Raw genomic sequence first — 57,671 nt, 5'->3', positions numbered from 1 at the left:
GGCGGCCCCAGCCTGCTGGAAAAGGCGGTGGGCATTGTAAGGGAATATCTGAAGCTGTGGAGAGTGGATGGGATCTGCGTATCCACGGCCGGCATGGTGGATGTGGAAAAGGGGGAGATCTTTTACTCCGCCCCATTGATCCCTGATTATGCGGGCACAAAGATCAAAGCCAGGATGGAATCGGAGTTTGGCCTTCCCTGTGAAGTGGAAAATGACGTTAACTGCGCAGGGCTTTCAGAGGCCGTATCGGGGGCAGCGGCAGGAAGCCGGTCCGCTCTGTGTCTTACAGTGGGGACCGGGATCGGAGGCTGTATCATTATAGACGGAAACGTGTACCACGGCTTTAGCAACAGCGCCTGTGAGGTTGGATACATGCATATGGAGGGCAGCGATTTCCAGACTCTGGGAGCAGCCAGTATCCTTGCCTCAAAGGTGGCTCTTGCAAAGGGGGAACCGGTTCATATGTGGAATGGCCTTCGCATCTTTGAACTGGCCAAGGCAGGGGACGGCGTGTGTATCCAGGCCATTGACGACATGTGTGATGTGCTGGGAAAAGGAATCTCCAATATATGCTATGTGATCAATCCCCAGGTGGTGGTGCTGGGGGGAGGCGTCATGGCCCAGGAGGAGTATCTGCGGCCCAGGATCCAGGCGGCCATGGACCGGTACCTTGTATCCAGCATCCGGGAAAAGACTGCTCTGGCCTTTGCACAGCACGGAAATGATGCCGGAATGAGAGGGGCCTACTACCATTTCAAAGAGAGACAGGGATGATGGGATGGAATATCTGAAATCAGTGATACCGGTAATCGAGTCAAATTACGACAATTTCACCACGGTGGAGAGGAATATAGCGGATTTTTTTATCTACAACAGGGAGGAGACGGACTTTTCCGCCAAAGCAGTGGCGGGAAAGCTGTTTGTATCAGAGGCATCCCTGTCACGGTTTGCCAAGAAATGCGGATTTAAGGGATACAGGGAATTTATCTACCAGTATGGAGAACATTTTGTGGTCCGGCAGGAATCCATGACCGGCAACACAAGAACCGTACTCAACGCATATCAGGAACTGCTGAACAAGACCTATAACCTGGTGAACGAAAAACAGGTGGAGCGCATCTGCCGTTACATGAACAAAGCCGCACGGGTGTTTGTGTGCGGCATGGGAAGCTCCGGCCTGGCAGCCAGGGAGATGGAACTGCGTTTTATGAGGATCGGCGTGGACATCACATCCATGGATGACAGGGACATGATGCGCATGCGGGGAGTGTTCCAGGATGAGAACAGCCTGGTGCTGGGAGTCAGTATCAGCGGTGAGACGGAAGATGTGATCTTCCTGCTGCAGGAAGCCCATCAGAAAAAGGCCAGGACCGTCCTGCTCACTGCCAAGAATAAACCGGAGTACGATGGATTCTGTGACGAAGTGCTGCTGATCCCGTCCCTTCTTCACCTGAACCATGGAAATGTGATCTCGCCTCAGTTTCCCATACTCCTGATGACCGATATCTTTTATTCCTGCTATGTGTCACAGGATAAGTATGAGAGGGAGATCCTACATGACAGTACCCTTAAGGCTTTGGGGAAAACAGGCCGGCATGATCCTGTATGGTAGGGGCGGCCTGAGACCAATCTAAACCTAATCTAAATGCCGGTTGGTTCAGCCGGTTCCTAAAAAAGCCCGAAGCGCTTTTTCGCAGCAGGCGGGGCCGTTACTCCTTCCAGGAGATACCCATAGACCTGCATCATGGCATCTTCCTCCACATACTGTGGATTATCACGGTAGCCGCCGTGCATGGTGGTTATGACTTCCATCTGTTCCAGCATCATATCAAACTCAGGGGGACGGCCCAGAAAGCCGTCTCCATAGGTGGCCATGGCCTTTAAGTACTGGATGTCCCACCGGGGGACCACACACAGGCTCATGGTGGGGATCCGGCTGCCGGCAAAGGAGACCTCATCGCTTTTGGGAAGGTATTTTAGCACCTGCCCATTGTGCTTGTCCAACAGGGCTTTGTCGCAAAATGGGCGCAGCACCGGCTTGGTCTCATGGCCCTTGCCGCAGATGGCAATGGTATCGCCGAATCCGCACACATCCAGATTGATGATCCCCGTAACAGCGGACTTATCCATCTGGGCGGCGTAGAGCCTGCTGCCGGCATTGCCGTTTTCCTCCCCGTCAAAGAAAGCAAACCGGGCGGGAAGATTTCTGCTTTTTAATTCCTTTGCAAGGGCAATGAGGATACACAGGGATGCCGCGTTGTCATTGGCCCCAAAGCTTCCGGGTACCGCGTCATAGTGGGCGCAGAACAGCAGGCAGGGAGTTTCCTGCCAGGGGGTCAGGAGGTAATTTGCCACGCCTCTTGGATTCTTAAAGCTGGCTTCCTCCTCCTGAAGGGTGTAAGAAAGCCTCTCGGCCTCAAGCACCCCTGCCAGTGCCTGGCGGCGCTGGTCAGGATCCTTTTGGGCAAGGGTTTCCAGATGAGTGATCATATCCATAATCAAAACCTCAGTTTTCTGCCGCGGGGGCGCAGGCACTCATGGGAACCTTGATTACGATCTTGCGGATCGGCGCAGGGGAGGCTCCTGTCTGGACAGCCGGAATATGCACATCCCATGGGAAGTAAACAGCATAGGTCCCGGGAACCAGTTCAATGGTCCCTTCCGGGGCATTGGGATTATTGTGATAAAAAAGGATATCTCTTGGAGTGTCGAGAAGATCCTCATCCACCTGGTTTGTCCGGTCATCATTATAATATCCCGCCCGCTCCGGTCCGCCGGCAGCCAGGAACTGGACATCTATATTCTTTCGGTGGATCTCCGGCCTTAAAGTTTCGCGGGGAGCGGTGTTTAAGTCCAGGACCTGAAGTATCATGGGGACGCCGCCCAGTTCAATGTCGAATCTGCCGGGCTCGTGGGCTACCAGGTCATTCTCCTTCAGAAAACGGATGGCGCTCTGAAGGGCGGCCGGAAGCACAGCGATCTGCTGATCAAAAAATTCATTACTTACATTTCCGAATATCATGGTTTTCCTCCTTGTTATAAAGTGTAATTTTGGAGTCTCACAGGCGACTATTACTGCATGGATGTAAGCCCGCCGTCCACGGCCAGCACCTGTCCGCTTACGAACTCCGCCGAGTCACTGCAAAGGTACAGGGCCGCTGCCGCTATGTCCCGTTCCTGTCCGATACGGCCCAGGGGAATGCGGTCCGTCAGCTTTTTGTAGAAAGCCGGATCGTCCAGCTGAAAGGAATTGATGGGTGTGCGGACAAAGGTGGGTGCAATGGCGTTGCAGGTGATCCTATATTTGCCCCATTCACAGGCCAGCTGTTTGGTGTACATGTTCACAGCGCCCTTGCTGGCGCAGTATGCAATATAATTTTCCGTTGTACCGATCAGGCTCTTAACAGAGGACAGGTTGAGGATCCTGCCGTAATTCCTGGGGATCATAAAGTGTTTTCCAACCGCCTTTGTCACCAGGTGAAGTCCTTTTACGTTCAGTCCCATGACCTGGTCAAAGGCATCCTCCGTGTAGTCCTCAGCCGGCAGAAGGCGGTTCATACCCGCGCTGTTAACAAGGATGTCCAGGGTATCCAGCTGTTCCTCGATTTCATTTAACATATTGTCAATGTCTGACTGTTTCTGGATATCGCAGCGGATGGAGAGGAACTTCCTGCCTGCCTGGGCCGCATAGTCAGCCAGTCCGGCCGCCTTTTCCGGATGGCCGCCGCACACGGCCACATTGGCTCCCTGCTGTAAAAAAGCCAGGGCAATGGCGCTTCCAAGTCCTCCCGTTCCTCCTGTAACCAGTGCTGTCTTGCCCTCCAGGGAGAACAGATCCCTATAATTTTCCATATCACATACCTCCTCGTTATGAGCACTTAGCGCCTGTCCTGTAGGCGCTTACGTGCGATACATGTCACTGGCACTTAGCGAGGTCTTAAACGAGCTTAGTGCAGTGATTCGTTATGAGCACTTAGCGCCTGTCCTGTAGGCGCTTACGTGCGATACATGTCACTGGCACTTACGTGCGATTCTTTTTGCAGATCAGGACGCGGCATCACTGCTACCGCATATAAAATATTCCGGGTTATGCTGCTTTAAAGGCGGGAGCAGAAGCAGCATCCTGGACATGTGATGGCTGTAGATCAGGCAGGCCTGGTCATTGTTCCTGTTGGCCAGGGCATCGGTCAGATTGGTGAGCTCGCACAGGAAACCTTCCACTACCGCGGAACTGCTGGTGGCCAGGTACAAAAGCCGCTGCAGGTCCATATCCACCTTTTGCAGGGATTCCCATACCAGGTCCATGTCCCCGGCCAGTATATAGAGCTGATGATAGTAATCAGACAGCAGCCTGGGGGCCTGGTTTAGGTTGCCCTGGTAAAGATAGTCGTCCAGCTGGCGCAGGCTGTAATACAGGGATTCCAGATCATTCTTCTTCACATTCCTTATAAAGATGGTGTGAAGCATGGAGGTGCCAAGCTTTGTGTGAAGCCAGATGGCGTGCTCGATCCGTTCCGAGTCGATCCTGGATACAAAGGCCCCTCTCTGGGGAATGATATCTACCAGGTTCTCCCTGGACAGTTTTGTAAAGGTATCGTGTACAGGCGTACGGCTTACATTTAAAGAGGAAGCCAGGTCTATTTCATTCATCTTCTGCCCCGGAGGAAGGAACAGCTCCAGTATACAGTTTTTAATCACGCGGTATGCATACTGGCGTGCGTCCTCTGAGGGGCGGCGCGCAATCATACGGCTGTTAGGATCATTAAAAGGAAGTAGTGACATAGCAATCACCTTTCTTAATATTCTGTAAAAATCAAGTCGGTTCAGGTACGTATTCCACTGACGGTCAATGGCATAAATCAAATTATAGCATACAAGGATAGGTTTGATAAGAATGCATTTCCACTATATTAAAACATTGGAGCAGAACAGAGAAAATGTAAATAAATTCCAACTCAAACTTGTATGCAATTTTTCCCACTGCATTTTCTAATATAATTTTATCATTATTTGTGAAAAAAGCAACTACTAAATAAAAAATTAACGAAAATCATGTGTAAAATGATAAAAAAGGTGTTGCACTCATGAGATAAATGTGTTATCTTGTATATGTCTTGAGAATAATACAATTTGTTCAACCCGTTATTTCCGCAGCTGATATGCAATTTTGAACTAAACTGGTATGCAAAAGCGAAAATAACTTGTATGCAATCCTGGCACCCCCCCGTTACGGGCAGGGGGGCGAAGCGTGCTGAGAGGGGATGAGAGTGTGCCTGAGGTAAAAGACAAGATTGTGAAAGCCGATTCCAGAAATGAGATTTATAATTTTCTGCGCAATCAGATATTAAGCCTGGCCATCGAACCCGGGGAGATGCTCAGCGAGAATTCCCTTTCCTCCCAGATGAGCGTAAGCCGCGCCCTGGTAAGGGATGCGCTGGCCCGGCTGATCGAGGAAGGTTACATAGTGGTTTATCCCCAGAGAGGGACCGTGGTCACCATGATCGACCCTGAGCGGATCAAACAGTCCGTGCACACCCACATTGTTCTGGAGCAGGCGGTTATTGAGGAGATCTGCAGACAGGGGCTGACCCCGGAGCAGAGAGAGGCCCTGGAACAGACCCTTGCAAAACAGAAGGAGATCACAGGGGATAATGAGGTGCTGGAACTTCTGGCAGCGGATGAACATCTGCGCTACCTGCTGTCCACTTTTTGCGGCAAGGAGCATATATGGAATTATTTCAGGACCATGGACTGTGACCTGATGCGGGTCAACTATCTCCAGTACAGCACCTTTAATTTTAAGGTCTATATGTCCTCCCTGACCAGGTGGGAACACACCCAGGTGGAGGGACGCCTGCTGGTTGACAACATTATGCGGGGGGATGCGGAAGCTGCTTCCCTGATCTGTTCCAACCATTTCAACACAATTCTCTGGAACATGGATACACTCCAGGGAATCTATCCACAGTTCTTTTCCAGATAAGGTCAGAGTATGCCTGGTCTGGATGGAAATATATTTATTACATAATGAAGGGAGATGAAACCAGAATATCCTGATGTTTTGAGAGAGAAGGGGACCTGAAGCAACAGGAACCCAAAGCAGTTCCACGTGTAGGAAAATAAAAAAAGATATGAGGAGGAATACCATGGAATACGTTATTGGTATAATTTTGTTACTTTCTTTCTTCGGCTTGGCATACTACTGTATCAAAGGCCACAACCTGATGATCGGATTCTTGATGATTACCGTTGTCTGGACCGTTCTGCCGCTGGTAGGAACCATGTTCGCCAGCCAGGCATTCATTGAAGCAAACCCTGTTCTGCAGTTTGGCGCAGGCACAGACACAAAGCTGGTGTCTATCCTGAACAAGATTTTCCAGAGTGCTCCCGAAGGCTGGGGTACCACACTGGTTAATGTTTGCTGGGGTGCATGGTTTGGACGTGTACTGATGGATACCGGTATTGCATCTACCCTGATCCGTAAGACCGTTGAGTTGGGCGGAGATAAGCCAATGGTTACCATCGCACTGTTAAACATCGTTACAGCACTGATCTTCACCGCCATGACCGGCGCTGGCCCTGTTATCGCTATCGGCGTTATCGTACTTCCTATTTTAATGTCTCTTGGCGTACCAAAGGCAATTGCAATGTTCTCTTTCATGGGATCTGTTGCAGCAGGTATCTACCTGAACCCTGTTAACTTTGCACAGTACCGTGCATTCTACATCACTCCTGATGAGATGCCTGAATTCACACTGGGATGGTATGCGGCTCACTGGGGTTATGCAGCACTGATCATCATGCTGGTGGCAACCACTGTACTGGCTGCTGTTTACCTTAAGAAGTCAAAGACAGTTCATTCATGGGCAGCTCAGAGCCGTAATTCCTCTCCTGACCAGAAGAATGCGCCAATGTATACATTGATCCTCCCAATCGTACCGGTTGTACTGAAAATTTGGCTGGATTTCTCCGTTATCGGCGGATTCATCATTGCTGGTTTCCTGGCCCTGTTCCTTTGCGGCAGGATGAAGGGATCCTTCAAAGAGAACTGTCAGCTGGTTAACAAGCTTTACTATGATGGTGTGGTTGATACCGCTCCACTGGTAGGCTTCCTTCTTACACTGCCTATGTTCAACCAGGTTGCTACCTATGCATCTCCTTATTTCAAGGCGATCTTAGGAAATGTAATGCCTAAGAGCGAACTGGCTGTTTGTATAATATTTGCTGTACTGCTTTTCATGGGCCTGTTCCGCGGACCTATGACACTGGTTGGCTGTGGTGCTGCTACACTGGGTGTGTTATCTAATGTTGCATCCTTCTCAGTACCATTTTTATACGGCGTATTTGCCATCCCAACCATCACTGTTAATATCGGAAGCTGTATCACCCAGTCATGGGTTGCATGGGGTCTTGCTTATACCAAGGTAGAATCCAGAGACTTCCTGAAACTATCAATTCCCAACTCTTACCTTACAGGTGTGATCCAGTATATTGCCGTATTCATCCTGTTAGGCGGACTCGGAGCTGCTTGGTTCATCTAAGATTTGACGTAACAGTTCAGGTCAGGAAGATGAGCCGTCCTGAACAGTTACAATTTGACAATGAATTTCTCTTAAAAAATAAAAGCATATTCTGTTTAACCGGGCGTATATCATGTGCGCCCGGATATCTCCCGACAAATGTTTCGTTATAGCAGTAATAAAGGTCCACGATCAAAAGAATCTTGGAAAAGTATTGTAGAGTGAAAGGAATGGATAATATGGCAGAGCGTAATCATAGAGCTGTTCGTATGGGGATTGACGTTGGTGGCACTTATACCAAGTGCGTTGCAATGGATAATGAGACCCATGAAATTATTGGAAAAAATCAGGTTAAAACTACACATGACGACAAGAGCGGCGTTGCTGCCGGTGTTGTAAAGAGCTTTCAGAATTGTATGCGCGAGAACAACATCGCTCCAGAAGATGTTGTGTTCGTTGCCCACTCTACCACTCAGGCTACCAATGCTTTTATTGAAGGCGATGTGGCAAGCGTCGGCGTGGTCGGCGTTGCAGGCGGCGGCCTGGAAGGATTTCTGGCAAAGCGCCAGCTGGCCCTTAAAGACATTATTCTGGATGAAAAAGTTGGCAGGATGATCAAGGTATACAATACCTTTATCAAGAAGAAAATGCTGACCGAAGACGTGATCAACCAAAATATTGATGAATTACTGAACCAGGGCTCACAGGTAATTGTTGCCTCCATGGCCTTTGGTGTGGACAGCATGGATGAGGAAATGATGATCCATGGCTGTGCGGAAAAGAAAAATGTGCCGGTTACCATGGCTTCTGATATTACAAAGCTGTACGGACTTACGCGCCGTACACGTACTGCAGCAATCAATGCATCCATCCTGCCCAAAATGATGATGACAGCCAATGCAACCGAGTCATCCGTACGTGCGGCAGGCGTTACCGTTCCTCTGATGATCATGAGAGGCGATGGCGGCGTTATGGAAATCAGTGAGATGCGTAAGCGTCCCATCCTGACAGCACTGTCGGGACCGGCTGCTTCCGTTATGGGTTCCCTGATGTATCTGCGTGCTTCCAATGCCATCTATTTTGAGGTGGGCGGAACCACCACCAACATCGGTGTGATCAAGAACGGCCGTCCTGGTGTTGACTATGCCCAGATCGGAGGGCACGACACTTACATCAGTTCCCTGGATGTGCGTATCCTGGGCTGCGCAGGCGGTTCCATGGTGCGTATCAGTGACAAGGCAGTGGTGGACGTTGGTCCTCGTTCTGCCCATATTGCAGGCTGTGAGTATGCATGCTTTACTCCAGAGGAGGAGATCGAGGATCCGCAGATCGAAATGGTAAGCCCCAAGCCGGGGGATCCGAACGATTATGTGACCATCCGATTAAAGAATGGAAAGCGCATCTGCTTTACCAATACATGTGCGGCTAACGTGCTGGGGCTGATCGAGGAGCAGTACTTTGCCCACGGCAATGCCAATGCGGCCCGCAAGGCCATGCAGCCCGTAGCGGATAAACTGGGCATTACAGTGGAAGAACTGGCCACACAGATCCTGGATAAGGATTTTGAAAAAGTAAATGCATGTATCAATGCATTGGCAGAGAAATATCAGCTTGACCATGAGAGCATGAAGCTGGTGGGCTGCGGCGGCGGAGCTGCATCCCTGGTTCCCTACTGTGCAGGAAAGATGGGACTTCAGTACAGCATTCCTGAGAATGCGGAGGTTATCTCCTCTATCGGAGTTGCCCTTTCCATGGTGCGTGACGTGGTTGAGCGTGTAATCCCTAATCCTTCCCAGGACGATATCAGGGAGCTTAAAAAGGAAGCGGCTGATATGGCTGTAAGCTCCGGCGCATCACCGGATACGGTTGAAGTCCATATCGAGATCGACAACCAGACCGGTAAGGTAACTGCCATTGCAACCGGTTCTACGGAGGTTAAGACCACGGACCTGTTAAAGGAATGTGATGAGGCAGAGGCATGTGAGCTGGCCACCCAGGACTTTGGGCCAAAGGTAAGCCAGATCGCGCTGGCGGAAATGACTGATAAATTCTATGTGTACCAGGGTCTGCGTGATGACAGGCATCCGCTGCGTATCGTTGATAAAAAAGGATTTATCAAGGTTCAGTGTTCCAATGGTAATGTTGTGAAGTGCAAGGTCGCAGATTATAAGGAAGTGGTTGAGCAGATGTGGAAGGATGAGGCTGTGTTTAAGACCGATACGGTCATAAGACCTGACTTCTTCGTATGTGTGGGACCGCGTGTGGGCGATTACAGCGCAGTTGACCTGGATCAGATCTACCTGTTGATGGATCTGGATCTGGGTGACAGGGAACCTGATGAGGATATCCTCATTGTGGCATCAGTGACGGAGATTTAATTTATTATGAACAAGGAAGAGTTTCAGAAAGCTTTAAAGCCCATAACAGACGGGCTGTTCGGAAAACAGGGGACGAAACGCTATGAGCGTCCCCATTTTCCGCTGCGGCCTCTGGACCGGATGCTGGGGGACCTGGCCGCCATCGAACCGGTGGAGTGGTTCCGGTATGTGTTCTCAAGGGAGCCGCTGAATGGAAAATTTACAGATGAGCAGCGCCGCAGCTGGATGGAGCAGGCCCTGGCCTGCGGGCAGGAATATGCCAGGAAGGTGATGGAGGAGTACAAAAGCTCCGATCCTGAGGTGATAGCAAAGGCCATGGGCATGAAGGTGTCCTACCCCACCTATCCGGAGAAGACGGACCGGGTGCTCTTTGCCGAATACCGGGTTCCGGACACCATATGCATCTACATGGATGCGGTGAAAAAGGCAAAGAAATTCCTGGAAAAGCCGGAGATCAGGGAGATCCTGACGGAGGGGCTGAACATAAGCAGGCTTTTGCTGGCCCATGAGCTCTTCCATAATGTGGAAGAAAAATATAAGCACGAGATCTATACAAAGACAGAAAAGATCAGGTTGTGGTCCCTGGGCCCTGTACACAATGACTCCACCATCATTGCACTCAGCGAGATCGCGGCCATGGCATTTGCAAAAGAGATAACGGGCATCCCCTATGCCCCCTATGTCATGGACGTGTTTCTTGTATACGGCTATTCCCCCGAAGAAGCCAGCGGCCTTTACGAGGAAATGATGGAGTTTGCCGGGCTTGAGCCATGTGCACCTGAACAGGCGCCGGATCCGGACTGATCCGGAGCAAGGATAGAATCGGTCATAGAATCAATCATATAAATGTGTTTAAAGGAGAAGGACTATGAGTTTACGTATCCCCTATGATACTGTCAAAGACACTGTAAAGACTGCATTTTTAAACCTGGGACTGAGCGAGGAGCAGGCAGAGGTATGTTCCGCCATCCATACCCAGTCCAGCGCGGACGGAGTTGAGAGCCATGGGCTTAACCGTATTCCACGCTTTGCAGAGTATGTGCAGAAGGGTTGGATCAACCTGGAAGGCAAGCCGGAGTTAATGGGCGCAAAGGGCGCTGTGGAGAACTATGACGGCCATCTTGGAATCGGCATCACCAATGCCCTGTACTGTGCTGACCGCGCCATGGAACTGGCAAAGGTTCACGGAATAGGCTGTGTATCCCTTAAGAATACCACTCACTGGATGAGGGGCGGCACCTACGCATGGCGTATGGCGGAGGCCGGATTCATGGGGATCAGCTGGATCAATACTGAGAGCTGCATGCCTCTGTGGGGAAGCGATGAGCCGGGAGTTGGCAACAATCCGTTCTGCATCGCCATCCCAAGGGAAGACGGACCCATTGTGCTGGATATGGCCATGAGCCAGTATGCCTACGGTAAGCTGGGCGTTTACCGTCTGGCCGGCAAGGAGCTTCCTTTCCCGGGCGGATTTGATAAGGACGGCAACCTGACCAGCGATCCGGGAGCCATTGAGGAGAGCAAGCGTATCCTGCCTACCGGATACTGGAAGGGCAGCGGAATGGCTATTGCCCTGGACATGGCAGCGGCTCTTATGGCAAACGGAAACTGCGGAACAGACATGGATGAGGCGAACAACGGAAGCTGTACCGGCTGCTGCCAGATCTTTATTGCATTTGACCCATATCTGTTCGGAAACAAGGAGGATATCCAGGCAATGCTCAACAAACGTGTGGCCGCGGCGGATGCAAGCCATCCGGAGCGGGAGGGCGGCCGCGTGACCTGCCCGGGCGAGCGCACTGTTACCACCCGTGCAAAGAGCATGGCAGACGGTGTCTGCGTGGATGAGGCGATCTGGGCGCAGGTCCAGTCCCTTGCAGCGGGAAATATGGAAACAGAAGATATTGCAAGCAGATAATAACATATGGTTCGGACAAGGAGGTCATGACAATGTTTTTTTCAAATGTAAGTATTGCTGAGAAGTACAATTACCTGGAAGAAAAATTTACCTGCGCCTATAAGTGGCTGGCTGAGACTGATATCAAGTCCCTGGCAGCGGGAAGCTATCCGATCATGGGTGATACGGTGGTTGCCAATGTACAGGAATATACCACATTTCCTGCAAGCCAGGGTTCCTTTGAGACTCACGAGAAATATTTTGACATTCAGTACATGGTATCCGGTAGGGAGCAGTTCGGGGTGTGTAAGAGAGACGGACTGGTGGAAAAAGAGCGCAATGAGGCCAATGACCTGATCTTCTATGAGGAGCCTGAATTTTCAGGCAGCGTATTCCTGGAAGAAGGCGATCTGATCGTGGTTGCCCCAGAGGATGCTCATAAGCCGAGATGCCAGGCAGGCGGGCCATGTGAAGTAAAAAAGGTAGTTGTGAAAGTGGCGTTATAATTGGACAGTGCAGGCACTGGTTCAAGCGCTTGTAACAAGGAGGAAACGGAAATGAAAGCAATTAAACTGGCAGAACCAAGACAGGTGGATTGTGTTGAATTGGAAAAGCCGGTACCAGGTCCCGGACAGGCTCTGATCCGCATTAAGACAGCCGGTATCTGCGGCAGCGATATCGGTGCATTCAGGGGAACCAACAAGCTGGTATCCTATCCAAGGATTATCGGACATGAGCTGGCAGGCATCATTGAGGAGATCCCGGCAGACAATCCCAAGGGATTAAAGGTGGGGGACAAAGTGATCGTGGATCCGTATCTTTACTGCGGAACATGTTATCCCTGCAGCATTGGCCGCACCAACTGCTGCACCAGCCTGAAGGTTCTGGGCGTACATATTGACGGGGGAATGGCTGAATATTACTGCCATCCGGCGGACATGCTGGTGAAAATGCCTGAAGATATGGACTGGACCGATGCAGCCATGGCTGAGCCGCTGACCATTTCCCTTCACGGGATCCACAGAGGCGGTTTAAAGGCAGGGGAGTATTGTGCCATTATCGGCGCAGGCCCCATCGGACTTCTGGCAGGCATGATCGCCCAGGCATACGGCGCACACGCCATCCTTCTGGATCTGGTTCAGGAACGTCTGGATTTTGCAAGGGAACTGGGAATTGAGTATGTGATCAACTCCAGGGAAGAAAACCCGGTGGAGCGCGTCAGTGAGATCACGGGCGGAACAATGGCACAGCAGGTAATGGAGTGCAGCGGCGCCAATGTGGCGGTGCTTCAGACCCTTGACCTGGTCAGCCACGCGGGCAGGATCACCCTGACCGGATGGCCGCCAAAGGAAACTCCGATCCCCACCGATGTCATTACCCGCAAGGAGATCGATATCCGCGGTGCGCGCACCAGCGCAGGGGAATTTGAGGAAGCCATTGAGCTGATCTACACCAAAAAAGTGGATGTGGCAAAGATCCTTACAAAGACCATTGGGCTGGAGGAAGCTCCTGAGACCATCAGGGACATTGAGAAGAACCCGGGAAACTATATGAAGGTTGTTGTAAAGATGGATTAAAGATCTTTGATCCTATGAATTGCCCTTTGGCAACTTTAAAGATGCATCCTGCCACAGCAGAAGGCTGTGGTAAGATGCATTTTTTGTCCACATCACAGAATATCCATATTAAGGGGCATCAGCAGGTGGGCGATCAGGATCCTATAGGCTTTATCCCCGTCCTCTGATTTTAAGCAGTTATAAAGTTCCTGGTGTTCCTCAAAGGTGGCCTGGACCCGCCCTTCAATGGACAGGGCGTTGGATGTGGTCAGATGGATCATGTACATGAGGCGCTGGAACAGATGGTTAAACTCATCATTGTCAGCATAGTGGACTAAAAGGAGGTGGAACCGGTGGTCCTCCTCGATAAAGGAGCTGCGGGAGGCCGGGGAGGCCAGCGCCTTTTTCTGCCGGGCCAGGGAGCGCTCCATGTCTTTTAACAGCTTCTGGCAGCGCTTCTCAGAGGGCTGTGATGCGATCAGATGGACGCAAAAGCCCTCGATGGCACAGCGGATCTGTATGGATTCCCTCATGGATTCCTTGCTCAGCTGGCGTATCTTAAAGCCGCGGCTGGGAATGATAGTGATATACCCGTCTTGGGAAAGGCACTGGAGCGCCTCCCTCATGGGAGTGCGGGAGATACCCAGTTCCTTGGAGATTTTTGTCTCGGAATAAAGCACCCCGGGTGTCAGGATGTTGGAAAGGATCTGCTCCTTTAATGTATCATAAGCTTGTGACTGCAGTGAATTTTTGATAACCATAATCAAACTCCTTACTTCCCCGTTGGTATGGATGGTGCGAACATGGGGATCAATACTCGGTTCAGGCACATGGATCAAACACGCTGATCAAGCACGCGGAAAATATTGAATTAATCATACCCCAGATAGTCCCCAAAGTCAATGAAAAAACACTTGACCGGTATACCGGTATACTGGTATAATGAACTCAACAAACAATGTATCATAAAGAAGCAGGAGGTATAGTAATGAGCGTATATGATTTAGGTAATGGTTTAAGACTGGTTGATTTAACAAAGGTTCTGGATCCCGCAACAGAGTCAAGAAGGTGTCATCTGATCCGTTACAACACAGGCGGCCCGATCCCGGATTTCCACACAGCACTGGATCTGACCACACATCTGGGAACACACTGCGAGTGTCCTTACCATCACTTTGAGGATGGCAAGTCGGTTGGAGAGCTTCCGCTGACCACATTTATGGGCCGTGCCATTTATGTAAATATCGATTTCCTGGAGCCCAACTCACATATCAGCGCCGCTGATCTGGACCGTGCCTGCGGCGACCGCATCAAAGAGGGCGACATTGTGATCCTTGACAGCAACTGGAAATTCCCTCCATTTACACCGGCTACCAACAGCCCTGATGACAAGCGTCTGTTCATCAATGCTGAGAGTGCATGGTGGTTCCGCAACCATAAGGTTAAATGTGTTGGCTTTGGCGATGGTGTTTCCATTGAAAACTGCAACGAGGATGTAAAACCGTTCCATGATATCCTGATGGAAGTTGACATTGTATTCCTGGAAGTATTAAAGAACCTGGAGGATCTGACCACTGACACGTTCTTCATGTCCTATACTCCATTACCACTGATCGGTGCCGACTCCATGCCGGTGCGTGCGTATGCCATCGAGGGCCTGCCGGGATTTACTGCATAATAGAAGGTGAGAACAATATGAGAATAGCTGTAATCGGCGCAGGGGCCATGGGCTCCATCTATGGCGGACATCTGTCACAGCACAATGAGGTATATCTTGTAGATACGGCAGCTCCTGTTGTGGAGCATATTCAAAAGGAAGGATTGAAACTCCAGGAAAATGGAGAGGATATCCTGTTTAACCCCATGGCAGTTACCTCCACTGAGGGCGTAGGGACCGTGGATCTGGTGATCCTGTTTGTGAAGGCGCTGTTTTCAAGGGCGGCCCTCTCAGGCAACGGCGGCCTGATTGGACCGGATACCTATGTGATGACTCTCCAGAACGGCTCCGGCCATGAGGATATATTGGGAGAGTTTGTGGATCAGGACCATATCATTATCGGGACCACCGAGGATAACGGCGCGGTTTTGGGCCTGGGCCATATCAGGCGCGGCGGCGCGGGCAACACCAATGTGGGCATGCTGACCGAGGATAAGAATGGATTTCTTCCTAAATTAAAAGAAGCCTTTGATTGCTGCGGTTTTAATGTAAAGATACATGAAAATATCCAGCAGCTGATCTGGGATAAGCTTTTTACCAATGTTTCATTAAGCGCTGTGACCGGCATCCTTCAGGTGGATATGGGTTACATTGCGGCCAATGAATATGCATGGGCCATGACAACCAGCCTGATCAGGGAAGCGGTGGCAGTGGCAAAAGCCATGGGCCTTACCGCAGATGAAGAACAGATCATGGCCAAGGTAAAGAAGACATCAGAGATGTCGCCCGATGGCTGTACCTCCATCCGGGCTGATTTAAGGGACGGACGCAGGACAGAGGTGGATACCATCAGTGGTTCCGTGGTCCGCGCTGCCGCAAAAGTGGGCGTACCTGTGCCAAGCCATGAATTTGTGGTGAATATGGTGCATGCGCTGGAAGGTAAGAACTGAAATTACAGGGAGTATTTTTAATGGAATAGACAGGGAGCCCCCGCACCGGAAGACAAACCGGCGCGGGGGCTCCTTTTTAAGCATTGCGGTCCTGCCGGAGCAGTTCTGTCAGGGCGGTCCTGCCAGGGCGGTCCTGTTAGAGCGGTCCTGCCAGGCCGGTTCTACCAGATCCCCAATACCCTTTGCAGCATCAGGCTGACGCCCGTGATCCCGACCCAGCAGCAGGCGCCCATAAAGATCGGTTTCCCCCCTGTTTTGATCAGCTTGACCAGATTAGTGTTAAGTCCGATGGCAGCCATGGCCAGCACGATAAAGAATTTGCTCAGTTCTTTGACCGGCTGGAAGACAGCCATGGGCACGCCGGCCTGGAGGGCAATGGTGGTTATGATGGAAGCGGCCATAAAGTACAGGATGAAAAATGGGAAGATATCTTTAAAGCTCACGGCCTGCCCCTGGGCCTTGTCATTTTTCTCCTCGTTTCTGGTCCTTATAAATGCCAGGACCAGGGTGATGGGGATAATGGCCAGTGTTCTGGTAAGCTTTACCGTAACCGCCTTGTCCAGGGTTGCTGAACCCAATTTCCACATGCCGTCCCAGGTGGCGGCAGCCGCTGTCACGGAGGAGGTATCATTGATGGCCGTGCCTGCGAATACTCCAAAGGCATTGCCTGAGGCTGTGTCAAAACCCAGCATTTTACCAAACATGGGAAACAGGATGGCTGCCAGAACATTAAAGAAGAAAATAACGGAAATTGCCTGGGCCACCTCCTCGTCATCCGCGTCAATGACCGGCGCGGTGGCAGCTATGGCTGATCCGCCGCAGATGGAAGAACCCACACCCACCAGGGTGGAGATCTTTGACGGTATATGCATGATCTTATGTAAAGCAAATGCGATCACAAGGGAGGTGGTAATGGTGGACAGGATAATGGGCAGGGACTGCCTGCCTGTTTCCAGCACAACGCTTAAGTTCATTCCGAATCCAAGGAGGATTACGGCCCACTGAAGTATCTTTTTCGATGTGAATTTGATGCCCGGTTCCAGTTCGCCTTTGTTTTTGATGAAACCGGTGAGGATCATGCCGGCTATGATGGCGATCACGGCGCCGCCTACAATGGGAAACATTTTCCCTAAAAACCAGGATGGCAGTGCGATGGCAAGGCACAGTAAAAGTCCTTTCCATTTGTTTTTTAATCCTAACATTCCTAAAACCTCCTAAGTAATCACTTTTTCTTTCTTATCCGCATTACATGGTAACTTATGGAAAACATAAAGTAAAATTATATATATTTATATTTTGATAAAGTTATGTTATGATAAGGAAAGATTGGGCAAAAACGGACGAAAAATAGGTGTATGGAGAAGTTGGGATAAGGGGGATTAAGGATATGCTGGATTTCAGAGTCTATACCTTTCTTGCTGTCTGTGAATATATGAATTATACAAAGGCTGCGGAGGCGCTCCATATTACACAGCCGGCTGTGTCCCAGCATATACGGTATCTGGAGACGCTTTACGGCGTCAGGCTGTTCGCAAGCGAGGGAAAGAAGATACATCTTACCCCGGCAGGCAAGAGACTTCTGCAGGCGTCTACCACTTTAAAAAATGACGAGGAATTTTTAAAGGAAGTGCTGCGCTGTGTGCCGGAGCAGGGACCCACCCTCCGGTTTGGCACAACCAGGACCATTGGCGAATCTGTCATATCAGCCCCTCTGGCCGGTTACATCCATCGTCACCCGGAGGCCAACATCAAGGTGGCCATCGGGAACACGGATGAGCTGCTTCACAAACTTACATCCGGGGAAATACAGTTTGCCCTGGTGGAAGGATATTATGACCAGCAGGCATATGACTCTTTGGTCTATTGCACGGAGCCGTTCATACCTGTGTGCGCGGCCTGCCATCAGTTTAAGAAGGATCCCGGACAGCTAAAGGACCTTTTAGGGGAACACCTGCTGATCCGTGAACCTGGGTCGGGGACCAGGGATATCCTGGAGAAAAACCTGGAGATCAAGAACATACGCCTGGGTGATTTCGCCCATATGACAGAGGTGGGGAGCATGCATGTGATATTGCAGCTCCTGGAAAAGGATTCAGGTATTACCTTCCTTTACCGGACCGCTGTGGAGCAGGGGATTCAGGACGGGACCATCAGGGAGCTGCGGCTGAAGGATTTTCAGATGGAGCACGACTTTGCATTTATATGGAATAAAGGCAGCATATACGGGGACGAGTACAGGGAGATATGCAGGGAACTGCAGTGAGCTGTAGCGAGCCGCAATATAATGAAATATAATAGGAAGAGCCGGAATCCGTACCGGGGCAAGGATTAAACATGCTCCGGTATGGATTCCGGCTCTTTTTATGCGGGATTAGCTTTGCATCAGGTAAACAGCCTGTGTTCAATGGGATCAGTTTTACATCAGATGAACAGCCTGTGTTCGGCGGGCTCTGCCTTGTATCAGAAAAGTGGCCGGAAATTGTGGTGGAAAGTGATTGACAAACACAGTAATAGTAATTATTATTAATATTTGAAGGACGATATACCAATAAATACCAGCCAAAGAAAGAGGGAAGTTTATGAGCAAACATTTATCACCAGAAGTTAGAGTACCCATTGAAAAGGAAAATGTGTCCATATTCAGGGACGAGGAGCGGTGTATCAAGTGCGGACAGTGCAGGGATATGTGCCGGGACTATATCGGGGTCCTGGGTACCTATGACCTGTTAAAAACAGGGGATACCGCCATCTGCATCAACTGCGGGCAGTGCGCCAATGTCTGTCCGGTGGAGAGCATCAGGGAACAGCCGGAGTATGGAATGGTGGCCGCAGAGGTTATGGACCCGGACAAGATCGTGGTTGTATCCACCTCCCCTTCCGTGCGTGCGGCACTGGGAGAGGAGTTTGGCATGGAGGAGGGCAGCTTTGTCCAGGGAAAGATGGTGGCCCTGCTGCGCACCCTGGGAGTGGACTATGTTCTGGACACCAATTTTGCTGCTGATCTGACCATTGTGGAGGAGGCCAGCGAATTGATCGACCGCATAACAACAGGAAGACGTCCGCTGCCCCAGTTTACCAGCTGCTGTCCTGCATGGGTCAAGTTTGCGGAAATCTATTATCCGGACATGCTTCCCCATATATCTACGGCAAAGAGCCCCATCGGTATGCAGGGGCCTACCATTAAGACATATTTTGCCCGGAAGATGGGAATCGACCCCAAAAAGATCGTGAATGTGGCAGTCACCCCATGCACTGCCAAGAAATACGAGATCCGAAGGCAGGAGATGAAAGCGGCAGAGGAATACCTGGGCGAGGATGATATGAGGGACATGGACTATGTGATCACTACCAGGGAGCTGGCGCAGTGGGCCAGGATGAAGAGGATCGACTTTTCATCCCTGGAGGATTCGGATTATGACCGGCTTATGGGCCAGGGATCAGGCGCAGGCGTTATCTTTGGAAATACGGGAGGCGTAATGGAAGCGGCCTTAAGAACCGCTTACGAATACATAACAGGAGAACAGGCACCTGGGGTATTGTATGAGCTGACACCGGTAAGGGGCATGGAGGCGGTAAGGGAAGCCAGCCTTCAGATCGCAGATATGACCGTAAATGTGGCGGTCGTATATGGGACCGCCAGCCTGCGCAGATTCCTGGAGGAAATGAGGAACGGGGAAAAGCAGTATCACTTTGTGGAAGTCATGACATGTCCCGGCGGTTGTATCGGCGGCGGAGGGCAGCCAAAGGATAAGAAGTTTGAGGGGGATGCCCTGCGGCAAAAGCGTATAGACAGCTTATACAAGAGGGATGGCGCCATGACCGTCCGCCTGAGCCATGAGAATGAGGAGATCAAGGTCCTGTATCAGGAGTTTTATAAGAAGCCCCTCAGTGAGCTGGCGGAGAAGATGCTCCACACATCATACAGGGATAAAAGGGGACAGCTGGAAGGGAAGGAAATAGATTAAGGCAACAAGGGATGCCGTGCCGCATAGTTAACAGTTCAATATGATTAAATGAATGGTTCAGATATTTCGGTTTTTATAAAGCTGTTTTTATGTTATCATAATTTAAGAAAGATTTCTGTAGGACAGATGCCGGTGAACGGATGAAAGTGAACGAAAAACCAGCATCATTGGACGGAGATTAGAAGGGAGCTGTTAATATGATAGAGATACGGACATTTACTGAAAATGATACAAATGAGATCATTCAGCTGGTCTTACACTGCCAGAATGACGGAACACGCCCTATGGTCACGGTGGAAGACCAGCCCGAGCTGCTTCATATAAAGGAAACGTATCTGGATGGAGGCGGGAACTTCTGGGTGGCTGTAAAACAGGACAGGGTCGTGGGCAGTATCGGCCTGATGGACTGCGGAGGAGGGCTTGGCCTGTTAAAGAAGTTCTTTGTGTATGAGGAATACCGTGGAGAGCCTGTGCATCTGGGCCGCCGGCTGTATGATGTGCTGGTGGAGTTTGCCCGGCAGCGCCATATAAAAAGCCTGCTTTTAGATACGCCAAAGAACACGGGACGTGCCCACCGGTTTTATGAAAAGGCCGGCTTTCAGAAGATCGGGGAGGATCAGCTGCCTCTGGTCTATGATCATCCCTATGAGGACAGTGATTTCTATATTCTGGACTTATAAAATAATAAACTCTTAAGAGAACTGTCTTGTCAGCTGTAATAGGTTGACAAGACAGCTTCTTTGGGTTAAAATCCTCTGGACAGCAAAAAAAGTCTGGGAGGATCGAGTATGAACCATTTGTTTAAAACTAAATTAAATGCAGCCTGTTTTGTCCTGATTCCTGCGTGCATCGGGATCAACTATCTTGGGAAGCTGTTTGCTTCCGTTTTAAAACTGCCCTTGTGGCTGGACTCCATCGGCACATGCATCGGAGCAGTGTTAGGAGGGCCGGTCATCGGAGCAGTGTGCGGAGCGGCCAATAACCTGATCTATGGATTTACCACAGGGGACACCATTACGTTAATCTATGCACTCACCAGCCTGGGCATTGGTGTGGCAGTGGGTATCATGGCACGGCTGGGCCAGATGGGAAGACTGAGGGGAGCTGTCCTGACCGCATGTGTGGCAGGCCTGACCGCGGTGGTGATCTCCACCCCGCTAAATATTGTTTTCTGGGGAGGGACAACGGGAAATGTCTGGGGAGATGCTGTGTTTGCATGGTCACAGGCAGCAAAGATGCCTGTATTCCTGGGTTCACTGCTGGACGAGGTGATTGTGGATGTGCCTGATAAGCTGATCACCCTTTTGGTAGTGTTTGCCATTATAAATGGCCTGCCTAAAAAGCTTACATCCCTGTATGACGTGGATAATAAGGTGGAGCGCCTGGATTAGAGCGTGTTCGGATATCATGCAGATAAGAGAAAGGGGTATTTATGAAAAGCATAAGCCTTTATGTGGAGCAGGATACATACCTTACAAGGCTCCATCCCTTTGCAAAACTGTTCTATATCCTGGCAGCAGTCACGGTGCCCCTGATCACAGGGAAAATGTGGGTGTTTGTCCTGTTCATTGCAATGAGCCTGTGCCTTCTGGTCAGTGGCAGGATTGCAGCCAGAGTTTTCCCCCTGGTCGCATTTTCCTTTACGATCATTGCCACTGTGTTTCTGATCCATGGGCTGTTTAACCAGGCCAACCGGAATGTGCTGTTTGTTCTGGGGCCGTTTAAGTTCTACCGGGAGGGACTGGTGTACGCGGCCAGGATCGGGTTTAATATACTGAACATGCTGTTGGCATTTGCGGCCTTTGTGCTGTCCACAAAGCCGGATCAGCTGGTGGATGACCTGGAACAGATCGGTTTTTCCCCCAAGTTTGGTTATATGATAAGTTCCGTGTTTCAGATCATACCCCAGATGATGGGCACTATGAATACCATCATGGATGCCCAGCGGAGCAGGGGGATGGAGACGGAAGGAAACCTGTTTGTGAGGGCAAAGGCGTTCATCCCGCTTATCGCGCCCGTGGTCAGCAGTTCCCTGATCAATACAAGGGAGAGGGCCATTGCGCTGGAGGTCAGAGGGTTTGATTCCAGAGAAAAGAAGACCTTTCTCACAGACGGAAAGATGGGCGGAAGGGACAAGGCATTGATCCTGATCATGTGTCTGATCATTGCAGGTTCTGTTATATGGAGGATGATCCATGTCGTTGATTGAGGTTAAGAATCTGAAATATAGATATCCCCACACGGAGAAACTGGCCCTGGACGGGCTGGATTTTGAGATTGAGAAAGGCCAGTTCATTGGAATCCTGGGGGAGAACAAAGCCGGTAAAAGCACCCTGTGCCAGGCATTGGTGGGTCTTGTGCCCACCATGTTCGGAGGGGCATACGGAGGACATATCCTCATCGATGGGATGGAGGCGGCCCGGACCCCTGTGTCAAAGCTTTGCAGGAAAGTGGGGCTGGTGTTCCAGAATCCTTTTAATCAGCTGTCGGGCGCCAGGGATACGGTGTTTGGGGAGGTGGCCTTCGGGCTGCAGAACATGGGGGTAGCCAGGGAAGAGATCCTGAATCGGGTGGAACGCAGCCTGGAACGTTTGGAGATCGGCGCTTACAGGGACAGGAACCCCTTTGACCTGTCCGGGGGGCAGATCCAAAGGGTGGCCATTGCAAGTATCCTGGCCATGGAGCCGGAGATCCTGGTGTTAGATGAACCCACCTCACAGCTGGATCCCCAGGGGAGCGAGGATGTGTTCCGGGTGGTGGACCGGCTGGCAGAATCCGGGATCACCATTGTGATGGTGGAACACAAGATGGAGAAGCTGGCTTCCTATTGCCACAGGCTCCTTCTTCTCCACAATGGAAAACAGGTGGCGTATGATACGCCGGGGCGCATATTTGCCAGGGATGACTTAAAGAAACTGGGGGTGGAGCCTCCGGTATATACCCGGGTCAGCAGGGCTTTCTCAGTGAGCTGCCCGGAACGCAATCCAGAAGTCGGTCAGGAATGTTATCCGGTGACATTGGAACAGACGCTGGCTTTGAGGGAATATTTTCCGACACAGCTGCAGGGGATAAAAAAAGCAGATCAGGAGCCTGAGGCCGGCCCGTCTGTATTTTCCATTGAGGATGTGGGATTTTCCTATGTAGAGGGCAGTCCGGTCCTGGAGGGACTAAACCTGGAGTTGGACGGAAGGCCCACGGCCATTGTGGGACAGAACGGCGCGGGAAAGACTACCCTGGTAAAGCTGCTGAAGGGGTTGTTAAAGCCGGACAAGGGCAGGATTTTGCTGCAGGGAGAGGACATAGGAAAAAGAACCGTGGCCCAGCTGGCCGGAAGGATAGGATATGTGTTCCAGAACCCGGATGACCAGATCTTTAAAAGCCGCGTGCTGGACGAGGTGATGGTAGGTCCGCTGAACCTTGGAATGGATAAGAAGAGGGCAGAGGAAATGGCAATAAAAGCCCTGGATACAGCGGGAATTTTAACTGTTCAGAATGAAAATCCCTATGACCTGGATCTATCGGACAGGAAAATGGTGGCCATTGCCTCGGTCCTGGCCATGGATCCGCAGGTCCTGATCCTGGATGAGCCCACCATAGCCCAGGACGCAGGGGGAAAGAACCGGATCGGAGCCATGGTCCACCAGCTGAGCCGGGAGGGGAAAACCGTACTGGCCATCCTTCACGATATGGATTTTGCAGCAGAGTATTTCGAGCAGATCCTGGTAATGGCCCATGGGCGCGTTCTGGCCCGGGGAACAGGGAGAACGGTGTTTTATGAGATGGATGCCCTTTTTGAGGCCCGTCTGGAGCAGCCCCATGTGACGGGACTGTGCAAACTCCTGGGCTACGAAGGGACATTCCTCACAGTGGAGGATATGATTGGAGGGAGATAAAATGCCTGCAGGCAGAATGATGACAGAGGGTGAAAAGCGCAGGATGAACATCCTGGAAATACTGGAGAACAGGTCATCTCCGGTGTCCGGTACGGAGCTGGCAGGCAGGCTGGGAGTCAGCCGCCAGGTGATCGTCCAGGATATTGCCCTTCTCAGGGCGGATAACAAAGAGATCATGTCAACCTATCGGGGATATATGTTCCATAATCCCGATATGGGTGCAGGGACCTGTGTGCGCGTGTTTCGTGTAAACCATGCTACGGAGGACACCCTGGATGAGCTGCAGACCATTGTGGATTATGGCGGAAAGGTGCTGGATGTATCCGTGGAGCATGAACTGTACGGACACATAACCGTGGACCTGATCATTAATAACCGCCTGGATGCAGCTGAGTTTGTGGCTAATATGAAAACCTCCCGTGACCAGCCCCTGAAAGCTCTCACAGGCGGCAGCCACTACCATACGGTGGCGGCGGGGGAGGAACGGTATCTTCAGATGATTGAGGATGAATTAGAAAAAAAAGGTTATATTCAGCACTGATATGTTTAATTGCCTCCAAAGTGGTGATACTCTCCAGTAGAAAACACCATTTATCCATCAGTGAGGTAATGTTATGAATAGAGAAAATAAGAATATAGCCAAAACCGTTATGAGAGGGGATTTATATTATGCGGACCTGTCGCCTGTTGTGGGTTCGGAGCAGGGAGGGATCCGGCCCGTGCTGGTGATCCAGAACGATGTGGGAAATAAATACAGCCCCACTGTGATTGTGGCCGCTATCACCAGCCGTTCCACTAAGGCAGCCATTCCCACCCATGTGTGTATCCGCAGGATGCGCGGAGGATTAAAACAGGATTCCACTGTATTGGCAGAGCAGATCCGTACCATTGACCGGAACCGTTTGAAGGAATACATAGGTCATCTGGATTCCAGCCAGATGGAGGGAATCGAACAGGCCATGGTCACCAGCCTGGGGCTGGGCCATCTCATAGGAGGAATGGGACAGGTATTCCTGCCGTCTTATACATGACCTTCCGCCGTATGGGGCAGGTAAAAATAGGACAGAGAAAATATGATAGGTAAAATATGATAAGTAAAATATGATAAGTAAAATATGATAGGCGAAATATGACAAAGGATCTTGATCTCAGGAAGGCGGCGCGGCTGTCTTCCTGTTTTATTGGCTGTCAGGACCAGGCGTGGGCTTGGCGGGGCTGCGGGATTAAATTCTGGTACGGGATAAGAAAATTCAGCAGTATCAAGGATATACTGAAAAAGATATTATGAAAAAAGATATTGACATATGTCAATAATGGGATTATAGTTAATGACATAAGTCAATAACAAAACAGCGGATAAGGAGAATACATATGGCGCGGCCGTTTAAAGCCAGAAGAGTCTGTTCCCAGCCAACCATAGATGTGTTTGGCCCATTGAATCAGGAGTCTGAAACCAGGGTGGAGCTTACATTGGAGGAGTATGAGACCATCCGTCTCATTGACCTTTTAGACTGTACCCAGGAGGAGTGCGCCACGCAGATGGGGGTGGCCAGGACTACGGTCCAGGCAGTATACAATTCTGCCAGGAAAAAGCTGGCGGACTGTCTGGTGAATGGAAGGCAGCTGCAGATCCGGGGCGGCAATTACCGTCTGTGTCCGGAGTCAGGGAACTGCTGCGGCAAGGACTGCGGGAAGCGCCGGTGTCAGAAGCGCCGCTGTAATAACAGACCAGGAGGAGAATTTGATGAAGATTGCAGTAACATACGAGAATGAACAGATATTCCAGCATTTCGGCCACTGTGAGGCATTTAAGGTTTACGAGGTGGAGAACAGCAAAGTCCTGTCATCCCAGGTGGTAGGCACGGGCGGAAGCGGCCATGAGGCCCTGGCTGTATTTTTAAAGAACCTGGGCGTGGAGACCCTGATCTGCGGCGGGATCGGCGGAGGCGCCAGGACCGCTCTGGCCCAGGCCGGGATCGAGCTGTATCCGGGTGCCTCCGGCAATGCTGATGAGGCGGTGGATGCCCTGCTAAAGGGGAATCTGGCATATGACCCTGATACCATGTGCAATCATCACCATGAGGGCGGGGAACACAGCTGCCATGGACATGGAGGAAGCTGCAGTCACTGATGACTGCCGAACGTACACGAAACTGCCTGCCGGCAGCCTGAAACAGGCTGTGCAGGCAGTTTTTTCATGGAAAGCCTTGCCTTATAGGAAAAATGATAATGATAATTATTATTGTTTATGTGACTTAGTCACAGTATTTTCTTTCTGTTCCTGGTATGATTAAATCATCATCAAACAACGGATCAGGCTGGCGGAAGGCCAGACAGAAGGAGGCAAGGTATGAAGAAATTCGTATGCGGTATTTGTGGTTTTATTTATGATGAAGCCGCAGGTATCCCGGCATCAGGCATTGCACCGGGAACCAGGTGGGAGGAATTGCCCGGGGGTTGGGTATGCCCCTGGTGCGGCGCTGCAAAGGAAATGTTCAGGGAGCAGGTTTTGCCGGAAGCAGGTGAGGCAGGGGAGAAGTCATCCGGGCCGGATAAGGCAGAACAGGCGGGAGAGAAGTCATCCGGGCCGGATAAGGCCGGACCGGCTGGGGAAGAGGAGGATCTGCGCGAACTGACGCCAGGTGAAATGTCCGCCCTCTGCTCCAATCTGGCCAGGGGCTGTGAAAAGCAGTATCTGAAGGAGGAGGCGCTCTTGTTTACGCGGCTGGCAGGCTATTTTAAGGACAAGACCTTGGCAGACGGGGGAGGGGATGTTAAGGCTTTGAAGGCAATGACGGAATATGACCTTGACACGGCATTTCCCAGCGCCGACCAGGCGGCTGGGGGTGAAACGGACCGTGGCGCCCTGAGGGCCCTTGTGTGGAGCAGGAAGGTGACCGCTATGATGGATTCCCTTCTGGCACGCTATGAGAGGGAGGGCAGCGGATTCCTGGAACATACCAATGTGTATGTCTGCGATATATGCGGATTTATCTATGTGGGAGATACCCCGCCGGATATCTGCCCTGTGTGCAAGGTTCCCAGCTGGAAAATGTCAAAGGTGGAGAGGAGGTCACAAGCATGAAAAAGTTAGCTGTGAGAAATATCCGTCTGTGTACAAAGGACTGTCTTTGTCTGTATGTCTGTCCCACAGGGGCAACCAATACGGAGAACAGCATCATTGACCCGGATAAATGTATTGGCTGCGGCGTATGCGCGGACAGTTGTCCATCAGGCGCCATTTCCATGGTACCCCTGGAGTATCCGCCCCAGCAGCCCAAGTCTGAAGCCGTGGTAAAAGCCATGAGGGCGCTGGCAAAGAGCAAGGCGGAGCAGGAGAGTACCGCACGCTCCCTGGCAGCACGGGGAGGAGATCCTGTGCTTGTGCAACTGGCGGAGGCAATGGAGAAATCCAACCGGCTGATGGCTGAGGACATTCTTCGGGAGGCCGGATACATGCTTCCCCAGAGCAGGAATGTCCGCCGGTTCCTTCAGTCCCTGTTGGACAACCCTCCGGGGGAGGATTTTCCGGGGGAGAGCGTTAGGCGGCTTCTGGACATGATTCACTGCAATGAGGTGCAATGAGGATTAGAGGGAACAGGGGATTATCAGATTGACGGAGCGATGAAATTATGGTAACATGAGTTCAGTTTCATAGGTATGGCTAAGAGGGCATGGGCAGGTAGGTTTACCTGCCTGTGCCCTGTTTTACATTCATGGCAGTATGGATCAAAAGGATGCATGCGTTTCAGGACGGAATACGAGGAAAACAGGAGGCGGTATGTTGAGATTCTGGTATATATCAATCGGGGATTCAAAAGCATGTGAGCAGGTATTACAAGCAGCAGGGGAATTGGGGGTGGAGATGGAGCTGAGGGTGATCGACCGGGAGGTGGAGGACAGGGTCAGACGGAAAACACTGCAGAATCTGGTCAGACAGGCTGAGGCTGAAAAGGTGGATGCCATTATCTGCAGAGGCAGGACGGAACTGACTTTAAGGGAGGATGGGGAACATGCAACAATTCCTGTGGTTTCGGTCCAGTTTTTGGGTTCCAGTACATTCTCTTTACTTGCGGATGTAAAGCGCAGGCATCCGGAAGAATTTGATCATCCGCTTACAAAGGCGGCTGTGTTCAGCTATAAACCCGTAATCCTGGACGAGGAGAGTATCCGCTTTTTCACCAACACGCAGCTAAAGAACGTGGTACTGGATCAGTTGGACGATCAGTATGTGGAGCGGATGTTGAAAAAGACAGCTGAGGAAGGCATCCATTTCTGCATGGCAGGTCTCCATGTGACCAGGATTGCGCAGAAACTGGGGATATCCTGTTACTTTAATCCGGACAATGACGGCTATGAGTCCATTTACCGGGCGATCCAGCAGGCTATTGCCCTGGTGGAGAATCTCTCAGCCCAAAAAGAAAGGAATAAGGAACTGGAGTCCATTATGGACTATTCGTTTGAGGCAGTGATCCAGGTGAATCCCGAGGGACGGGTGGTTTTCTGCAATTCCATTGCCGAGGAACTGCTGCAGGAACCAAAAGGAGCCCTCATGTCCCGCATGGTCTGGGAATTGATACCGGAATTGGATCAGCGTCAAATGAACAACGTTTTGAGGCAGGGACAATATATTTATGGAAATGTGGTAAAGGTCCATGAATGTATTGCGGTGATCAATATCATTCCGTATATGAAAAATGGTGAGATCAATGGCGCTATTGTTCATCTGAACCAGAAAGAGCGTGTGGAAAATCTGGAGGGGCAGATTAAAAAGGAGATCTATTCCAGGGGTCTGGTTGCGAAATATACGTTTTCCGACATCCTGGGCAGATCCGAGGTAATGGAGGAGTGCCGGTACAAGGCCAGGCAGTTTGCTAAGCATCATGCCAATGTGCTGATCTTTGGTGAGACGGGTACGGGTAAGGAACTGTTTGCCCAGAGCATCCACAATTACAGCATGAGAAAGGATCAGCCGTTTGTGGCCATCAACTGCGGTGCTCTTCCGGTGAATCTGCTGGAGAGTGAACTGTTCGGGTATGTGGGAGGCGCCTTCACAGGGGCGGCTAAACAGGGAAAAAAGGGGTTGTTGGAGCTGGCTGATAAGGGAACTATATTTCTGGATGAGATCTCTGAGATGGATCTTCAGGGGCAGGTACGCCTTCTCCGGGTCATAGAGGAACGGGTAATCACAAAGGTGGGAGATGACCGGGTCATTCCCGTGGATGTGCGGATTATTGCAGCATCCAACAAGAACCTGAGGAAACTGGTATCAGAGGGAAAATTCCGGGAGGATCTCTACTACCGCATCAATGTGCTGACATTGAATATCCCTCCGCTGAGGCAGAGGCAAGATGATATCCGCCTTTTGACTGCAAAGTTTTTAAGGGAATATGGAAGGACGGCTTCCAAAAGTCTGTATCTCACGGCGGAGGCAGAGGAACTGATGGTGCGCTATCCCTGGCAGGGAAATGTAAGACAGCTCAGGAATTTCTGTGAGAGGCTGGCCATTATCAGCAGCAGAAAGGAGATCAATCGGGAGTTGATCCGATCCCAGCTGGAAGAAGTGTACCAGGAGGAGCCGGAGCAGATAGGGGCCATGCTTGGAGCAGAAAAAGGAGATCTTTTGACAGATGGCGCAGAGGAGGAGATAAGAATACGCCGTGCTCTTAAGGAAAGCGGCGGAAACCGGAGCAAGGCTGCCAGGATCCTGGGTATGGGACGTTCCAGCTTGTGGAGAAAGATGAAAAAATATAAGATGGATGGGCCGGATGATGCACAGTAGGATATAGAAACGAGAGGTCGAAATGAACTGTAAAGACAAGATACAGGTAGGACTGCAAAGACCAGTGTGGCCGGTGCCGGGAAGGGAGATGTTCCATAACTCCTTTCCCGGCTTTTTTCTGCTTGGGAACGTGACACCCATAGGATCATATTACATAAATGGTACAGATATGTTTCAAATATATGTGCCAATACTGTTCCGAGTGAAACGTATGAGGGAGGATTTGACAATTTATTTTTATCCATTGATGTTCAGGCCGCAGGCCTGTTTTTTTAAAAAAGGCTTGTTTTAATGTTGATTTTAAAGCCGGCTGGGATCAAAACAGGAAAAAGACAAAAGTTGGCATAAAGGTTGCTTATATAAAAAGGCGAGAAGTATGTTTCCCAAAGCGCGCAGGGAGATGCTCATGCTATAGAAAATAACGAGAGGTGGAGAATCTTATGAGTACAAAAAAAGCTACAGGCAGCGTATCCATGATGGAGATCATAAAATCCCTGATGAATTATAATTTCCTGCTGCTGATCCTGATTCAGATTATCAACAGCTTTGCCAATAACATGGTAAAGACCCCGGTAAACAAGTTTGGCGAGGCATTGGGGGCAAGTGCCACTGTGTTGGGCATTATTATTTCTATTTATAATCTGTCCGTCACAGCATCCCGCCCTTTTTCCGGCCTGGGACTGGATAAAATGAGGAAAAAGACATGGCTGCTGATCTGCCTGGGACTTCGCTGTGTATCCTTTTTATGCTATTCACTGACGGGAAGCCTGCCCATGTTTATTGTTTCCAGGATCCTTCACGGCATCAGCTTTTCCCTGGTGGGGACCAGCTTCCCGGCAGTTGCCGGAATGGCCATTGACAAAAAGGCATTGGGAACAGCTTTTGCCGTGTATCTGACGGCCCCCAAGCTGATCAGCAGTTTCGGACCTGTGGCATCCATGTTTATCTATGAAAATTATGGGGCCAGAGCATCCTTTTTATGCGCAACCGCCCTGATCCTTGTTGCCATGGTGCTGGTGGCTATGTTAAGGCTGGAGGAAAACACTGCAAAACCGGCCGGGGCAAAAGCAGGGGAAACGAAGAAGTTTGGATGGGAGAGCCTGGGACAGCTGATCTGCTTTGCGGCCATTCCTGCCTCTGTTCTCCAGCTTTTTATCGGGCTTACCCACAACTGTATCCAGGATTACATTGTACTTTACGGCGAGTACCGCATGATTGCCAATATTGCCATGTTCCTGACACTGGAAGGGTTGATCGGGCTTTTCTGCCGCTTTATCGGAGGTGTTGCCAGTGACAAGATAGGACCTGATTTCCTTGTGATCTGCCTGGCAGCTTTGGGAATTTCTCCGTTGCTGATTTCCGGCGCCACATCCTGGGGTGTGCTGCTGATCCTGGCAGCCGTGTTCGACCAGATCGGACAGTCCTGTTCCTATCCGGCAACCCTTGCCATGGCGATCAAGTCTGCCAGTGATGCACAGAGGGGAATTGCCATCAGTACATTATATCTGTTTGTGGACCTGTCCGGCATTATCGGAGGAATGCTGTCCGGTACCTTACGGTCGGCTATTGGTTTTGACAACATGTTCCGCGTGTACGCTATTTTCCCGTTCATGGGAATCGCAGTGTACTTTATGGTGCGTAAGAAGCTGATTGCAAAACTCAATGCCGCTGAATAGGGCGTGTTTGATCATGAAATCCCGCCATCTGTACGCCGTGGGAAACTTAAATGGTGTACTCGTTCAAGCGTGGCCGCAAAGGCGGGTGCGAGACTCAGGGAGTACAAAATGTAAACAGGGAGGAAAACTATGTCTGTGATTACCTACCAATACCATTCCAGCGTGCTGAACTGCGCCACCAATATGGTGGTCACTCTGCCTGAACTGACAAAGAATGCATTAAAAGGCAGGCCGTTGGATGAAATTTATAAGAGGGAGCGCCGTTATCCCACCTTATACCTTTGTCACGGAGGAACCAGGGATTCCAGCGCCTGGCTGCGCTATACCCAGGCTGAGCTGCTATGCGATTCCAAATATATGATGACAGTGTCCGTAGACGGGATGGAAAGCTTTTTCTGTGATATGAGGCATGGAAGGAAATATTTTACATATCTCACAGAGGAAGTACCCAGAGTGGTCCAGACCCTGTTTCCTTCATCTCCCAAAAGGGAGGATAATTTTATAATGGGAATGTCCATGGGCGCTCATGGGGCTATGAAGGCAGCACTGCGGTGTCCGGAAAAATATGCCGCGGTTATGGCCATCTCAGGAGCCAAGGACCAAGTGAAGATGAGCCGCCTGGCAAAGGAGAGAAATATAGGGGCTTCCTTTGACGCCATTGATGATGCTTTCGGCCCTGCGGATCAGGTGGCCGGCAGTGAGAATGACCTGCTGCACCTGGCGGAAAGGCTGGCCAGATCAGGAAGGAAAGCGCCTATGCTGTACACTGCCTGCGGGACGGAGGACTACGGATTGGAGCTTTGCAGGGAATTTCATCAGTTTCTGGACCAATGCGGCCTGGAAAACCGGTTTATTACCATGCCGGGTCATCATGATTATTTTTTTGCAAATAAAATTCTGGCCTACACGCTGGAAAACTTGTTTCATATACGGGAAGATGTTCTTTAAAACAAGGGGAAGGTAGGGGACTTTTTTATGGCATTGACAGTATGTCTGGCCGGTATTGTGGTTTCAGTGGCCGTGGGGTGGAGATTAAAACTGAATACAGGTGTGATCGCAATGGTATTTGCTTTTGTGATCGGATACTTTTTTCTGGACATGTCGGTGGATGATGTGATTGGGTATTGGCCGGTAAATATAGTGTTTTACCTTATTTCCATTGCTCTGCTTTTTAACTATGCCACATTAAACGGGACCATGGAAGTGCTGGGCAGGAAAATGCTGGCTTTGCTGGGAGGCAGGACCCCCGTGATACCCTGGGCCATTGCGCTGGTGTGCGCGGTGGTGGGAGGATTGGGAGCAGGGGCTTCCACGCCGGCGATTATTGGGCCGTTTGCATTTTCCATGGCCTTATCTTCGGGAATTGATCCGGTGCTGACAGCGGTGTGCATTGCTTTTGGCAATCTTATTGGCTCAAATAATCCCTACAATGGGTACGGAGGCGTGATCAGTAAAAACTTGATGATGGAAAATGGGGCCAGGGCAGGGGATGCCTGCCTTATGGGGAATTATATCTGGATTAATTGTACCATTATGAGTATTTTTGTTATCCTTCTTTTTTATCTGTATTTTAAGGGATACCGCCGTGGAACGGGCTGTCCCGCAAGCGCACCGGCATTTACACCGGTGCAGCAAAGGACCGTGGCGGTGGTGGGGATATCCTTTGCGTTTATGGTGGTGCCGGAAATAATGCAGGCATATTTCCACGGCATGTTCTGGAAGACAATGGCCGGGATCTGCAGGCCACAGGCAGTAATGGCGGCAGCGGCACTGGCCTGTTCTGTGATGAGGCTGGCTCCGGAAAAAGAGGTGATTCGGCAGATACCCATCCACACCATTGTGATGATAGCAGGTGTTTATATGCTGATCAAGGTATCTGTAAATGCAGGCCTGGTGGATGGTATCTCTCTTCTTTTGTCGGAAAACATACCGGGAGTGATGGTTCCGGGGGTGCTGGTGATGCTGGCAGCTTTCCTAAGCTTTTTTTCCAGCTCCACCTCCACGGTCATGCCCCTTATGTACCCATTGGTGCCGCATCTGGCAGAGGGTCTGGGATTAAACCCCATCATGCTTTACACCTGTATTTTCTTTGGCGGACTTGCAACCGCGGTCTCACCCTTTTCCACGGGAGGCGCACTTACCATTGCAGGGTGCCCGGACCCTGTGGTAAAGGAGGAATTGGCTAACCGGATGATTTTTTGTGCACTGGTGATCCCGGTGCTCACATTTGCCGCCGCACAGATGGGTTTATTTTCACTGTTTGGCGTTTTATTATAATCTGTGTACCAGGAAATTCCGAGAGTACACATCTGATTTCAGGAGGTTAGAGATGGCTTATATAGAGAGTTTGAAATTGTATTCAAAGGTGCTGGGAAGGGAAGTAGGGATTTCCGTGTTTCTTCCATCCTTTTCTAAAAAGCAGTCTTTACATATGGCAGATGAAGAAAAATTTGATAAAAACCGCCGCTATAAGACCCTGGTGCTGCTTCACGGGTATGGCAGGGATGAGACGGCCTGGATGCGCTTTACCAAGGCCGAGATGTATGCGGAGGATTGCGGTATAGCGGTGGTGTGCCCGGACGGAGGCGTGGGACATTACTCGGACTGGGAAGTGGGGGAGAAGAATCTGACTTACATGGAAAAGGAGATGATGCCTGCCCTTCGGACCATGTTTCCACTGTCACAGAGCAGGGAGGACAATTTTGTGGGAGGCGCATCCATGGGCGGTTACGGCGCCATGAAATGGGCTTTTACCTACCCGGGGACATTCTCCCATGTGATCAGTTTTTCCGGTGGAGTGGACATGGAGCCCAGGCTGGAACACTATAAAAAGAAACTGGACATCAGACCGGTGGAGGCGGTCTTCGGTGATCTGAGCCAGGTGATGGGAAGCCCTAATGACATTTTCTGGCTTATGAGACAGGCGGCTGAAAAGGGAGTGCCCATGCCACGGGTCTATGCTTGCGTGGGTGATCAGGATGCCCCTGTTTATGGGGCCTGTAAGAAACTGGAAAAACTTGCCAGGGCCCTGGGAATCGATATCACCACATCCTACGGCATCGGAAAACACGATTTTATCTACTGGGACCAGGAACTGAAACAGGCTATGTACACCTGGCTGCCGTTGAATGGGTGACAGCGGCCTGCTGTTGGGCGGTTGGCACCGCAGATAAGCGGATAGGGCGGCAGATGAGCGGATGGCGCCGGCAGATGGGGAAAATCCAGGGGGAGAAATGGATCCAATTCAGAAAATAGAGAGGCAGGAGACAGTCAGAATGATAAAAAATTCATTACCAGGAAAATATGAAGGTTTTGGCGAGCCGCAATACAGCGGATGGGCAAAGGAATCCTTGTACGTGGAGGGTTTTGATAAAACCAGGCTTGCCGTAGATGTAGTGCGTCCCGCGGATGAACAGGGAGGGGCTGTAACAGGAAGATTCCCGGCCATTGTTCTGCTTTCCAGGGGCGGAAGGTTTGGAGAGCCTAATGAGGTGAACGGGGTCAATATAATAAGGGACTGTGTTCCTTATGGTTATGTGGGAGTCATAGCTGAGATGAGGGGATGCGGCGCTTCCTTTGGAGTGAATGACAGTTTTTCCAGCATTGAGAATCGAAAGGATGTAAATACACTGCTGGACTGGATCGGAGGGCAGGAGTGGAGCGATGGGCAGGCCGTTACTTATGGCGGTTCCAACCGGGGGCTGATCCAGTACGCGGCGGCTGTGACCAGGCCAGCCCCAAGCAGTGTTTTAAAAGGAATCACGCCGGTGGTTTCCAATCCTGATTTCTATTATCAGGATTATCCCAATGGCGTTTCCGCCATTCCCAAAAGGAAACTGTCGGGCAGTACGGACGGGGGAGGAAAAAAGACAAAGGAGGAGTTACTTGAAAAAGTGGCTCCTGTGGATGGGGACAAGGATGGAAGTCAGGCCTATGAAGCGTATGAGAAGGATCAGTTTGGAAACAATCGCTCCTTTATGGGACACTTGATTCTGGAGAACATGTGCCGGGATGACAACAATCCCAATTTTAACGGGGAAAAGACAAATATCACCATACCACCGGTAACAGATATAGATGTGTTCAGGGAAAACCGGGTGGGAATCCACCAGTTTGCCGGTTTTTTGGAATCAGGCCCCTTTGGACAGCTGATGGCTGCAAAGGAGTGGGGCGGGAGTATTGTTGTGGGACCCTGGGACCACAGGCAGAGCCGTTCAGGGGTATCGGGCTTTCCCGAAGGGAACTTTGATTTCTGCGCCGAGCACAGAAAATGGTTTGATTACCTTCTCAAGGGCATACCCAATGGGTTTGGGGAAAGGCCGCCGTTTATTTACTATACCCTGGGCGCACAGGAAAAGAAGCGGTGGAGATGCAGCGATACCTGGCCTGTTGAGAATGCCCGGCCGGCCACCCTTTATCTGTGTACGGAAACATCAGGCACCTGTTGTTCTGTAAATGACGGGTCCCTTTCCCTGGACCGGCCGGCAACCGAATCGTCTGTCAGCTACAAGGTGGATACTTCTATTCAGGTCTTTGACAATGGGGACGGCGCTTCCTTTGACCGGATGCATATGACCTGGGACGGGAATATGGCGCCGGGGGTGGATGAGAAGGGGCTGACCTTTACAAGCGCGCCCCTGTTTGAACGGTATGACAATGAGATCGTGGGCTGTACATCTGTTGATCTGTGGGTGGCATGTACTCACAGGGATGCGGACTTTATCGCTTATCTGGAGGAGGTGCTCCCCGATGGGCAGTCCAGGTACATTTCCATGGGATGCCTGAGGGCTTCCCATCGGACCAGCGCTCCCCGAAGGGCATGGGATGAGTCCGGCGCTGTTTACCACCCCTGTATGCAGGCGGACAGGGATCGATGCCTGGAGGAGGGGATGAATGAGCCGGTACATCTCCAGTTTGCCATTGAGCCTATTGCCTATAGGTTCCAGAAAGGAAGCAGGGTACGTATCACCATAACCTGTGCGGATACCAAGTCATTTCAGCATCCCATGTATGATGAGAAGGACCTGCCGGTTATCAGTCTGTATCAAGGCGGGGAGCATCCCTCCTTTGTGAGAATCCCTTTTATTGAGAGGGAAGAAAATGTCTATAACGGAACGATCTCAAAAGGAGAATACAATGGGCCGGGAACCCTGTATTTTTTCCGGGATCATATGTATGTGTACTATAATGGTACATGGGAGAAATATGAGTCAGGGGCTCGGGAAGCCCTCTGGGAGATCAGGGAAGGGAAGGCATATTTTGGCGCAGGGTTTGCATTTGAAATGGAAGGACTGCCTCAGAGGAACGGGATTCTTCAAGATTATCAGGGCGGGGAAAAGGCAGTTATCCCATTTCCGGCCAAACGCCATCTGGTAGTGGACCGGGTTTCGGTGGCGCCTGACTCTGAGAAGCTGTATATGCCGGATGTAAAAACCTTATGTCTGGAGGAATTTACCTGGAACACCATAAAGGAAGGGCAGAAGGGCGCGCCCTGCATCCTGTATCTTCACGGCTACAGCAGAACTCCCTCAGAACTGGGAGTTCAGCAGGTGGAGTATCTGAAACGGGGCTACACGGTAATCGGGATCGATATGAGAAATTATCCATCCAATCCCTTCCCTGATTATCTCCATGACATTAAGGGATGCACCCGTTACGTGAGGGCCCACGCCGCCTGGCTGGGGATTGCCGGAGAACGGCTGGGAGCCAGCGGACAGTCTCTGGGCGGCAACGCGGCCCTTCTTCTGGCAGTGACAGGCAGTTGTCCTGAATTGGAAGGAACTGTTGGAGGAAATGCAGGAATTTCCAGCCGGATACAGGCAGCCGTGGCAGGATATGGATGGACCGATCTGCTGTCCATGGGGCCGGATCTTCTGGAGGAATACATGGATGCCTCAGACGCTGTGAAAAAGCAAAAATATGAAAATACGGACGGACCCACGGGGCCTGCCGCGGCAGTGATCGGTTTCCAGGGAAAAGGAAAAGGGTTAAAGGCGCTTCGCAGCTACCGGGAAGAACGGGAGTCCGGGGAAGGAAGGGCAGAGGACGGGCACATGGAACAGCTGTTAAAGCTGGAATACCAGGCCAGCCCCATTAACCACATAGGTCCGGACACGCCGCCCATGGCATTGTATTCCGGTGTGGGGATGATGCGGGTGGATATTGCCAACCGGCAGACCTACAGGACGTTTGAACGTATGGGTTCGTACGGCGTGGACTGCTATATGTTCTGTAACACAAACGGGGCCTATGGCGTGAAGCCGGAAATCGTGGAGGGAGTGATGACATTTCTGGACAGGTATTTAAAAAATGAGCCGCCGGTACGTAAGACAGTGGCTGTGCCCCAGTCCCTGGAGATCGTGGAGGACGGCGTGGACAGAAGACTCAGCTATCCGCTGGTGGTTAAGAGAGATGGATGTATGTATGCAGCCTGTAAATACCTGGAAGAACGGTTCGGAGCTGCGGTGCGGACAGCGGCTGTGATCGATGGCACCCAATACGCGGCAGCTAAGGAGCTAAAGGGAACCGGCGCCGGGTTCCGGTATTATGAGGATAAAAATATGGCAGTGCTGGTTCCGGAAGATGAGATACCCGAGGAACTGCCCCAAAAAAGAGGATAGGCAAGGATAGGACAGCTCTTTTCCTGGGGTGACACCGTCAGGCAGAGGGGCTGTCCTCTGCCTGTTTTCGTTCCTTCATCATTAACCTATTTTGATACATGGCCTCGTCCGCACGTTTAAATACATCACTGACCGTCAGATCCACATGTTCTTTGTACACGGCAATTCCTCTTGACATTTGCCTGGTCATCTGTGAGAAAGGCGTATCCGGTGTCATAGACCCTGGTGGCATCCACCATGTCCTTGACCGCATCAAAGTCTATATCCATTCCAACCGCGCCGATGGTGGTGTTTCCAACATAAAGAGGAACCACAAAGGATATCATTTCGCCAGAATTATAGCGGGAAACGTCAGTTGGGGCGTGTGTGCCCTTGTCCACTGAGGGTAATGTATCTGATGGTATTCATGGAACCGTCCTTTTGGCAGTGGATAGGGCGGGGATGACAGCGGGGGAACGTAAGACCGCCCTGTTTAAGGATACATTGTAACCGGGTTTATGAGAAATTGCAATAACCGGATTGGAGACTGCCGGCAGCCCGGAATGGGGGCATTATGGGATTGACGCAGGGGGGACAATTGTGGTAATATGGACACAATTTAGCGGATGTGGTTTGCAGGGCATGGTCAGGTGAGGTTCGCCTGTTAGTGTCCTGTTTTCATAGGAGGGATTTGATGGAGTACTGGATGGGGATCGATCTGGGCGGGACCAAGATACGTGCGGGGGCTGTGGACCGGAACGGGACAGTGGCTGCACTGAGAGAATCATATACAAAGGATGCGGCGGATGCGGACAGGCTCAGGGAACAGATCATAGCCATGGGAAGCAGGATCATGGAGGAGTATCCCATACAGGGAGCCGGAATGTGTTTCCCGGGAGTGATCATGGCGGATAAAACCCTGCAGCATGCCACCAATCTGCCGGGGGGAATGCTGGCCCCGGAGTTCATCACCTCCATTGAGCATGTGTGGAATATCCCTGTATTTGTGGAAAACGATGCAAATGCAGCGGCATTTGGTGAATATATCCACGGCTGCAAAGGGAATGTGGAATCCATGTATTACGTGACCATTTCCACGGGAATCGGAGGCGGATATATCTGGAAGGGCAATATTATCCAGGGATATCAGGGCTTTGCCGGAGAGGTGGGGAGTATCCTGGTGGAGGAAGGGGATCGATCCTTCAGGGGACTGGCTCCCGGGGCTGCGGAAGGATGTGCCAGCGGCAGCGCGGTATTGGAACAGGGAAAAAAGGGCATTAGCCCCAGGATCAATGATGCGGGGGAGGTGTTCCGGCTGGCTGCGTTGGGTGATGACCGGGCCAGGGAGATCGTGGACCGGATGACCACCGGTCTGGCGAGAATGTTTGCCGCTATTTCCATGGTGATCAATCCCCAGGTGTTTGTTCTGGGCGGCGGATGCATGAAATCATCGGACCTGTTCCTGGATGAGGTCGTCCATAAATATAAAGCCCTGGTTCCTGAGGCGGTTCAGGATATCCTGTTTAAGCCCGCCTGCCTGGAGGAACCGGGGATCGTAGGGTGTGCGGAGATCGCAAGGGCCCGGCTGTCCTGACAGGCCAAGGCCAAAGCCGGTACGGAGCAGGCCGGGGCAAAGCGGGTCAGTACCGGCCGGGGAAGATCAGGTCAACACCGGCCGGAGAAAAGCAGGTCAGTACTGCCGGTACAGATCAGGCCGGGCTATGCAGCATTTCCCGGGCAAATTCCAGGGAATGGCTGAGGTGTTCCTTCATCATGGCCACGGCCCCCTGGTGATCCCCTGCCTCGTATAAACGGAAGATCATATGGTGTTCGTTTAAGATCAGGTCCTGCTTTGGGGCCTGTTTTTCATACTGATAGGCCAGGATGGACATCTGGCTGCGCATCCGCTGGGCGGAATGGACCAGGCGGCTGTTCTGACAATAATCATAGAAGATCAGGTGGAAACGGTCTGAGAGATCCTGCCATTTGGGGGAGGACAGGCCGCAGGCATCCATCAGGGACAGGTTCTCCCGCAGTTCTCCCAGAATGGGTTCCTGGTCGGGATAGAGGGAGGCGTAGCTTACAGCCAGGCTGTCCAGGTCCCCCATGAACTGGTAGATTTCCTTTACATCCCGTTCATCCAGGCTGACCACGGAAACACCAATATTGGAATAGTAGGAGGCAAGCTGTTCTTCCGTCAGCCGGGTCAGTGCTTCCCTGATAGGAGTGGAGCTGACCTGAAAACGCTCCTGGAGGATTTTAAGGGTCAGTTTGGAGCCGCAGGGGATGGCTTGGGTAAGAATATCATTTCTCAATATTTCATAAATCTGTTCGGATAAAGTCTTTTTTAAATCCATGGTTTACTGCCTTTCACATAGAAAAATGTTTGATCATGATCCAGTTTATCATATTATTTTGCATTTTGCAAAATGCATATTGCCAAATCTTGCCTTTAGTGATAGAATACACATGGGCTTTAATGGTTTAAAGTGAAAAAGAAAGGAAATGGAGTATGGAAAAGGAAAAAATTGTAGTAATTGTCTGTGTCATCTACTTTGCTGCAATGGTTCTCATAGGAGTCATTGCAGCAAGAAGGAATAAGGCAACGTCTGATTATCTGGTGGCGGGAAGAAAGCTGAATGTGACCATGACTGCCATAACATTGGCAGCAGTACAGATCGGAGTGGGGATCGTGCTCAGCAGCGCCACCAACGGCTATGACCTGGGGGTATGGCCCGGTATGTATTATGCATTTGGATGCGGCGGGGGCCTGATCATCGCAGGACTGGTCACCACAAAAAAACTCAGGGAACAGGAAGGTTATGTTCCCTTGGATTACTTTGCCCAGCGATATGGGGAGAGCAAGGCCATACGTCTGTGGGCCTGGATCAGTAATGTGCCCAGCCTTCTGGGAATCTTCATTGCCCAGCTTCTGGCTTCAGGCGGTATTCTGGCCGGTTTCGGGATCCCCTTTAAAACAGGGGTTGTGGTTACAGCAGTGGTTATTTTGATTTACTGCACGGTGGGAGGCATGTGGGGCGTTGTGCTGACTGATGTGGCCCAGACCGCCATTATCGCAGTGGGCGTACCCATCCTGGCAGTGGCGATCCTGATCCGGTATGTGGGAGCCGGGGGAAGTGTTGGCGAGATCTTTGCAACTCCCTTTATCCCTGCCGGAATGGGTTCAAGGTTCGTGTATCTGGTCCTTCCCTTTTTGCTGTCCATCTCTGTTTCCTATGATGCCTATTCACGGATCCAGTCATCCAAGGATGCAAAGACCGCAAGGATCGGCTGTATCATAGGCGGTATCCTGGTCATCATCATAGGCGGATTCTGCTCCACCATCGGCGTGGCTGCAAGAAGCCTGTTCCCCGGCGTTACGGACGGTATTTTTACCATAGCGGCAACCGGAGTCCTGCCGCCGGTGCTGGCAGGGATCGTGATCGCAGCCATCCTGGCAGCGGCCATGTCCAGCGCCAACTGTGTGATCCTGTCCATGGGAGCTTCCTTTGCAAGGGACTTTTATAACAAATTCCTCCATCCCGAGGTGGATAATCTGGATGACCTTCCAAAGTCCAAGCTGATCTCCCAGGCAACTGTATTTGTGGGCAGCCTGGCAGGCATCTTTTTTGCCTTTCATATGACGGACATCCTGGATGCCATGATCATATTTAATTACCCCTATATGGGAAGCCTTCTGATCCCCCTGTTGGGCGGATTGGTGTGGAAGGGAGCCACAAGAAAGGGTGCGTTTGCAGCTGCCATTGCCGGCGGTATTGTGGGAGTGGTGTCCTTCTTATTTGGTATACCCGGCCCCCTTTACGGGAAAATGAATACGGATCTTTCACTGATGATCGCGTATCTGATTTCCGCAGCCTTCCTGATCCTATTCAGTATGGCTGACCGGAAAGCAAAAAATTAGTTTGTGTACAGTTGACCAGGACCGGTTTCTGGGCACGGAAAAGAGGTAATATGTCGGATTTTAAATGGCCTTATCCCAATGAGATGGACCAGGAGGAGCAGGTGTCTGCGGACGTCCTTGTCCTGGGCGGCGGAATCGCGGGCTGTTATGCAGCCATAGCAGCTGCCAGAAAAGGAAAAAAGGTGGTTTTGGTGGAAAAAGGGGCAACGGTCAGGAGCGGAGCTGCGGGAAGCGGCTTTGACCACTGGGAGTCCGCCTGTACCAATCCCTGTTCCAAGGTGACGGCAGAGGAGATTGCCAATGCCTACATTGATGAGCAGGACGGGTACAGCAACGGGATCGCCCACTACATAGAGTGCCAGGAGGGCTGGCACAGACTTAAGGACATGGAGTCCTTTGGAGGTAAGATCAGGGATACACAGGGGGAGTTTGCGGGGGCGGATTTCCGGGATGAAAAAACAGGCCTGATGTTTGCCTACGATTATGAGAATAAGTTCACGGTGCGGGTGTGGGGAAGCACCTTCAAGCCTGCACTCTATAAGGAACTGAAGCGCCTGGGAGTGGTGATCTATGACAGGACTGAGGCCACGGCATTGCTGACAGCAAAGGAAAACGGAACCAGGCGCTGTATCGGCGCCATGGGCATGAATGTGCATACGGCAAAATTCCTGGTATTCAGCGCCAGGACCACTATTCTTGCCATGTCCCGTCCGGCCAGGATCTGGCTCTTTGATTCCGATCAGGTGGGACTGAGCGAATTCCGTCCAACCCAGAGTATTGGCAGCGGCCATGCCATGGGATACAGGGCGGGAGTGGAGTTCACCATGATGGAGAAATCCGTGCAGGGGGAATTTTCAGCCGCGGGCAGGAGTTTCCCTCCCTACAGCACGGGAAATAACCATAACACCTGGTATGCGGCCACCATGGTGGATGCCAGAGGAGTGGAGATCCCTTATGTGGACAGGGACGGAAAGGAACTGAAAACAGTAAAAGAGCGGTACTATCCTGCCAAGGGGCAGAAATTCTTCCTGAAAGGCGGGGTGATCGACAATCCCAAATATGAATACCGCGGACCCGAGACACTGGAGTTTGAGGAGCTGATGAAACGGGGATACCAGCTGCCTTTTTATGCGGATCTAAGCCGGATGCCGGATGAGGAGCGCCGGGTGATCTGGGGCATGATGGTGGGGGAGGAAGGAAAGACAAAAATCCCTGTTCTGGAGAATTTCACAGAGCGCGGATTTGACCCTGCAAAACACCGTCTCCAGTCCTATGGAACCGGATGGCAGTCCGCCGCCTTCCTGGCCCAGGAGCGCCAGCTGTTTGGAGCGCCGGGAGGGATTTTCCATGATTGGGATCTGCAGACCAATATCCAGGGGCTTTATGCGGCAGGTGACCAGCTTTACGCTTCGGACTGCTGTGGTTTTGCAGCGGCTACCGGTTATTACGCGGGAAGGAAAGCGGCAGCTGCCAGCAGCGCCCTGGAGCTTACGGCGCCGGACCGGGCGGATGTGAACCGGGAAAAGGAACGGCTTTACGCCCCTCTTTTTGTGGAGGACGGGATGGACTGGAGGGAGCTTAACAAGGCGATCTCCAAGGCCATGCAGAATTACTGCGGCGGCGTAAAGAACGATATGCTGCTGATGCAGGGGCTGGAGCTTTTGGAAAGTTATGAAAAGGAATATGTGCCCGCCCTTTCCTGTGCCAATCCCCATGAACTGATGCGCGCCCACGAGGTGATGGATATCCTGGAAGTGTGCAAGCTGATCTTAAATGCCTGTCTGCTGAGAAAATCCAGCTCAGCGCCTCTGTGCTTTGAACGCAGTGATTATCCCCAGATGGATCCACAGGAGGACCAGTGCTTTATCACCATCTGCCAGGAGGACGGAAAGATCTGCAGCAGAAGAGTACCAAAGCGGTATTACGGGGACGTAAAGTCCCAGTATGAGGCCTGCAACCAGGACTATATAAAGGAGGAGGCATGGGCATATGAAGAAGACTGAGTTTCGGGCAGAGCCCGTGTCATGCAGTGTTAAGCCCCTTTCCTTTTGCCAGGAGCTCTGCATTGGCTGCAACCAGTGTGCGTCCGTCTGTCAGGTGGATATTATGATCCCTTCACCGGAAAAGGGAAAGCATCCCATTGTGATGTATCCGGGGGAATGCTACTACTGTGGTTCCTGTGTGATGGCGTGCCCTGTAAAGGGGGCCATTCGGTTGAGACATCCGCTGATGAATCAGACTAAGTTTGTTTGATGGGTGATGAAGTTTATGAAGAGCTGTTCCTGGCCTTGATGCGGCGGGAACAGCCTTTTTTGTTGTGTCCATAAAAAAGCCAGGCAGAATATGTAATATCAGGGACAGTATACTTAATTGACACTCACCAGGGACTGTACTATGCTCAGTGTAATGAGACATGTACCCTTATAGGAAAATGCTGGTCAGGGGAGGGTATGAATGGAGATTTGTGAGATACAGGAATTCCCAGCTATGAATTCTGAATTTTATATGGAGAAAAATGCTGCACAGTTAAATGATCAGATCCATGTACATAAATATACGGAGATGATCATATTTACTGCAGGTAAAGCCGTGCATGTGGTAGAGAATCTGAGGATACCGGTGGAAACTGGAAGCGTAGTAGTGCTTGTACCTGGATTTAAGCATTGCTTTTTACAAGAAGAAGGGACGGAGTACTATATTTTTTCCTTTGATGTTGACAGAATTCTGAGCATGAACAAGCAGTTAAAGAAACTGAAAGGAATGCAGTCTTTTTTTATCAGTTCCCCGTATTACAGGTATCGGCACCTGTTTACAAATACAATGGGTGTTTGGGGAGAAGATCTGGAATTTGTAAAGGCGCTGTGCGAACTGACTCTGGAAGCGTTCAGGAAAAGACAGTTGGGATATGATGTGATTGTCCGGGAGTATTTCTTTTGCCTGATGATCTTTCTTTCCAGCCGCTATCTGCCAAAGGAAACCGGACTCCATGAGAGCTTTTGCAATATGGAGGAAAGCATGGAGTATTTGGAAACCCACTATGTGGAACATATTGTGATACGTCAGCTGGCTGACATTGCCCATTTGTCGGAACGGCATTATACGCGGCTGTTTAAAAAGATATATGGCCGGACACCCATGTCCTATATTATAAAATGCAGGTTGGACCACGCCTGCGCACTTTTGTTGGAAACGGACTTTTCTGTTACAAGAATAAGCAGTGACTGTGGCTTTACTGATCTGGCATCATTTAGCAAGGTTTTTAAAAAGACATATGGAATTCCACCAGTTATGTACAGGAAAGGTAAGGGGGACATTCAGCGGGTGAAATAAACATTTGATGTTGACAGAATGAGGGACATCCCTCATTTTTTTATTATTTAAAAATGTCCGATATAAACAAATACATGGCTGAAATAATAATGTAATAATGGAGCCCGAGCGATATATTAGTCTTATAAAAGAAAGAAGAGAGGGGGAAAGACTGTAAATATTGTGATATATAGTAAATATTGAAATTATTACACAGGAGGGGTTTTTATGAATAAGTTAGAGAAAAGAGCGGGTTTTGTATTGGTTATGTTATTGGTGGCGGGGTGTGTTGGATGCAGCGGAAACACATCAGGAGAGAAGCGGGGGAATGGAAAGGAAACTGTAAAAGAAGATATTAAGGCAGGTGTAAAAGCAGAGGAAAAAAAGAATGTAAAAGAAGTGAAAGAAACCATTGTATTACAATTGGCATATGAAAATAACCCGGGGGAGCCCTTTGATCTAGCGGCAAATCGCTGGGCGGAACTGTTGGGGGAAGCCAGCCAGGGGACCATGCGTATTGATCTGTTTCCATCTGGTCAATTGGGAACGCAGGATGAGATGATCGATCAGATCATTGCTGGTGAAAATATAATTACATTAGCGGATCCGGGATTTTATGCAGACCGGGGTGTAAAGGATTTTGGAATCATGTTTGGCCCATATATGTTTGACACATGGGAAGATGTGTGGAAGGTAACAGAAAGCAACTGGTACATTGGAGAATGCGAGAAACTGGAGAAATATGGGATAAAGACGATTGCCTCCAACTGGATGTACGGGGACCGCCATACATTAAGTGTAAAGCCAATACAAACCGTAGAGGATCTAAAGGGCATGAAAATCCGTGTTCCCAATACGGAAATCCAGATTGCAGGTTTTTCCGCACTGGGGGCCGTACCCACGCCCATGTCTTTAAGCGAGGTATATACATCATTGCAGCAAAAGGTAATTGACGGGTTAGAGAATCCTCTGAGCACACTGTACAATGGCCGTTTCCAGGAGGTGGCCAAGTATCTTATATTGGACGGACATGTCAAGGACTTCTCCACATTAATATGTAATGTGGACATCTACAGCGGACTGAACCAGGATCAGCAGCAATGGCTGACCCAGACGTGCGTAGAGGCTGGGATTTATAATAATGAGATCAGCAGCAACATGGAAGATGAGTATACGAAACAGTTTGAGGATGAAGGAGTTCAGATCGTAGTGCCTGATCAGGATGTGATGGAAGGATTTAAGGAAAAGGCAAAGGCTTTTTATGAAGATCCCCAGGTGACAAAAGACTGGTCAGATGGTCTGTACCAGACTATACAGGACATCCTGGCTCAGTAATATTAGACGGGGCTGTCCCGGTTAAGGAGGTATAAATGAAGAATAGGAAGATCCTTATATGGACGATTTTTAAAAATTTAGATGTGATCCTGGCTGGAATTATAGGAGGTGTGCTTGTTCTGGTAACATTTTTAGGAGTGATCATGAGATATCTGTTTAATGCGCCCTTTGTCTGGCAGCAGGAAATACAATTGGGATGCTTTTTATGGCTTTCCTATCTGGGGGCAGGAGCTGCCTTCCTTTCAGAGAGTCATGTGGCGGTGGATATCTTCGTGGATTCATTTCCGCGCAAGGTTAGAGAAATCGTGGAGTTTGGTGCATATATTGTGACCTGTGTTGTGCTGGTGTTTCTTTTTTGGCAGTCCAACAGGCTGCTGATGCAGATGGCCAAAACCGGGAAGGTGACAAGTATTCTCCATGTGCCATATGACCTGCTGTATACAGTGATACCCATTGGTTGTGTCCTGATGGTCATTGATTATACAATTGTCACTATACGTCATTACAGGGAAAGGAGGGAGAACGGTGAGTAGCCCTGTATTGCTCGCATCATTAGCGGTATTATTCTTTTTGCTGCTGAAAGTTCCGGTACTGGCAGCAGTTATGTCCGGACCGGTCGTTTATTTTCTTATGACCCCTTCTGTCAATGCGCAGATATTTGCACAGCGGGTCATTGCAGGATGCGAGAGCATTCCTATGCTGGCAATTCCTTTTTTTATCTGTGCCGGTATTTTTATGAATTATTCCGGTGTGACCAAACGTGTCATGAATTTCTGTGAAGCACTTACCGGAGGCATGGTCGGAGGTCTGGCGCAGGTGAACATCCTTCTGTCAACATTGATGGGAGGCTTGTCCGGCTCCAACCTTGCAGATGCGGCAATGGAAGCAAAAATGCTTGTTCCCACCATGGTGGACAAGGGGTTTTCACTTAAATTTTCAACTGTGGTGACCGCCTTTTCAGCTATGATCACGCCTCTGATCCCACCGGGAATTGCGCTGATCATATACGGCTCCATTGCTAATGTTTCTGTGGGAAAGCTGTTTATCGGAGGCCTTGGGGTTGGAGCAATGCTGTGTATATCAGAGATGATACTTGTCCATGGGATTTCTAAGAAGAGAGGCTATCTTCCCATACGGACAAAGGGGATCACGGGTAAGGAATTCTTACATGCGCTTAAGGAAGCGGTATTGCCTTTGTGCCTGCCGATCATTATTATCGGGGGGATCCGCATGGGCATTTTCACGCCGACAGAAGCCGGCTCTGTTGCAATTATTTATGCGCTGTTTCTTGGTGTCTTATACCATGAAATGAATATGAAAGACTTTATCCAGGGAGTAAAAGAAACGGTCACAACAACATCCTCCATCATTATTATCATAGGGGCAGCTTCGGCATACTCATGGATCTTAACAAAGGAGCAGGTTCCACAGCATTTGACAGAGATCATTTTGTCTGCGATCCATCAAAAATATGTGTTTCTTATGATTGTAAATATTTTACTCTTAATTGTTGGCATGTTTGTGGAAGGAAATGTGTCAATGATCGTACTTGTCCCTCTTCTGGCACCGGTGGCAATGGCATATGGAATCAATGAGATACAGTTTGCGATCATGTTTATATTTAATTCTGCCATAGGAGATTTGACACCGCCGTTTGGTACCCTGATGTTTGTGTCCTGCGGGGTGACAAAATGCAATATGAAGGACTTTATAAAAGAGGGAATCCCATTTTATCTGCTTCTCTTTTTATGGCTGATGCTTATAACGTACTTTCCCATCTTTTCAGTGGGAATCGTAAATCTTTTATATTGATTAAGAAGGAGAAAATAGTGGTATGGTAAATGGAATACTGATTGACGAGAGAGATAATGTGGCGGTGGTACTCAAACCAATGGAAAAACAGGAACTGATAAGGTATATGCAAAGGGAAATAGCAGATACGGTGCGAGTCCTTGATGATATACCAATCTATCACAAAATAGCGGTTAGGGGAATTGCCAAAGGTACATATGTGATAAAATACGGGGAAATCATAGGGATTGCCATGGAAACCATCAGACGAGGCCAACATGTACATATTCATAATATTGAGAGTACTAAAAAGAACGAGGGGGAATAGCAGATGCAGTTTGCCGGATATAAAAGGCCGGATGGAAGGTATGGCATCAGGAACAGGGTATTGATCCTGCCAGCCAGTGTGTGTGCCAGTGATACCTGCCGGATGATAAGTGAACAGGTTAAGGGGACGGTTACCTTTGATAACCAGTCAGGGTGTGCACAAAGCCCAATGGATATGCAGATTACATTGGATACAGTTGCAGGGTTTGCCGCAAATCCCAATATCTATGGAACAATCGCAGTTTCCCTTGGATGTGATGACCTATCCATTGATATATTAAAAGCAGCAATCAGTGAGAGGACTAACAAACCTTTAGAAACACTTGTGATACAGGAATGCGGGGGAACGGTAAAGACAGTGGAAAAGGCAGTACGTCTGGCAAGAGAGATGGCTGAGGCTGCCTCTATGGAAAAGCGTGTTCCGGCTGATCTCTCTGAACTGATACTGGGAATGGAATGCGGTGGTTCCGATCCAACATCCGGTATTGCGGCCAACCCTGTGCTGGGAAGGGTAAGCGATGTGCTGGTGGGGTATGGAGGCACATCCATTCTCAGTGAGACAGGGGAGATCATTGGCGGGGAACATATTCTGGCATCCAGGATGAGGGATAAAAAGCTGGTACAGGAATTATATGACTATGCAGAACATTATAATGAGCAGTTTAGGATTGTGGGGGAGCCACTTTTTATGGACAATCTTTCAGAGGGAAATGTCAAAGGCGGACTTTCAACAACGGAGGAGAAATCCCTGGGATGTATTAAAAAGGGAGGGGAATCAGAAATTAAAGAGGTGCTGGCTTATGCACAGCGTCCGGTTAAGCATGGACTGGTCTTTATGGATACACCGGGATATGATGCTGCGTCTGTTGCAGGTATGGTAGCAGGAGGAGCCCAGGTGATCATATTTACAACAGGCTTAGGATCCCCGGTGGGCAATCCTATCGCTCCAGTGATAAAAATTACCGGAAATCCGCAAACTTTCCAAAAGATGAAGGATAATATGGATTTTGATGCCAGCGATGTGATAAAAGGAAACAGGACGATCAACGAGGTGGCGGAGTCGCTTATGAGAGAACTGTTAAGTGTGGTAGATGGAAAAAAGACAGCGGCTGAAATACTTGGGTTTAATCAGATTTCCATGGCGCGTTTGTGTAATTTTAATTAGTGGGTGGAGAAAAAAGATAATGAAGGATCACTGGAGTTTCGGTGATCCTTCATTTTTTATTATGAAATTTATCAATAATTTGACCATAAATAATTCATTTTATAGCATGATCCTTTCGTAGTATAGTAAAGCCAGAGATCAAAGAAACTCACATGTGAAATGATCTGGTCTAATAATGGATTGGGAGAAAATGCTTATGAAAGAGGACAAATTAAAACGGGAAGTATCAGGATTCAGCGCATTTATCATGGTGATTGGAACGATCATCGGATCAGGGGTGTTTTTTAAACCAACCGCTGTGTTTGGGGCAACAGGGACCGCAGGACTTGGACTGCTTGCCTGGGGGCTTGGCGGCGGCCTGGCACTGGCAGGGGGGCTGACCATTGCTGAAATTGGCACGCTGATTCCACAGACCGGTGGAATGATGACGTACATGGAAGCTATATATGGGAAATTTTGGGGATATTTGATTGCCTGGGTGCAGACGATCATTTTTTATCCGGTCAGGATTGCGGCAGCCACTGTGATCTGCGCCACACAGGCAGCCAACCTTTTAGGGCTTGGCAAAGATACGGTCATTCCCATTGCTGTTGCAATCGTACTTTTCGTGAACTTTGTAAATGCTATCGGCAATAAAGCAACGGACATTTTGCAGAATTTAGCAACATTTTTAAAATTTATCCCACTAATCTTAATTATAGTGGCGGGGCTGCTTTTTAATCCGGACCCGGTAAAGGTGGAACTGATCCCGTTTACTGACCCGGGCCGTCCTCTGGGGGCCGCTATCTCAGCCGCATTGCTGGCCACACTTTATGCAACTGACGGATGGATGAATGTTACCAATATTGCAGGGGAGATGAAAGATCCGGGACGTGATCTGCCAAAGGCCATTGTAGGAGGAATAAGCATGGTAACACTGATCTATCTAGCCATCAATGTAGCTTATCTGCGCGTCCTTCCGGCGAATGCCTTGGCGGCAACGGCCACCCCGGCATCGGATGTGGCAGGAATCTTATTCTCCAGCTTTGGCGGTAAGCTGATTACCATTGGAATTATGATTTCCGTGTTTGGTTCACAGACCGGATTTGTCAGGGCCAGCTGGAGGATTCCATATGCCCTTGGCTTGAGGGATATGCTTCCTTTTGGCGGATTTTTCAGGAAGCTGAATCAAAAAACCGATATGCCGGTAAACAGCGGAATGTTCCTGATGGCCCTCACTATTATTATGCTGGTCTGTATCGGTGACTTTAATATACTTACCGATATTGGTTCATTTGTAATCTGGTTTTTCTACATATTGACGTTTGCCGGGATTTTTATATTGAGAAAGAAATGGCCGGACCGTGAACGGCCGTACAAAGTACCGCTGTATCCACTTGTGCCCATTTTGGGGGCTTTTGGCGGGATATTTGTTTTGGTGTCCACCATCATGTATCAGCCCTTTGTGGCGCTGATATCAATTGTTTGTACACTTACAGGGGTTCCACTTTACCTGTATCTTATTAAGAAAAATCAAGTATATGGAGGAGAAGAATAATGATGGAATTTGGAAAATTAATGGGCAACGAGGAAATGAAACGCGTAAGGGATGCGTTCTATTACATGGATGAGGATGCCAATGGAACCCCAAGGCTGTTTTTTGATAATGCAGGAGGTTCTTACCGGTTGAAAAAGGCAGAGGAACGATTCCGGAAGGTGGATATGATTCCGGACTGTTCAGAGCGTAATCATGAGATGGCCCTTTATCTGCAGTCTTTGGAGGAGGCAGGAAAGGATGATATTCGGACTATATTCAATGTAAAAGGAGGTGCGATCGTCACTTCCCTGACCGCTTCCCAGGCAATGTTTCAGTTGGTTGGTGCTGTTGCGGAAAATATACCGGGAACCAATATTGTGACAACGGTACTGGAGCATCCCTCTGCTTTTGATGCCGCCGGGTATTATGCGGATCAAACAGGAAAAGAATTGCGGGTGGCGAAAAGCAACCCGGATACGGGAGGAGTGGATGCAGCGGAGATTACGGCATTGATCGATCAGGATACATGTCTCTTAAGTGTAATGTATTCATCCAATATATCCGGAGCCATATTTGACATTCCAGGAATAATAAAGGCTGCAAAAGCGATAAAGCCGGACCTTTATATCATAGTAGATGCAGTGCAGCACACACCTCATGGTGTAATGGACTTTAGCCAGCTGGATGTGGATGCGGTCACCTTTGCGCCTTATAAATTCTTTGGAGTCAGAGGGATCGGAGCAGCATATATTTCTGACCGGTTTTCTGCGCTCCCTCACCACAAGCTGGCAGGAAAAAAGAAAACTGAATGGGAGCTTGGAAGCCCTGCACCGGCCCAGTATGCAATGATCACCGAAATTGTAAATTATGTGTGCAGCCTGGCAGCCTGCCAGGAAAAAAAGGGCAGGAGAGAACTGTTTGTGGAGGGTATGACCAAGATCATGCTTCAGGAGCGCGCCCTTCTTTATCTCATGCTGGAAGGTACGGAGCAAATGCAGGGCCTTCGCCATATGGAAGGAGTGCATGTCTTTATGGATAATCCTGACCTGGAACAGAGGGATCTAATCATTGGAATCGGATTTGACCATATAGAATATGCTGCCGCGGTAAAAGAATATGAAAAACGCAGTGTAATCGTCTATGAAAGAGTGGCATCCAGCCTGTATTCCAAACGGATGCTGGAATCCTTTGGACTGGATGGAGCGATCCGGGTCTCTCCGCTTCACTGCAACAGCAAAGAGGAGATTGAACGGTTCCTTGCAGTGACAAAGGAGATCGCAGCCCTTTAAGAAAGTGACGCCAGGCATGAAGGTGCGAAAAGAGCGGATCGTACGTGGTTTCGTTGACAAACAGGATGCTGCGCCGATATAATATCCATAACATTGTTAAAGGGGGAAGTTCATATGGATTTTATCGACCTGGAAACATATCTTGCAGCAGCTGATACATTAAACCTGACAAAGGCGGCCGATAATCTGTTTGTCTCGCAGTCCACGGTTACCCATCGTTTGAAAAGGCTGGAGGATGAGCTTCAGTATAAGCTATTTATCCGCCAGAAAGGCAAACGCAATATTGAACTGACTATCCGGGGGGAGGAATTTATGTCCATTGCCCAGCGCTGGGTTGCGCTCCATAAGGAGATGGAGCAGCTGAAACACAGCTATTCCAAAGCGTTATCCATTGCCTCCATTGACAGTGTGATCACCACAATTCTCCCCGAAATCCTAAAGGAAATATCGAAAAAGGAATATGAGGTAAATGTAAGGATACAGACAGAGCATACGCCGGTCATATATGATTTGGTGAGAAGCAGGGAGGCGGATATCGGGTTCGCGTCAACAGATGCCGGTTATCCGGAACTGATCACAGAACCTGTATTTTGCCAAAAGTTTGTTTTGATCAAACCATGTCAATGCCCGGGAGAGCCAAGGCAGATCCACCCATCGGAACTGGACCCTTCGCTGGAGATTTTCCAGCCGTGGGGATATGATTATATGAAATGGCATGACTACTGGTGGCCGGCTACTGTTACCCCTCATATCAAGATCGATTCTGTTACGGCATTGACCAATTTTTTGGATGATGAGCGGTATTGGTCCATTGTTCCTCTCAGCAGCGTAAAAACCATTTTGGGCAGCTATCATGTCCAAATCTATGATATCCAGGATCCGCCGCCGGACTGGGTATGTTATAAGGTGAAACACAAATATCCAAACAAACAGAATATAGGCGGTATTCGTACCTTTGAGAGTATTTTTAACCAGTTTATCAGCAATACGGATTTATTCAGGTTAGAGTATCCACAGCGTTTTTAAGAATGCTGAAAATGCTCATTGTTCCATTGGTATTCTTCAGTATCACAAGTGGTGTATGTAAAATGGGGGATCCCTTGGGAAATACATGCTGTACAGTTTCGATCTTTCAATTGGAAGAATCGCCCAATTTACATTTCTTAGGATCATACTATCCATTGGCTCGGCCGGTGTGAAGGGATCGGGCATCATCTCGTCAACTGTTTTGTTGGAAATGCTCGGTTTACCTTTGGGGTTTATTCCCATCCCTGCAGCAATCCGGCCTGTGAATGATCCTGCCCATACATTACTTGACAATGTGAGCGATCTGGTGGGAACAGCCCTGGTAGCACGTCCGCTTGGGGAGATGGATGAGGATGTGTTTTATGATAGGAACCCACCTCTCAATACGCTTAAAACAAAAACGTAACAGTTCCGGACTGCAGGAGAATGGGTGTCCTGAACTGTTACAACAAAAACAATAAGTATCCGGGAATTCTTTCGTATAAAAAGAGCTCCCGGAGATTTATGTGGTAACCTATTTAATTCCGATCCCCAGACGATAAAAGAATACTGCCAGATTTGTGTATCGTTTTAAGGAGTTACCGTTTTCCATGATAAACTCCCATGTTTTCTGATAATCTCCCTGAACACTAAAAGTCTCATCATTGATAAATTGTAGAAATGCCTCAGGGTTTTCGTGATAGCGCAGAGCCGCCTCCAATGCCAAATCCTCTTTCTGCTCTGGACTTAATTCCTGGTTTGCGTTATGCATAACGTGTTCAAGATTTCTTGAGAAATAATAAATTTCATAAGGAAAGCCGGACAGTTCATTTTGGTGGTATAGTTGATATACAATGTTCCGTTTGCTTATATTTCGCCGGATTAGCCGGTCTTTATCTTTCGCATCGATATAATCATCATGATACGATGTTACCCTATCTTTAGACTGTTGGACCATTGAATGAGGTATAAAGGCTCCATCTGTATCAATCAACTGTATAACTTTTAAAATATCTTCCTGTATAAGATAGGGGTTTTTACGAAAATATTTATCGATTTCTTCTCGTATAGCTGCTTCGATGTACTTGGCGGTCATCTTATCCTGTGCAGTTAAATCCGTTCGGATCACCTCAAACTCAACATCCTGATTCTGCACAAGACGTGTAAATACAACGGCAAGTGTATCTTGGTCTGTTTGACCTTCTACTAAAACCAGGATAATTTTTTTAGTCATACAGCCCTACCCTTCCCGCTTTGCGCATCGCCAGTTCAATCTCATAAATATTGGTATCACGATAAAGCTTTTCCTTCTGTCCTCCTAATTTAATTGCGCGTAAATAGGAAAGGCGGATATTTTGGGTGTCCTTAATATAGGACATACGCAAATAACGATCGTCCGGATTCATTGTGGTAAAAATCAAATCACTCATATCTAAAACTTCCAGAGGACGTAAATTATGGGAAGTGAAGATTAACTGCCCTTTTGCTTTTTCTGATATTGCTTCCAGGCACATGCCCAATAGGTATTCATAGATACCGGAATCAAATTCGTCAACTACTAAACAATAAGATTCACGATTGTAACATGCAACCAAATTGCTACAGATAGAAATGATTTTTTTAATTCCAGCCGATTCATAAAGAAGAGGAATACGAGCTGTATCCCTTATGGTGATCAGTTCAAATTGCACGCCATCCTTACCATCCTTCATCAGTTTATCGAAAGCATGATAAATTTCCAGTTCAATATCTGGTATCAGTGATTTTAAAACCACATTGATTTGATCAATTGTTTTTTTGAGAAATGGGAACAAGTCTTTGGGAATAACATTTATTCCGGTCATATTGATCATAATTCCCGATGTTTTACCTAAATTGGTTATTGGCCAGTCTATATTCATGGGAAACGTCTTTATATTAAGCGCTAATAGCCCATAATGGGAATTTTCTACAACAGCAAGATCGTTTAGCCCATAAGTTTGGAGGACCGATGATATCTCGTGAATTTTTTTTGCCTCTCCGTCTGCTTTTGAGAATACCTCCTGTGCCTTTCTGGAAAACAGGAATGAATATACTTCCGACTTCTGATTATCTTCATTAAAATTCTCAGAAAGTTGTTGTGCGATTCCCAATGCAACCATGGAATCAATGTCTTTTTCAAATTCTTTATAATATTTTGCCGGAGTAAATAAAACTTTTCTTCCTTTTACATATTCAAATACAGGTGTTATTTTTGTTCTGGTATCTAAATCGAGTCGTTTGCTGCTTAACTTTTCACCGCTGACAATAAAACCCTGATCATCATCCTTTTTTTGTAACGTAACCTCATATTCAGTGTATGAAAGGGTACCGTTCCTTTTTATCTGAAAGCCATATAAAATCTGTGCATATTTACATTCGTATCGTATATACTGATAAAATGCATGTGGAATCTGGCGTCCTGTTAACAGGCATTTTAACAATACCATGCAGTCAACCACTACTGTCTTGCCAGACCCATTTTGCCCATAAATTCCTAGAATACTGCCAATTCTTTTGTCTTCTGAATTTTTCCGTTCCAAGTTAATAACACCACGTACTACATTTTTTATGTTTTTTATCTCTAGCTGGACAAGACGCACTACATTGTTTTCCATCATTCTATTACCTCCAAGATTATTATATTATATAATAATTACCTAAAGATGTCAAATGTAATGCAAAAAACGTTAATAAAATTAACGTTATGGATATTAAAAAATTGACATACGACATATAAAGACTGCCAAAATGATGCCAAAACAAATTCAAAATAAAATCACCTTCTGGTACGGCCTGACCATACCGGGAGGTGATTTTTATATATGCAGCAGTTCCATGTTGTAACGTTCCACAGGCGGGAAGGCGCAATATTTATCATGCCATACAAAGGGATTAATTTGGTAAATGTGGAAAATTCCTATATAAAAGAATGAAAATACTCTAAAATAGAAAAACTATAAGGCAGAGTTAAGAATTAACCAACCAAATGAAACCGCGCAACAGAACTCACGGAGGAAGTTATGAAACAAAAAGAGTGTATGGATGAATTTAGGGACTATCTGTGTAATGAAGAAAAAGCTGCGGCAACCATTCACAAATACCTGTACGATGTCAATGAAATGCTGGTCTTTATGCAGGACAGGGAATTAAACAAAGAGAACTTACTGCTATACCGAAAGCATCTGACTGGCAGGTACAAAGCTCAGACTGTGAATGTTAAACTTTCTGCCATTCATGTTTTTTTAAGATTTATGGATCTGGAAGAATATCGGGTCAAATTTTTAAAAGTCCAGAAACGGGCCTATATTGATGAAAAGCGGGAACTTACGGAACTGGATTACAAAAAACTTATGGAAGCAGCGGACCGAAATAACAAAAAGCAGTTATATTATCTGATGCTTGTTTTATATGGAACAGGAATCAGGATCAGCGAACTTCCTTTTGTGACCGTGGAAGCCATAAAGCTGGGAAAGGCGGAAATATATATGAAGGGAAAATACCGGGTCATTATTTTTCCCAAGAAACTGGTCAGGATGTTAAAGGAATATACCAGGATACAGAATATACAAAGCGGATGTATTTTCAGGACAAAAAGCGGGCGGAATTTAGACCGGAGCAATATATGCCATGCCATGAAGCGGTTATGTAAGGATGCAAGGGTAGAACCAACTAAGGTTTTTCCGCATAATTTCAGGCACCTGTTTGCGAAATGTTTTTACTCCATTGAAAAGAACCTGGCTAATCTTGCAGATATACTGGGACATTCTTCTATAGAAACAACCCGAATTTATGTAACAGCCAGCATCAGCCAGTATGAAAAAATCATGGAAAAAATGAAAATTGGTTTTGACGATAAAAAACCACAGAATAATCATTCTGTGGTGATGAGTCTGCATATCAAATAATGAGAACCTGCATTGTATGTATTTTATAACAAAATGTGGGGGGAGTCAATATACATAAAGCTGTTTTTTCTCCAATACAATGAGGCCGGGAAGGATAAAATCATGAACCGGCCTTTTCGTCATGGGTATTTTTTCTTTTGAAGTTCCACTCAAAAGTCACAATACCCATTTTTATTTGATTTTCATTTAAACATTGTCATCAAAATACCGCAG

Annotated in this window: 54 protein-coding genes (1 of these 54 cut by a window edge); 44 read left to right on the top strand and 10 right to left on the bottom strand. The window is 49.1% G+C overall.

The genetic code is table 11. The features are described from left to right. Together HMPREF9469_RS20675 and HMPREF9469_RS20670 are read left to right on the top strand one after the other, a co-directional pair. Positions 1–774: the 3' portion of an ROK family protein gene (locus tag HMPREF9469_RS20675; protein ID WP_007866286.1), read on the top strand. Its footprint begins 111 nt before the window's first position; the window shows 774 of its 885 coding nt (coding positions 112–885); its start codon lies off the left edge, out of view; the stop codon is at positions 772–774. A 4-nt stretch (positions 775–778) separates the two neighbouring features. After that, a complete protein-coding gene (locus HMPREF9469_RS20670) occupies positions 779–1,612 on the top strand; it encodes a MurR/RpiR family transcriptional regulator (protein ID WP_007866284.1) in 834 nt (277 codons plus the stop codon). Between the two features lie 56 nt (positions 1,613–1,668). On the opposite strand, the gene HMPREF9469_RS20665 is transcribed toward HMPREF9469_RS20670, so the two are convergent. From HMPREF9469_RS20665 to HMPREF9469_RS20650, 4 genes are all read right to left on the bottom strand, one after another. Next, the gene (locus HMPREF9469_RS20665; RefSeq protein WP_007866282.1) at positions 1,669–2,496 is read right to left on the bottom strand and encodes a M28 family peptidase; all 828 of its coding nucleotides are present in this window, start codon (positions 2,494–2,496) and stop codon (positions 1,669–1,671) included. Positions 2,497–2,506: 10 nt separating this feature from the next. Then, entirely contained in the window at positions 2,507–3,022 is a 516-nt protein-coding gene (locus HMPREF9469_RS20660) for a NanQ anomerase/TabA/YiaL family protein (protein ID WP_007866280.1), read from the bottom strand. A gap of 50 nt (positions 3,023–3,072) precedes the next feature. Then, entirely contained in the window at positions 3,073–3,852 is a 780-nt protein-coding gene (locus HMPREF9469_RS20655) for an SDR family NAD(P)-dependent oxidoreductase (RefSeq protein WP_007866274.1), read from the bottom strand. Positions 3,853–4,044: 192 nt separating this feature from the next. Next, positions 4,045–4,782, bottom strand: a complete 738-nt coding sequence (locus tag HMPREF9469_RS20650) for a GntR family transcriptional regulator (protein WP_007866273.1) — start codon at positions 4,780–4,782, stop codon at positions 4,045–4,047. Positions 4,783–5,248: 466 nt separating this feature from the next. Here HMPREF9469_RS20650 and HMPREF9469_RS20645 point away from each other — a divergent pair, with 466 nt between their 5' ends. The 7 genes from HMPREF9469_RS20645 (at position 5,249) to HMPREF9469_RS20615 (ending at position 13,372) form a co-directional block, all read left to right on the top strand. Next, complete coding sequence (locus HMPREF9469_RS20645; protein WP_007866272.1) at positions 5,249–5,983, top strand: GntR family transcriptional regulator; 735 nt, start codon at positions 5,249–5,251, stop codon at positions 5,981–5,983. A 163-nt stretch (positions 5,984–6,146) separates the two neighbouring features. Then, the gene (locus tag HMPREF9469_RS20640) at positions 6,147–7,541 is read left to right on the top strand and encodes a hypothetical protein (RefSeq protein ID WP_007866271.1); all 1,395 of its coding nucleotides are present in this window, start codon (positions 6,147–6,149) and stop codon (positions 7,539–7,541) included. 218 nt (positions 7,542–7,759) lie between these two features. Beyond that, positions 7,760–9,898, top strand: a complete 2,139-nt coding sequence (locus tag HMPREF9469_RS20635; protein ID WP_007866270.1) for a hydantoinase/oxoprolinase family protein — start codon at positions 7,760–7,762, stop codon at positions 9,896–9,898. Positions 9,899–9,904: 6 nt separating this feature from the next. After that, complete coding sequence (locus tag HMPREF9469_RS20630; protein ID WP_007866269.1) at positions 9,905–10,702, top strand: hypothetical protein; 798 nt, start codon at positions 9,905–9,907, stop codon at positions 10,700–10,702. A 64-nt stretch (positions 10,703–10,766) separates the two neighbouring features. Further along, the gene (gene yiaK / locus HMPREF9469_RS20625) at positions 10,767–11,816 is read left to right on the top strand and encodes a 3-dehydro-L-gulonate 2-dehydrogenase (protein ID WP_007866268.1); all 1,050 of its coding nucleotides are present in this window, start codon (positions 10,767–10,769) and stop codon (positions 11,814–11,816) included. A 32-nt stretch (positions 11,817–11,848) separates the two neighbouring features. Further along, entirely contained in the window at positions 11,849–12,301 is a 453-nt protein-coding gene (locus HMPREF9469_RS20620; protein WP_007866267.1) for a NanQ anomerase/TabA/YiaL family protein, read from the top strand. Between the two features lie 51 nt (positions 12,302–12,352). After that, a complete protein-coding gene (locus tag HMPREF9469_RS20615) occupies positions 12,353–13,372 on the top strand; it encodes a zinc-binding alcohol dehydrogenase family protein (RefSeq protein ID WP_007866266.1) in 1,020 nt (339 codons plus the stop codon). A gap of 92 nt (positions 13,373–13,464) precedes the next feature. On the opposite strand, the gene HMPREF9469_RS20610 is transcribed toward HMPREF9469_RS20615, so the two are convergent. Next, entirely contained in the window at positions 13,465–14,112 is a 648-nt protein-coding gene (locus tag HMPREF9469_RS20610) for a GntR family transcriptional regulator (protein ID WP_007866265.1), read from the bottom strand. Between the two features lie 227 nt (positions 14,113–14,339). Here HMPREF9469_RS20610 and HMPREF9469_RS20605 point away from each other — a divergent pair, with 227 nt between their 5' ends. After that, positions 14,340–15,029, top strand: a complete 690-nt coding sequence (locus HMPREF9469_RS20605) for a cyclase family protein (protein WP_007866264.1) — start codon at positions 14,340–14,342, stop codon at positions 15,027–15,029. 17 nt (positions 15,030–15,046) lie between these two features. Then, on the top strand, positions 15,047–15,958 hold the full coding sequence (locus HMPREF9469_RS20600; protein WP_007866261.1) for a ketopantoate reductase family protein: 912 nt from the start codon (positions 15,047–15,049) through the stop codon (positions 15,956–15,958). A 161-nt stretch (positions 15,959–16,119) separates the two neighbouring features. On the opposite strand, the gene HMPREF9469_RS20595 is transcribed toward HMPREF9469_RS20600, so the two are convergent. Next, positions 16,120–17,160: a YeiH family protein gene (locus tag HMPREF9469_RS20595; RefSeq protein ID WP_007866260.1), complete on the bottom strand. Its 1,041-nt coding sequence runs from the start codon at positions 17,158–17,160 to the stop codon at positions 16,120–16,122. Between the two features lie 185 nt (positions 17,161–17,345). Between HMPREF9469_RS20595 and HMPREF9469_RS20590 the strand changes: the two genes are divergently transcribed. The 18 genes from HMPREF9469_RS20590 (at position 17,346) to HMPREF9469_RS20500 (ending at position 37,894) form a co-directional block, all read left to right on the top strand. Next, positions 17,346–18,221 carry a LysR family transcriptional regulator gene (locus HMPREF9469_RS20590; RefSeq protein ID WP_007866258.1) on the top strand — a complete coding sequence of 292 codons (876 nt, stop codon included), beginning with the start codon at positions 17,346–17,348 and terminating at the stop codon, positions 18,219–18,221. A 316-nt stretch (positions 18,222–18,537) separates the two neighbouring features. After that, positions 18,538–19,923 (top strand): [FeFe] hydrogenase, group A, encoded by a 1,386-nt coding sequence (locus HMPREF9469_RS20585; protein WP_007866252.1) that lies wholly within the window; start codon positions 18,538–18,540, stop codon positions 19,921–19,923. Positions 19,924–20,120: 197 nt separating this feature from the next. After that, positions 20,121–20,603 (top strand): GNAT family N-acetyltransferase, encoded by a 483-nt coding sequence (locus HMPREF9469_RS20580; RefSeq protein ID WP_007866249.1) that lies wholly within the window; start codon positions 20,121–20,123, stop codon positions 20,601–20,603. A 108-nt stretch (positions 20,604–20,711) separates the two neighbouring features. Beyond that, entirely contained in the window at positions 20,712–21,314 is a 603-nt protein-coding gene (locus HMPREF9469_RS20575) for an ECF transporter S component (RefSeq protein WP_007866247.1), read from the top strand. Between the two features lie 41 nt (positions 21,315–21,355). After that, positions 21,356–22,132 (top strand): energy-coupling factor transporter transmembrane component T family protein, encoded by a 777-nt coding sequence (locus tag HMPREF9469_RS20570; RefSeq protein ID WP_007866244.1) that lies wholly within the window; start codon positions 21,356–21,358, stop codon positions 22,130–22,132. Beyond that, the gene (locus HMPREF9469_RS20565) at positions 22,119–23,816 is read left to right on the top strand and encodes an ABC transporter ATP-binding protein (protein ID WP_007866242.1); all 1,698 of its coding nucleotides are present in this window, start codon (positions 22,119–22,121) and stop codon (positions 23,814–23,816) included. Before HMPREF9469_RS20570 ends, HMPREF9469_RS20565 begins: the two co-directional genes overlap by 14 nt. Before the next feature lies 1 nt (position 23,817). After that, positions 23,818–24,357, top strand: a complete 540-nt coding sequence (locus tag HMPREF9469_RS20560; RefSeq protein WP_007866239.1) for a transcription repressor NadR — start codon at positions 23,818–23,820, stop codon at positions 24,355–24,357. A gap of 73 nt (positions 24,358–24,430) precedes the next feature. After that, positions 24,431–24,847, top strand: a complete 417-nt coding sequence (locus HMPREF9469_RS20555; RefSeq protein WP_007866237.1) for a type II toxin-antitoxin system PemK/MazF family toxin — start codon at positions 24,431–24,433, stop codon at positions 24,845–24,847. Positions 24,848–25,187: 340 nt separating this feature from the next. Next, the gene (locus HMPREF9469_RS20550) at positions 25,188–25,589 is read left to right on the top strand and encodes a DUF134 domain-containing protein (protein WP_007866235.1); all 402 of its coding nucleotides are present in this window, start codon (positions 25,188–25,190) and stop codon (positions 25,587–25,589) included. Next, on the top strand, positions 25,561–25,947 hold the full coding sequence (locus tag HMPREF9469_RS20545) for a NifB/NifX family molybdenum-iron cluster-binding protein (RefSeq protein ID WP_007866232.1): 387 nt from the start codon (positions 25,561–25,563) through the stop codon (positions 25,945–25,947). Before HMPREF9469_RS20550 ends, HMPREF9469_RS20545 begins: the two co-directional genes overlap by 29 nt. A gap of 219 nt (positions 25,948–26,166) precedes the next feature. Continuing rightward, the gene (locus HMPREF9469_RS20540; protein ID WP_007866225.1) at positions 26,167–26,901 is read left to right on the top strand and encodes a rubredoxin; all 735 of its coding nucleotides are present in this window, start codon (positions 26,167–26,169) and stop codon (positions 26,899–26,901) included. Beyond that, a complete protein-coding gene (locus tag HMPREF9469_RS20535; protein ID WP_007866223.1) occupies positions 26,898–27,401 on the top strand; it encodes a 4Fe-4S binding protein in 504 nt (167 codons plus the stop codon). Before HMPREF9469_RS20540 ends, HMPREF9469_RS20535 begins: the two co-directional genes overlap by 4 nt. Positions 27,402–27,597: 196 nt before the next feature. Then, on the top strand, positions 27,598–29,598 hold the full coding sequence (locus tag HMPREF9469_RS20530; RefSeq protein WP_007866221.1) for a sigma-54-dependent Fis family transcriptional regulator: 2,001 nt from the start codon (positions 27,598–27,600) through the stop codon (positions 29,596–29,598). A gap of 440 nt (positions 29,599–30,038) precedes the next feature. Continuing rightward, the gene (locus tag HMPREF9469_RS20520) at positions 30,039–31,274 is read left to right on the top strand and encodes an MFS transporter (protein ID WP_007866217.1); all 1,236 of its coding nucleotides are present in this window, start codon (positions 30,039–30,041) and stop codon (positions 31,272–31,274) included. Between the two features lie 129 nt (positions 31,275–31,403). Continuing rightward, positions 31,404–32,222: an alpha/beta hydrolase gene (locus HMPREF9469_RS20515; RefSeq protein ID WP_007866215.1), complete on the top strand. Its 819-nt coding sequence runs from the start codon at positions 31,404–31,406 to the stop codon at positions 32,220–32,222. A gap of 27 nt (positions 32,223–32,249) precedes the next feature. After that, entirely contained in the window at positions 32,250–33,551 is a 1,302-nt protein-coding gene (locus tag HMPREF9469_RS20510; RefSeq protein WP_007866213.1) for an SLC13 family permease, read from the top strand. A gap of 52 nt (positions 33,552–33,603) precedes the next feature. Further along, positions 33,604–34,410, top strand: a complete 807-nt coding sequence (locus HMPREF9469_RS20505; protein ID WP_007866211.1) for an alpha/beta hydrolase — start codon at positions 33,604–33,606, stop codon at positions 34,408–34,410. A 139-nt stretch (positions 34,411–34,549) separates the two neighbouring features. Beyond that, entirely contained in the window at positions 34,550–37,894 is a 3,345-nt protein-coding gene (locus tag HMPREF9469_RS20500) for a CocE/NonD family hydrolase (RefSeq protein WP_007866209.1), read from the top strand. Between the two features lie 37 nt (positions 37,895–37,931). Here HMPREF9469_RS20500 and HMPREF9469_RS33375 read toward each other — a convergent pair whose 3' ends face one another. After that, entirely contained in the window at positions 37,932–38,054 is a 123-nt protein-coding gene (locus HMPREF9469_RS33375) for a hypothetical protein (RefSeq protein ID WP_270289348.1), read from the bottom strand. 513 nt (positions 38,055–38,567) lie between these two features. Here HMPREF9469_RS33375 and HMPREF9469_RS20490 point away from each other — a divergent pair. Further along, complete coding sequence (locus HMPREF9469_RS20490) at positions 38,568–39,467, top strand: ROK family protein (protein WP_007866206.1); 900 nt, start codon at positions 38,568–38,570, stop codon at positions 39,465–39,467. A gap of 115 nt (positions 39,468–39,582) precedes the next feature. Here HMPREF9469_RS20490 and HMPREF9469_RS20485 read toward each other — a convergent pair whose 3' ends face one another. Beyond that, positions 39,583–40,230 (bottom strand): GntR family transcriptional regulator, encoded by a 648-nt coding sequence (locus HMPREF9469_RS20485; protein WP_007866204.1) that lies wholly within the window; start codon positions 40,228–40,230, stop codon positions 39,583–39,585. A gap of 155 nt (positions 40,231–40,385) precedes the next feature. Here HMPREF9469_RS20485 and HMPREF9469_RS20480 point away from each other — a divergent pair, with 155 nt between their 5' ends. From HMPREF9469_RS20480 to HMPREF9469_RS34095, 13 genes are all read left to right on the top strand, one after another. After that, on the top strand, positions 40,386–41,795 hold the full coding sequence (locus HMPREF9469_RS20480; protein WP_007866202.1) for a sodium:solute symporter family protein: 1,410 nt from the start codon (positions 40,386–40,388) through the stop codon (positions 41,793–41,795). 50 nt (positions 41,796–41,845) lie between these two features. Next, a complete protein-coding gene (locus HMPREF9469_RS20475; protein ID WP_007866187.1) occupies positions 41,846–43,798 on the top strand; it encodes an FAD-dependent oxidoreductase in 1,953 nt (650 codons plus the stop codon). Further along, positions 43,785–44,048, top strand: a complete 264-nt coding sequence (locus HMPREF9469_RS20470; RefSeq protein WP_007866178.1) for a 4Fe-4S dicluster domain-containing protein — start codon at positions 43,785–43,787, stop codon at positions 44,046–44,048. The genes HMPREF9469_RS20475 and HMPREF9469_RS20470 overlap by 14 nt, the downstream gene beginning before the upstream one ends. 234 nt (positions 44,049–44,282) lie before the next feature. Then, complete coding sequence (locus HMPREF9469_RS20465; protein WP_157140323.1) at positions 44,283–45,125, top strand: helix-turn-helix domain-containing protein; 843 nt, start codon at positions 44,283–44,285, stop codon at positions 45,123–45,125. A gap of 207 nt (positions 45,126–45,332) precedes the next feature. Then, positions 45,333–46,439 (top strand): C4-dicarboxylate TRAP transporter substrate-binding protein, encoded by a 1,107-nt coding sequence (locus HMPREF9469_RS20460; RefSeq protein WP_007866172.1) that lies wholly within the window; start codon positions 45,333–45,335, stop codon positions 46,437–46,439. Positions 46,440–46,474: 35 nt separating this feature from the next. Further along, complete coding sequence (locus HMPREF9469_RS20455; RefSeq protein ID WP_007866169.1) at positions 46,475–46,972, top strand: TRAP transporter small permease; 498 nt, start codon at positions 46,475–46,477, stop codon at positions 46,970–46,972. Continuing rightward, positions 46,965–48,251, top strand: a complete 1,287-nt coding sequence (locus HMPREF9469_RS20450; protein WP_007866159.1) for a TRAP transporter large permease — start codon at positions 46,965–46,967, stop codon at positions 48,249–48,251. The genes HMPREF9469_RS20455 and HMPREF9469_RS20450 overlap by 8 nt, the downstream gene beginning before the upstream one ends. A 22-nt stretch (positions 48,252–48,273) precedes the next feature. Continuing rightward, positions 48,274–48,558 carry a UxaA family hydrolase gene (locus HMPREF9469_RS20445; protein ID WP_007866153.1) on the top strand — a complete coding sequence of 95 codons (285 nt, stop codon included), beginning with the start codon at positions 48,274–48,276 and terminating at the stop codon, positions 48,556–48,558. A 3-nt stretch (positions 48,559–48,561) separates the two neighbouring features. Next, entirely contained in the window at positions 48,562–49,722 is a 1,161-nt protein-coding gene (locus HMPREF9469_RS20440) for a UxaA family hydrolase (protein ID WP_007866151.1), read from the top strand. 196 nt (positions 49,723–49,918) lie between these two features. Then, entirely contained in the window at positions 49,919–51,259 is a 1,341-nt protein-coding gene (locus tag HMPREF9469_RS20435; protein WP_007866148.1) for an APC family permease, read from the top strand. Continuing rightward, complete coding sequence (locus HMPREF9469_RS20430; RefSeq protein ID WP_200895107.1) at positions 51,259–52,527, top strand: aminotransferase class V-fold PLP-dependent enzyme; 1,269 nt, start codon at positions 51,259–51,261, stop codon at positions 52,525–52,527. The genes HMPREF9469_RS20435 and HMPREF9469_RS20430 overlap by 1 nt, the downstream gene beginning before the upstream one ends. A 114-nt stretch (positions 52,528–52,641) precedes the next feature. Continuing rightward, positions 52,642–53,553: a LysR family transcriptional regulator gene (locus HMPREF9469_RS20425; protein WP_007866143.1), complete on the top strand. Its 912-nt coding sequence runs from the start codon at positions 52,642–52,644 to the stop codon at positions 53,551–53,553. Positions 53,554–53,638: 85 nt separating this feature from the next. Then, on the top strand, positions 53,639–53,959 hold the full coding sequence (locus HMPREF9469_RS34095; protein ID WP_007866140.1) for a cation:dicarboxylate symporter family transporter: 321 nt from the start codon (positions 53,639–53,641) through the stop codon (positions 53,957–53,959). Between the two features lie 108 nt (positions 53,960–54,067). Here HMPREF9469_RS34095 and HMPREF9469_RS20415 read toward each other — a convergent pair whose 3' ends face one another. Beyond that, the gene (locus HMPREF9469_RS20415) at positions 54,068–54,766 is read right to left on the bottom strand and encodes a hypothetical protein (protein WP_007866138.1); all 699 of its coding nucleotides are present in this window, start codon (positions 54,764–54,766) and stop codon (positions 54,068–54,070) included. Next, a complete protein-coding gene (locus tag HMPREF9469_RS20410; protein WP_007866135.1) occupies positions 54,759–56,171 on the bottom strand; it encodes an ATP-binding protein in 1,413 nt (470 codons plus the stop codon). Before HMPREF9469_RS20410 ends, HMPREF9469_RS20415 begins: the two co-directional genes overlap by 8 nt. Before the next feature lie 402 nt (positions 56,172–56,573). On the opposite strand from HMPREF9469_RS20410, the gene HMPREF9469_RS20405 reads away from it, so the two are divergent. After that, on the top strand, positions 56,574–57,458 hold the full coding sequence (locus HMPREF9469_RS20405) for a tyrosine-type recombinase/integrase (protein WP_007866132.1): 885 nt from the start codon (positions 56,574–56,576) through the stop codon (positions 57,456–57,458). Positions 57,459–57,671: the final 213 nt, after the last annotated feature.

Source organism: [Clostridium] citroniae WAL-17108, assembly GCF_000233455.1.
Lineage (GTDB): Bacteria > Bacillota > Clostridia > Lachnospirales > Lachnospiraceae > Enterocloster > Enterocloster citroniae.
The sequence above is the reverse complement of the archived record's forward strand: the minus strand, read 5'-3'. Positions and strand labels throughout refer to the sequence as shown.

Bases quoted from the DNA above. Each gene is read 5' to 3' on its own strand.
- HMPREF9469_RS20670 (WP_007866284.1), top strand. From the start codon at position 779: ATGGAATATCTGAAATCAGTGATACCGGTAATCGAGTCAAATTACGAC.
- HMPREF9469_RS20665 (WP_007866282.1), bottom strand. From the start codon at position 2,496: ATGGATATGATCACTCATCTGGAAACCCTTGCCCAAAAGGATCCTGAC.
- HMPREF9469_RS20660 (WP_007866280.1), bottom strand. From the start codon at position 3,022: ATGATATTCGGAAATGTAAGTAATGAATTTTTTGATCAGCAGATCGCT.
- HMPREF9469_RS20655 (WP_007866274.1), bottom strand. From the start codon at position 3,852: ATGGAAAATTATAGGGATCTGTTCTCCCTGGAGGGCAAGACAGCACTG.
- HMPREF9469_RS20650 (WP_007866273.1), bottom strand. From the start codon at position 4,782: ATGTCACTACTTCCTTTTAATGATCCTAACAGCCGTATGATTGCGCGC.
- HMPREF9469_RS20640 (WP_007866271.1), top strand. From the start codon at position 6,147: ATGGAATACGTTATTGGTATAATTTTGTTACTTTCTTTCTTCGGCTTG.
- HMPREF9469_RS20635 (WP_007866270.1), top strand. From the start codon at position 7,760: ATGGCAGAGCGTAATCATAGAGCTGTTCGTATGGGGATTGACGTTGGT.
- HMPREF9469_RS20630 (WP_007866269.1), top strand. From the start codon at position 9,905: ATGAACAAGGAAGAGTTTCAGAAAGCTTTAAAGCCCATAACAGACGGG.
- yiaK (WP_007866268.1), top strand. From the start codon at position 10,767: ATGAGTTTACGTATCCCCTATGATACTGTCAAAGACACTGTAAAGACT.
- HMPREF9469_RS20620 (WP_007866267.1), top strand. From the start codon at position 11,849: ATGTTTTTTTCAAATGTAAGTATTGCTGAGAAGTACAATTACCTGGAA.
- HMPREF9469_RS20615 (WP_007866266.1), top strand. From the start codon at position 12,353: ATGAAAGCAATTAAACTGGCAGAACCAAGACAGGTGGATTGTGTTGAA.
- HMPREF9469_RS20610 (WP_007866265.1), bottom strand. From the start codon at position 14,112: ATGGTTATCAAAAATTCACTGCAGTCACAAGCTTATGATACATTAAAG.
- HMPREF9469_RS20605 (WP_007866264.1), top strand. From the start codon at position 14,340: ATGAGCGTATATGATTTAGGTAATGGTTTAAGACTGGTTGATTTAACA.
- HMPREF9469_RS20600 (WP_007866261.1), top strand. From the start codon at position 15,047: ATGAGAATAGCTGTAATCGGCGCAGGGGCCATGGGCTCCATCTATGGC.
- HMPREF9469_RS20595 (WP_007866260.1), bottom strand. From the start codon at position 17,160: ATGTTAGGATTAAAAAACAAATGGAAAGGACTTTTACTGTGCCTTGCC.
- HMPREF9469_RS20590 (WP_007866258.1), top strand. From the start codon at position 17,346: ATGCTGGATTTCAGAGTCTATACCTTTCTTGCTGTCTGTGAATATATG.
- HMPREF9469_RS20585 (WP_007866252.1), top strand. From the start codon at position 18,538: ATGAGCAAACATTTATCACCAGAAGTTAGAGTACCCATTGAAAAGGAA.
- HMPREF9469_RS20580 (WP_007866249.1), top strand. From the start codon at position 20,121: ATGATAGAGATACGGACATTTACTGAAAATGATACAAATGAGATCATT.
- HMPREF9469_RS20575 (WP_007866247.1), top strand. From the start codon at position 20,712: ATGAACCATTTGTTTAAAACTAAATTAAATGCAGCCTGTTTTGTCCTG.
- HMPREF9469_RS20570 (WP_007866244.1), top strand. From the start codon at position 21,356: ATGAAAAGCATAAGCCTTTATGTGGAGCAGGATACATACCTTACAAGG.
- HMPREF9469_RS20565 (WP_007866242.1), top strand. From the start codon at position 22,119: ATGTCGTTGATTGAGGTTAAGAATCTGAAATATAGATATCCCCACACG.
- HMPREF9469_RS20560 (WP_007866239.1), top strand. From the start codon at position 23,818: ATGCCTGCAGGCAGAATGATGACAGAGGGTGAAAAGCGCAGGATGAAC.
- HMPREF9469_RS20555 (WP_007866237.1), top strand. From the start codon at position 24,431: ATGAATAGAGAAAATAAGAATATAGCCAAAACCGTTATGAGAGGGGAT.
- HMPREF9469_RS20550 (WP_007866235.1), top strand. From the start codon at position 25,188: ATGGCGCGGCCGTTTAAAGCCAGAAGAGTCTGTTCCCAGCCAACCATA.
- HMPREF9469_RS20545 (WP_007866232.1), top strand. From the start codon at position 25,561: ATGAAGATTGCAGTAACATACGAGAATGAACAGATATTCCAGCATTTC.
- HMPREF9469_RS20540 (WP_007866225.1), top strand. From the start codon at position 26,167: ATGAAGAAATTCGTATGCGGTATTTGTGGTTTTATTTATGATGAAGCC.
- HMPREF9469_RS20535 (WP_007866223.1), top strand. From the start codon at position 26,898: ATGAAAAAGTTAGCTGTGAGAAATATCCGTCTGTGTACAAAGGACTGT.
- HMPREF9469_RS20530 (WP_007866221.1), top strand. From the start codon at position 27,598: ATGTTGAGATTCTGGTATATATCAATCGGGGATTCAAAAGCATGTGAG.
- HMPREF9469_RS20520 (WP_007866217.1), top strand. From the start codon at position 30,039: ATGAGTACAAAAAAAGCTACAGGCAGCGTATCCATGATGGAGATCATA.
- HMPREF9469_RS20515 (WP_007866215.1), top strand. From the start codon at position 31,404: ATGTCTGTGATTACCTACCAATACCATTCCAGCGTGCTGAACTGCGCC.
- HMPREF9469_RS20510 (WP_007866213.1), top strand. From the start codon at position 32,250: ATGGCATTGACAGTATGTCTGGCCGGTATTGTGGTTTCAGTGGCCGTG.
- HMPREF9469_RS20505 (WP_007866211.1), top strand. From the start codon at position 33,604: ATGGCTTATATAGAGAGTTTGAAATTGTATTCAAAGGTGCTGGGAAGG.
- HMPREF9469_RS20500 (WP_007866209.1), top strand. From the start codon at position 34,550: ATGATAAAAAATTCATTACCAGGAAAATATGAAGGTTTTGGCGAGCCG.
- HMPREF9469_RS20490 (WP_007866206.1), top strand. From the start codon at position 38,568: ATGGAGTACTGGATGGGGATCGATCTGGGCGGGACCAAGATACGTGCG.
- HMPREF9469_RS20485 (WP_007866204.1), bottom strand. From the start codon at position 40,230: ATGGATTTAAAAAAGACTTTATCCGAACAGATTTATGAAATATTGAGA.
- HMPREF9469_RS20480 (WP_007866202.1), top strand. From the start codon at position 40,386: ATGGAAAAGGAAAAAATTGTAGTAATTGTCTGTGTCATCTACTTTGCT.
- HMPREF9469_RS20475 (WP_007866187.1), top strand. From the start codon at position 41,846: ATGTCGGATTTTAAATGGCCTTATCCCAATGAGATGGACCAGGAGGAG.
- HMPREF9469_RS20470 (WP_007866178.1), top strand. From the start codon at position 43,785: ATGAAGAAGACTGAGTTTCGGGCAGAGCCCGTGTCATGCAGTGTTAAG.
- HMPREF9469_RS20465 (WP_157140323.1), top strand. From the start codon at position 44,283: ATGAATTCTGAATTTTATATGGAGAAAAATGCTGCACAGTTAAATGAT.
- HMPREF9469_RS20460 (WP_007866172.1), top strand. From the start codon at position 45,333: ATGAATAAGTTAGAGAAAAGAGCGGGTTTTGTATTGGTTATGTTATTG.
- HMPREF9469_RS20455 (WP_007866169.1), top strand. From the start codon at position 46,475: ATGAAGAATAGGAAGATCCTTATATGGACGATTTTTAAAAATTTAGAT.
- HMPREF9469_RS20445 (WP_007866153.1), top strand. From the start codon at position 48,274: ATGGTAAATGGAATACTGATTGACGAGAGAGATAATGTGGCGGTGGTA.
- HMPREF9469_RS20440 (WP_007866151.1), top strand. From the start codon at position 48,562: ATGCAGTTTGCCGGATATAAAAGGCCGGATGGAAGGTATGGCATCAGG.
- HMPREF9469_RS20435 (WP_007866148.1), top strand. From the start codon at position 49,919: ATGAAAGAGGACAAATTAAAACGGGAAGTATCAGGATTCAGCGCATTT.
- HMPREF9469_RS20430 (WP_200895107.1), top strand. From the start codon at position 51,259: ATGATGGAATTTGGAAAATTAATGGGCAACGAGGAAATGAAACGCGTA.
- HMPREF9469_RS20425 (WP_007866143.1), top strand. From the start codon at position 52,642: ATGGATTTTATCGACCTGGAAACATATCTTGCAGCAGCTGATACATTA.
- HMPREF9469_RS34095 (WP_007866140.1), top strand. From the start codon at position 53,639: ATGCTGTACAGTTTCGATCTTTCAATTGGAAGAATCGCCCAATTTACA.
- HMPREF9469_RS20415 (WP_007866138.1), bottom strand. From the start codon at position 54,766: ATGACTAAAAAAATTATCCTGGTTTTAGTAGAAGGTCAAACAGACCAA.
- HMPREF9469_RS20410 (WP_007866135.1), bottom strand. From the start codon at position 56,171: ATGATGGAAAACAATGTAGTGCGTCTTGTCCAGCTAGAGATAAAAAAC.
- HMPREF9469_RS20405 (WP_007866132.1), top strand. From the start codon at position 56,574: ATGAAACAAAAAGAGTGTATGGATGAATTTAGGGACTATCTGTGTAAT.